The sequence below is a fragment of the Luteimonas aquatica genome (genome assembly GCF_022662575.1).
GTDB lineage: Bacteria > Pseudomonadota > Gammaproteobacteria > Xanthomonadales > Xanthomonadaceae > Luteimonas > Luteimonas aquatica.
The window spans coordinates 1-48,015 of record NZ_JALBFU010000005.1 but is presented as its reverse complement, the minus strand read 5'-3'; the positions used below and the strand labels follow the sequence as shown (position 1 = coordinate 48,015).

The following is a 48,015-nucleotide window of genomic DNA, read 5'->3' as shown; positions in this document are numbered from 1 at the left end:
TACCGGGGCCCGCTTCTGGATGACGCTTGTCGCCGGGCTTACTTGCGGACCAGGGCGACGTTGCCTTCGCCGGCGCTCTTGAGCGCGGTCGAGGTGGCGTTGGAGACCATCGAGAACAGCTGGCTGTCCGCGGTCAGCTTCGCAGAGGCCGAGCTGGAGATCTTCTCGTTCGGGCTGGCCACGAGGTTGGCATTGGTGACCATGCTGGAAGCCAGCTCGCCCATCTTCTGGCCCATGGCCTTGGCAACGGCATGCAGCCAGCTCTTGTTAGCACCGGCGCCGTCGATGTCGCCGCTCAGGGTCAGCTTGGCCAGGTTACCGATGATGTCGACAGTGTTGCTCATGATGTGTTCTCCGAAGAATTGTGTAGTGAATTTGAGTGTCTTGCGACCTTGTCAGGCCTTAATGCGAAGATTCAAACCTACACGCCGGGAGGACCGCGCAACCTGCGTGAACGCGATTTAGTGATCGATTGACGGAACTGCGAAGGTCCTTCGCGCGCCGGGGTCTGTTGCCCGGCCGCCTGTTCCTGCTGCTCGCGCTGGGCGTTGAACCACTCAAGCGCCTTTTCGCGGCCATCGCGCTGGATGCGTTGCGCGAACTCGAGGGCAACGAGCACATCCTGATCTTGCAGAGGCGCCATGGCCTCATCGAATTCGCGGATCAGCTCGCTGCGGTCGGCCTCGGTAATGCTCTGGCTGCGAACCAGGGCATCGATCGTTTCCAGCCACATGTTGCGATCCGGAACCGTCAGCGACGGATCCAGCGGCGCGCTGTCGATCGTCTCGCGGAACTGCTGGAGCATGATCTCCAGGCTCTTCTCATCCATGCCGGGCTGCTCGCGCAGCGCGGCCTCGAATGTAGCGAGCAGTTCCTCGCGCTGCTGACCGGCGCCACCTTCTTCGACGTTTTCCGCGACGGAAGTCATCTCCAGGCCGGCGCGCGCCTGCGGCACCGGCCTTGCGGCGGGTCGCTTGCGGGGAACTGCGCGGCGGGTGGGCGGTGCCATCAGTGCGTCGTCTCCGGAAGTGGTCGGGGGCGCCTTGACGGCGGATCCCCCCGGACCGGTCCATGGATCAAGTTAAGCAGACAATCCCTGGGGCCGATACTAGGGCAATCCCTAGGGTGGCGAAATCTCCCCCTGCGGCGAGACCCCGGCCGACCCGGCCTTTCCGTGATCCTGTCGGCCTTTCATGGCGGCAGCATGACTGGGCCGTCGCGAAAGCCCGGTGAGGACCGCGCTCAGGCATGGAAATGCGGGTCGATGGTCAGCTCGCCGAGATCGCTGTCGGCAAAGCGCCGGGCCAGTTCGGGAGCGGCGCGCCGGATCGCCTCGTAGCTGTCGCGCGAGCGCGAGTCGGCGCGCAGCGTCCAGCCGGTGGCGGTGCGGCTGAGCAGCAGGTCGGTCCCCGGCAAGGTGGCGTCGGACATGCGCAGCAGCACCTGGCCGTCGCTGTCGCGGGCGGCATCGTCGCTGGCGGCCATCTGGCGCACGTGCTTCTGGATCAGCTCGGCGAAAACCTGGGTATTGACCGGCGCCGGGGCCGTCGGCACCGGGGCGGCCTCGCTGCGCAGCGCCATCTGCGCCTGCCAGAGGCCGGCGATATCGCTCTTGGTGGCTTCCGAACCGGTGCCGCCGCCATCGCCGCCACCCTTGCGGGTGTCGCGCTCCTTCAGTCCCTGCAGCGCCGAGCGGGAAGCGCCGGCGCTCTCGCGCGTCCCGGAGGCGCCCTGCTCGGCGGCCAGCCTGGCCTGTTCGGCAGCGGCTTTGGCGGAGTTTTCGGAACGGGTCCGGGCCTGCGACTGTTCGTTCTGTCGCTGCGTCGGCTGCGTCGGCGCCTTGCCCTCGGCCTGGCGTTCCAACGCGGCGCGGAAACGGTCGACGTGCTCGGCGCTGGCGGCCTCGTGCCGGTTGCCGATCTGCCGCGCTTCCACCTGGCGCGCCTCGGCCTGGCGCTCCATGCGCGCCTCGTCGGCGCGACGGGATTCCCTACGCTCGATGCTCATGCTCAGCCCTCCTCATTCGCTCACCTGCATCAGCCGCGCGGCCTGCTGCAAATCCTCGGCCGCGGCCTCGTCCATTCTCGCCTCCAGCGCGCGCTGTTCGCCACGCCAGGCGTCCTTGCGCTTCTCCAGCGCCTCTTGGCGGGCCTTGGCGCGGAAGAAGGCGGTGCGCGCCTCGTCCAGCACGCGCTCGGCCTCGCGCAGCCTCTGCTGGGCCTGCGCCAGTCGCTGCTGCGCGGCGACGATGTAGTTGGCCAGCAGATCGATATGCGCCTCGCGCTGCTCCAGCGCCATCGGCCAGGGCACGCCCGCCGGCGGCGGATCGAGCAGGCGGCGGCGCTGGTCGGCGCGGTCGTGCTGCAGGTCGCGGATCTCGCCCTCGATCACGGTGCAGGCGTCGCGGCAGGCGGCCACCGCGCGCTGGCACTCCAGCACCTGCATGCGCGCGGTCTCGGTGCGATGCTCGCGCAAACGCAGCAGGGTGGCCAAGGGATAGCGCTTGCTCATGCGAACAGCCTGCGCAGCGCATCGGAGGATTGCGCGAAGGGCACCAGCTCGGTCGCCGACTGCTGCAGCAGCTTGCGGATCGGACCGATCTTGTCGATGGCGACATCGGCGTCGGGGTCGGTGCCGCGCTTGTACTCGCCCAGCTGCAGCAGCAGCTCGATGTCGTTGTACTTGGCCAGGTACTTGCGCAGCTGGCCGGCGGCGCGCAGGTGGGCCTGATCGACCACGCGCGGCATGGTGCGGCTCAGCGACGTGAGCACGTCGATGGCCGGGTAGTGGTAGGCGGCGGCGAGCTTGCGCGAAAGCACGATATGGCCGTCGAGGATCGAACGCACTTCCTCGACGATCGGGTCGCCGCCGTCCTCGTCCTCGGCCAGCACGGTGTAGAAGGCGGTGATCGAGCCCTTGTCGTTGTTGCCGGCACGCTCGAACAGGCGTGGCATGGCGCTGAACACCGAGGGCGGGAAGCCGCGCCGGGCCGGCGGCTCGCCGATGGCCAGGCCGACGTCGCGCAGCGCGCGCGCGAAGCGCGTCACCGAGTCCATCAGCAGCAGCACGCGCTTGCCCTGGTCGCGGAAATATTCGGCGATGGCGGTGCCGACCCAGGCGGCGCGGCTGCGCTCCAGCGCCGGGCGGTCGGAGGTGGCGACCACGATCACCGACTTGGCCAGGCCCGCGGCGCCGAGGTTGTCGTGGATGAATTCGTTGACCTCGCGGCCGCGCTCGCCCACCAGCACGATCACGTTGACCTCGGCGTTGCCGCCGCGCGCCAGCATGCCGAGCAGGGTGCTCTTGCCGCCGCCGGCGACGGCGAAGATGCCGATGCGCTGGCCTTCGCCGGCGGTCATGGTGGCGTCGATGGCGCGCACGCCGGTGGAGAAGGGGCGCTCGATGAGGTTGCGCGCCAGCGGATTGGGCGAGGCGGCGTAGATCGGCGCCGGCACCGAGGGGCCGATGGCGCCCTTGCCGTCGATCGGCTCGCCGTGCGCGTCGAGGATGCGGCCGAGCAGGCCGGGGCCGGCGCGCACCGCCGCCTGCTGGCCGCTGGCCACCACCTCGGTGGTGGCGGCGATGCCGTCGAGCGGTCCGAGCGGGGTGAGCAGGGTGAGCTGCTTGGAGACGCCGACCACCTCGGCGGCGAGCTTGAAGTTCGGATCGCCCGCGCCGGGCGGGTTGCGCAAGTGGCACAGCTCGCCGATCGAGGCCTTCAGGCCGGTGGCGCGGATCAGCGTGCCATAGGCCTCGGCGACGCGGCCGACGCGCTCGATCGACAGCGAATGCGCCTTGGCCAGCGCGCCGAACAGCGGATCGTCGGCGAAGCCGGGCGCGTCGCCGAGCAGCGGGGCGTCGGGCTTGTCGGTATTCATTCCCGATGCCCGCCCGCGGCGCTGGCCAGCGCGGTGCGGATCGCTTCGATCTGCTGGGCCACGCCGGCGCGCACCTCGCCGGCCTCGGACACCACCACGCAGCTGAGCGGATCCAGGCTGAGGTCGTCGACCAGTTCGATCACGCCGACCGCCGGATGCGCCTGGCGCACCGCACCCAGGCCGGCCGCCACGCTCTCGCGCACGGACGGGTGCACGCGGATCAGCAGGAACTGCTCGGCCTGCGCGGCTTCCACCGCGCGCATCACCATCGGCGGCACCACGGTCTTGGCGTCGAAGCCCGGGGCGATGCGGGCGACGATGGCGCAGGCCAAGTCGACCACCCGGCCGCTGGCCTCGGCCAGCACGCGCGCGCGGCGCTCGTTGAGCGCGGCCAGCTGCTCGGTCATCTGCTGCTCGACGCGCTTGAGGCCCTCGGCGAAGCCGGCCGCATGGCCCTGCTCGCGGGCCTGGGCGATCTCGGCGGAGGCCTGGTCGTAGAGCGCGTTGGCGCGCGCCAGCAGCGTGTCCAGTTCGTCCAGCCGCGCCCAGTCCTGCGCCGCCAGCACGTTGCCGGTGACGGCGCGCTCGTACTGCTTGCGCTCGAAGACCACGGCCGTGGCGCGCGCGGAAGCGGGACGGGAAACGATCGAGGCGTCGGATTCGATGGACATAGATCTGACCGCGCGGGCGCTACTGCGCGCCGCCGCGCTTTTCGTGATGACCGGTGAGAAAGATCACCTGCTTTTCCGGCAGATGGGCGGGCACCGCGTCCTCGCGCGGCCACAACAGCATGACCCAATCGGCGAACGCGGGATCGCGCGCGGCCGCCCAGGCACGCAGTTCGTGGCGGCCGTGATGGTCGAGCAGGGCGTACAAGGGCGCGTCGTCCTGCGTGCAGGCGGCCAGCGTGGCATGCAGCGCCGCGCGCAGGCGCGCGGCCACGGCATTGTCGGCGGCGCCGTCCCAGACTGCCTTGTCCAGGGCCAGCAGATAGCTGTTGCCCAGGGCGCGCTTGAGGATGCGCACCGGCTCGCGCCCGACCTCGCCGCGGATCGCCGGCGCGTAGGCCAGCACGCCCAGGTCGCGGATCAGCGCCGCCAGGCGCTCGCGCGGCCAGACCGAGGCCAGCCGGGACGTCCCGCCGTCCGCGCGCGGCGCGAACAGGTGCGGCGCGGCACCGGCGACCAGCCAGCGCGCCAGCATCCGCTGGCCGAGCTCGCTGTCCAGACTGCGCTGCAGCAACTTGGAGTCGAGGTCATCGCCCCGGCCGCCGCCGGTCTGCGCCGTGTCGGCGCCAGGCGGCCGATACCATCCGGGATCGACTTCTTCGAGGAGCGATTGGAGGCTCATGGCAGAGGACCTGGGCTAGCACCGTGTTACGGCGCCGCGCAAAGCGCGCCTGCCGGATTCTGCCGAGCCTGCGTTGCCCTCCATGGCGGAACATGGCTGGCTTCGGGCCGTCCGGCCCGGCCATGCGTGGCCGGGCGTTCGCAAACGCTGCGCGGCGGTGCCGCGCAAAGCACGCGTTTGCTCACCCCTTCCACACCGGGGCCGTTTCCGGCTGTTGCTTGGACTGCGCCTTGCCGCCGCGCAGGCGCGCGATCAGGGCGATGCCCACGGCCAGCAGCAACACGATGCCGGCGGTGATGCCGATCGCCAGCGGGCTGATCGAGGACAGGGCCGCCGGCACCACGCCGCTGCGGGCCACCCGCTGCACGGCCTGCTTCTGCCCGACCGGGAAGAACTTGATGGTGACCTTGTTGACGTCCTTCAGGCCGGCGATGCCGTCCTTGATATAGACCTTCAGGTCGGTCTCGCGATCGCTCAGGTTCACCTCGGGACGATGGAAGATCATCACCGAGGCCGAAGAGTCCGGCGTTTCGCCGCTCAGCGGCTCGCGGTCGGGCAACGCGATCGAGACTTCCGCATCGACCACGCCGTTGACCTTGAGCAGCTTCTGCCGCATGCCTTCCTCGAGGCCGTAGATGTAGCGCGCCTTCTCCTCCAGCGCCGAGGAAGCGAAGCTCTCCTTCTTGAAGAGCTCGCCCATCGACTCCGAGCGCCGCCGCGGCAGGCCGTTGGCGTTGAGCACCTGCATCGCGGTCGGGAAATCCCCCTGCGAAATCTTGACTTCCCAACGTTCCTTGTTGGTGAGCGAGGGGTCCTTGTCCGCATCGATGCCGGCGCTGAGCAGCGCCGCCATCACCTGGTTGGCCTGCTGCTCGTCGAGATCGCTGTACAGCGCCGACTTGCCGCAGGCGGCCAGCAGCAGGCACGCGACCAGGGCCACGGCCCTGGCATGCGGCCGGGACCACCACGACGACTGCAGCCCTGACGATTTCATGCCTGCCCCTGCCTCTTGGTTACGATTGCTGACGGAACAGCTGCTGGATGCCGTCCGAGGTGCGGTTGGCCACGTTGGAGGTCAGCTCGGCCTTGAACATGAACTGCTGGCAGGCCACCGTCATTTCGATCATGGCGCTGGGCCGCGAGGCGAAATCGGCGCTGCTCATCTTCTCCGCCAGCTGGCCGATGTCGCCGGCGCCGCTGTTGATGTTGTTGGCGAACGCGGCGATCGCGCGCATGCTCTCCGACGGGCCCTGCGTGGCGTTCACGCCCGCGCTCTTCTGCGCTTCGGACGCGGCGGCCGCGTTGTTGCGGGCGTAGGCGTCCGAGAACTGGTGCACCTCGAACGCGCCGGCCTGCGGCTGCGCCGCCGGCGCCGTCGTCTGCGTGGCTTTGACGGCTTCCGCCGCGACTGCCTGGATTGCTTCGGTCATTTCGGCTTCCCCAAATGAAAGTGTGGGAACTGTCGAACGGCACGTGCCTGTCCGCGCCGGGCAGGGATCATGCCGCTACCCGGTCGAGGACATGCGCGCATGCCGCATCGTCCTCAACGGCATCAGCTCCGCTTGGCGAGCGCTTCCATCGCCTGGCTGGCGGAGTTGAGCTGCGTGGAGACGCTGTTGGACTTGAAGTTCATTTCCATCGCGGCCACGGTCACCGCGATCATGTCCGAAGGCTTGTCGGCGCCGCTGCCGACCGAATCGGAGAGGCTGGTGATCTTGGAGGCCTGGGCGTCGAGATTGCGCATGCCGCTTTCGGCCAGGGCGCGCATCCAGTTGCCCTTGCCGCCGCCGCTGACGCCACCGCCGCCGCCGGCGTTGCTGACGGTGGTGTTGGCCAGAAAGCCCTGCAGTTGACTCTGATCGATCGTGCTCATCTTGCTTGTCTCCTCGTGGATGACGGTCCAAAGACCGGTTTACGACGATGGGGGTTACGGTGATGGAGCTGTGTGAAGACCTTGTGTCGGACAACCTGAAGACAACCTTACAACTTTCGCTTGCCCTCGGCGGCGGTGGCCGCCGGGGGCACGGAATTCTGGGCGACCGCCGGCTTGGCGGGCGGGACGGCCGGCGCGGACGCGGTCTGGGAAGGGGCGGGCTGGGCGGCCGCGGCCGTCTTGCTGTCCTTGGCCAGCTGCTGATCCGCCGCCGCGGCCACTTCCTGGGCGGTCACCGGGCGGACGTCCACCTTGTGCGGCATGCCGTCGCTCCCCAGCACCTGCGCGACCTCGCCGATCGATAATAGCCGGCCCAGGCCCGGGATGTCGGCGCCTGGCTTGTAGATCTGTCCGTCGACCCCGACCAGGTGCGCATCCTTGCCGCGGACCACGGATACGATCCGGGTCGGCGGCGGCGGGGCCGCGGCATTGGCCGAGGCTTCGACCTGGCCACCGACCGCCACAGCGGCCTGGTTCTTGGGCACGATCCGGGTCAGACCCACCACCTCGCGCATCGCCCGCGATCCGGCCACGCGCTGCAGGCCGGCCATGTCCTGGAAGTAGCCGGACACCTCGACGCTGCCCTCGCCCAGGTAGTGGGCCTTGGTGTCCACGCCCGGCAGGGTGGTGCGCAGCACCTCGTTGACGTCGGCTGCGATCTGCTCGCCGGTGCGCAGGTTCAGCGCCACCGGCAGGCCCCGCTCCTGGATGCGGCGCTGGATGCGGTCGGTGGTGGCGCGGTCGGGGACGGTGCCCGTCAGGGTGGCCAGGCCGGTTCCGTCGGCGGAGAGCTTGCCCTTATAGATGTTGAAGTCGCGCACCAGGGCCTTGGCCTCGGCGTCGGTATCGATCTTGGGTTTGCCCGCCGGCATCACCGCGGCAAACACCGCCAGGGCGGCCAGCGACAGCGCGGCCACGGCGGCGATCACCGGCAGGCGGCGCATGCCGGCCCGGCTGACGCGGGCGGCGGTCGCGCTGAAGCCGGTATTACCCGGCTGCAGTTCGGCCCATCCGGGCGCGTCCTCGGGACCGTAGGCGATGGCCGCCTCGCCGATCTGGATCCGCTGCAGCGGGCGCAGCTCGACCGGGTCGCCGGGATGCAGCGGCTGGCCGTCCACGCGCAGCGGCGCATCCAGCGCGCGCAGCGAGGACACGTCGCCGAGCAGGTTGATCAGGGCGTGATGGCGGGCGACGCCGGCGTCGGCCAGGACGATGTCGCAATCCTCGCCGCTGCCGACCAGGATCATTTCACGCGCCGCCAGGGTGCGACCGGCACCGGCGTGCAGGCCCGACAGGATGCGCAGCACCTGGGACCCCTCTCCCTTGGCGGGAGAGCCGGCGGCGGCGTTGTCGTGGCTGGAAGACATGGTTGGACTCACTTGCGGATGATCTACCGCGGTTTGTGACTTGGCTACCTAGGGTTATCCCGATCCATGTGGGGGCACCATGGACCGGGCTTGCCCAATTCGGGATGAACCGAAGCGGGCACCGCATTCAGCAATGTCTGCCTGAATGCGGAGGGCGGCGCGTCCTTGTGCCGGAAACCTCCACTGCCACCGGAGGTTTCCGTCATGCGTTGATCTGGCCGGCCTGCACGATGCGCAGATCGGGGGCGAGCTCCTGGTAGGACAGGACCGGCAGATCGAAGAAATCGACTTCCATCAGCTTGCGCAGGTGCCGTCTCACATCCAGCGAGCACAGCAGCACCGGCCGCACCCCGGCCGGCTGCCGCGCCAGGTGCGAACGCACCTCGGCGCCCAGGCGCGCGGCCAGCTCCGGCGAGATCGCCAGCTGGCTGGCGCCGCCGGCCACGCGCACCGACTGCCGCAGCTTGTCCTCCAGCTCCGGGTGGATCAGCAGCACATGCAGGGTGCGTTCGGCGTCGGCATAGCGGTCGGCGATCTCGCGCTTGAGGGCCACGCGCACGTATTCGGTGAGCAGGACCACGTCCTTCTCGCGGCCGCCGACGTCGGTGATGGCCTCGAAGGCATCGCGCAGGTTGCGCACCGGCACGCCCTCCTCGGCCAGCCGCCGCAGCACGTCGGCCACGCGCTGCGGCGCGACCACGCGCAGCATTTCCTTGACCAGGTCCGGATAGTCGCGCTGCATGCGCGCGAACAGGTTGGAGGTTTCCTGGATGCCGATGAAGCCGCCCATGCGGCGCTGCAGGGCGCCGCGCAGATGTTCGGCGACCACCTCCAGCGGCGGGCGGGTGTCCTCGCCGGGTTCGGCGGTCCATTCGCCGGCCAGCGCCGGAAAGAAGCCGGGCAGCTTGGGCGCGGTGTCGCCGGTCAGGCGCGGCAGGCGGACGTGCGCGTCGGCGCGCAGGCGGCCGGAGGCGATGCGTGCGCCATGCGCGCTCAGGCGGTATTCACCCTCGGCGAGCGTCTCGCTCGTGCGCACCTGCGGCACCGGCACCGGCACGCCGGACTCCTCGCGCATCTTCTGGGCGATCTCGGCGACGCGCGCGCGCGTGGGCTCGCTGCCGATCGCCGCCGACAGCGACGGGGCCAGCTCCAGCAGCAGCGGCGGCGGCGGGGCCAGCTCGTCGCTCTCGGCGGGCTTCTGGGCCGCCGCCATCTCGTCCTCGGGCACGCGGAAGGCGCGGCGCAGCAGTTCGAACTGGTGGCGGTAGCGCCAGGCCGAGAAGGTGAGCAGGGCGATGCCCAGCACCAGGAACACCATCCACGGGAAGCCGGGCACCAGGGTCATCAGCAGCGCCAGGCAGCCGGTGATCAGCAGCACGCGCGGCTGCCCGGAGATCTGCCGGGTGATCGCCTCGCCCAGGTGCCGGTCGTCCTGCTCGCCGGCGGTGCGCGTCACCACCAGGCCGGCGGCGATGGTGGCCAGGATCGCCGGGATCTGCGAGACCAGGCCGTCGCCGATGGTGAGGATGCTGTAGGTGTGCGTGGCCGTGGACAGGTCCATGCCGTGCTGCAGCACGCCGACCGCCAGGCCGCCAAGCAGGTTGATGATGATGATCACGATGCCGGCGATGGCGTCGCCCTTGACGAACTTCATGGCGCCGTCGAGGCTGCCGTGCAGCTGGCTTTCCACCTCCAGCAGGCGGCGCTTGCGGCGCGCCTCGTCCTTGTCGATCAGGCCCGAGCGCAGGTCCGAGTCGATGGACAGCTGCTTGCCGGGCATGGCGTCCAGGGTGAAGCGCGCGGCCACTTCCGCGACGCGCTCGGCGCCCTTGGCCACCACGATGAACTGCACCACGGTGATGATCAGGAACACCACCAGGCCCACCACCAGGTTGCCGCCGGCCACCATGCTGCCGAAGGTGTTGACGATGTGGCCGGCCTCGGCATGGAGCAGGATCGAGCGCGTGATCGCGATCGACAGCGCCAGGCGGAACAGCGTGGTCAGCAGCAGCACGCTGGGGAAGCTGGAGAACGCGACCGGCGTCGGGATGTAGATCGCCAGCAGCAGCAGGCCGAAGCCGATCGAGATGTTGAACGCGACCAGGATGTCGATCGCGATCAACGGCAGCGGCAGGATCATCACGCTGATGATCGTCACCGCCGCCACGGCGAGGACGATGTCGCTGTAACCGGTGCGCAGGCGCGGCCCGCTGCCGGCCGGGGCGGCCATGATCGAGTCGATCAGCGCGCGCATCGGGAGCCTCCGCTCAGGCGCGCCGCACCGGCCTTGCCTGGCCGCGGGCCGTTCGCGGGCGAAAAGGACACCGCATCGACTCGCCCCGAAGCGAAATCGCGAACCTGGCGCATTCTTCCCCTGACCTCATGCGTCACAATGTGGCAAATCAACATATACCGTCGGCGGATTCAAGGCGTGAAGATGGTGTGACGATGACATGACGTGGCAGGCCGTGCCTGCCCCTCTTTCCTATTTCGGGATCCGGGGCCCAATCGGGTCAGCGTCGCGCATCACAAAAATTTAACGTGAAAGCGGTATACCGCTCCCTTCGGCGGAGGGGGCTGCCGGCGCCGCGGATTCCGGCGCGGTCAGATCGTCCGGGTCGAAATTCGTGAGGAACGTCACGCTTTGACCCGCCACGCCCACGGCGAACACGCGCCCGGATCGTGCCTTGACCAGCACGATCCGCTCCCTCGGGCCCACGGGAAGAATCTGTAGGATCGTCAGCGGGGTGGCGTTCTGCCCGGTCAGGCCGAAACGTCGCCGCGCGAAATGCAACACGGCAAACAAAGCGAGAATGATCAGAGCCAGCGGCAGCAGGATTCCCAGCAGTTCGCCCATCATGGACGGGGCCTCTGCCGGTGCGCCGGCCGCCGGCGCCGTCGCTGCGGCCAGCAAGGGGTTGGCCCAGCCGCAGACCAGGGGGACGACGATGGCCAACGACCACGGCCGGGACAGGCAAATTTTCGAGCGACGCTTCGGCATGGCGGGCCAGGGTACGGGACGGAGAAGCGGCGGCTACCGTAGCAGGGCGTCCGCGCGCTGTCGTCTGCGCCGTGCCGCGCCGGCGGAGACGGCTTCGGTTCCATGACCAGCGCGCACATGACCGGCGTCCGCGCAAAATCGCAGGCCGCCGCCGGCGCGGGGGCGCTGCTGGAGGCCGTGCCGTTCGCCTGCGCCGCCTACGCGCGCAAGGACGGCGCCCTGGTGGCGGCCAACCATCGCTTCCTCGACGCCTTCTCGGCGCTGCCCGAGCACGTGCGGCGCGATGCGCTGCTGGCGGCGCTGCACACCGAGGTCGCCACCGAAGGCGCGCCGCCGCAGGAGGTGCATACCCCGCACAGCGGCCGCTGGTACGCGCTGCACTGGGGCGAGGCCGAGCACGACGGCCAGGCGCTGTGGCTGCTCACCGCCGTGGACATCGGCGAGCGCATCGAGGCCCTGGACTCGCGCAAGAGCCAGCAGGAAAAGCTGCTGTTCACCTCGCGCATGATGTCGGTGGGCGAAATGGCGGCCACGCTGGCGCACGAGCTGAACCAGCCGCTGGCCGCGATCATGAATTACCTGAACGGAAGTCTGCGCCTGGTCGGCCAGGCCGGCGGGCCGGCGCAGGTGGAACGCGCGCTGCAGGCCGCGCGCACCCAGGCCGAGCACGCCTCGGCGGTGATCGCGCGGGTGCGCGAGTTCGTGCGCGCGCGCGAGCCCAAGCGCAGCGAGCAGGACGTCGCGGTGATGGCGGCGACGGTGCTGGAGCTGCTGCGCCTGGAGGCCGAGCGCCTGCAGCTGCGCATCGACGTGCTGCTGGCGCCGTCGCTGCCGACGGTGTTCGCCGACCGCGTGATGATCGAGCAGGTGCTGCTGAACCTGGTCAAGAACGCCATCGAGGCGATGCGCGAGGTGCCGGCGGCGCGGCGCGAGCTGCGCATCGAGGGCCGCGTCAACCTCGACGACGAGATCGAGGTGCGGGTATGCGACCGCGGCGCCGGCCTGAGTTCGGAACAGCAGGGCCAGCTGTTCTCGCCGTTCTTCACCACCAAGAACGAGGGCCTGGGCATCGGACTGGCGATCTGCCGCTCGATCATCGAGTATCACAAGGGACGGCTGTTCTTCGAGCCGCGCGATGGAGGCGGCAGCATCTTCGGCTTCACCCTTCCGCGCTTCGGAGGCGCCGGTGCACGTGGATAGGCGATCCCGCGCGGCATGCGCGGTGGCCTGTCGCGCCGCCGAATTGCGAGGGCTGAGATCATGAGCGAAGCGCGCATCTACCTGGTCGACGACAACGACGGCTTCCGCGATTCGACCGCCTGGCTGCTGGAAACGGCGGGATTCGAGGTACAGGCCTTCGCCTCCGGCCCGGCCTTCCTGGAGGCCTACGCCGGCGCGCGCCAGACCGAGACGCCCGAATGCCTGGTCTCGGACATCCGCATGCCGCAGATGAGCGGGCTGCAGCTGCAGGAGGAATTGTTGCAGCGCGGCATCGCGCTGCCGCTGGTGTTCGTGACCGCGCACGGCGACGTGCCGCTGGCGGTGGAGGCGATGCGCAAGGGCGCGTCCAACTTCCTCGAGAAGCCCTTCGGCGACGAGGCGCTGACCGAGGCCATCCGCGCCGCGCTGCTCAACGCGCGCAATCGCCAGGCCGGCGGCGCGCAGGGCGACTGCCTGGCCAAGCTCAGCCCGCGCGAGCGCCAGGTGCTCGACCTGGTGGTGGCCAGCAAGCCCAACAAGATCATCGCCGACGTGCTCGGCATCAGCATCAAGACCGTGGAGCTGCATCGCGCGAACATGATGAACAAACTCGGGGTACGCTCGCTGCCCGAACTGATGAAGGTGGCGCTCGGACATGGCTGAACCCGCAATCGCGACACACGCCGCGCAGGCCGCCCCGGTGCGCGGGCGCCTGCCCTCGCTGCAGCCGGTGCAGGCGCAGGCCCTGCGCCGTTTCTTCGGCGCGGCCCAGCGCTGGTTCCTCAACGACGGCGGCCTGCTGACCTTCTCCCCGGGCGCGGCCGGCAATGCCGGCGAGACCTTCGGCGTCGACGCCGACGGCAGCGTGCTGCCGCTGCGCCTGGACGCCGCGGCGCCGCTGCAGCCGGGCCTGCGCTGGAGCGACTACGGCGGCCGCTCGCGCATGCTGGCCTGGAGCCTGGCGCACGAGCCGCAGCTGATGCGGCTGAGCGAGGGCCTGGGCATCTCCCTGCTGCCGGTCGAATCGCCTTCCGGGGCCGCGCTGCTCGAATCCGACGAGGACGGGCTCTGGCTCGACTTCGCCATCGACGACGAGCCCGCCGAGGACGGCGCGCCGCAACCGGCGCGCACGCGCGGCGCCGTCCGCTTCCCCACCGCCTGGCTGGACCGCCTGCTGGCGCGCGCCGAGCCGATCTACGTCGACGACCCGCTGCCCGAGATCGAGCAATGGCTGCACCTGCCCGCGCAGGTCGCGCTCGAATGCGCCGGCCCGGTGCTGGACCAGGACGAATGGGACGAACTGCAGGTCGGCGATGTCATCCTCGCCGGCAACCGCCGCGCGCCGGCCGTCTTCGAGGCCCACGCCAGCGGCCGCGCCTGGCCGCTGGCGCCGACCGCCGCGGGCTGGCGCGTCGAAGCCGAGGCCAGGACGGTCACCACACCCCGCTATCCGGAGCCTTCCATCATGATGAACGACCCCGAACTCACTCCCGAAGACGGCGGCGAGGACACGCCCGCGGCCGAGGACCATCCCGCGCGCCGGCTGCCGGTGCAGCTGGTCTTCGACATCGGCCAGATCGAGATGACGGTCGGCGACCTCGCCTCGCTGCAGCCCGGCTACGTGTTCGCGCTGCCCTCGCACCTGGAGGGCGCCAACGTCACCATCCGCGCCAACGGCAGCCGCGCCGGACGCGGCGAGATCGTCGCGGTCGGCGATACGCTCGGCGTGCGGCTGCTCTCGTGGGCGTAGCGCGCCTGCGCTAGCCGGCTCCGGAAGTTTCCGCAACACCCTCCCATCGACGACGAAGAAAGCGCCCCGCATGGATTTCAGCACTCTCGACCCGGCACTCATCCTGCTCACCGTCGTCAGCCTGGCGCTGGCGCCGTTCGTGGCGGTGATGGTCACGTCCTTCACCAAGATCGTGGTGGTGCTCAGCCTGCTGCGCAACGCGCTCGGCCTGCAGCAGGTGCCGCCGAACGTGGTCATCAACGGCCTGGCGATCGTGCTGTCGATCTACGTGATGTATCCGGTGATCCTCGACACCCACGCCGCGATCGAGGCGCGCAAGCAGGGCCTGCCGCCGCCGTCCGCGTCGATCATCACCACGCCGCCCGCGCAGACGGTGCCGGCTCCGGTGACCACCGCCCCCGCGCCGCCCGCCGCACCGGCCACGCCCACCTCGCCCGCCGCCGCCGCCGGCGAGCAGGCCGAGGCCGAGGCCGTGGTCAATGCGCAGCCGCAGACTCCCGCCGACGGGACCGCGCCCCCTCCCGCCGCGCCGGCCGCCGCGCCGCCGCCGCCGCAACAGGCCACGCTGCCGCCGCTGCCGGCCAAGGGCGTGGAGCGCCTGCTGGCGCTGGCCCAGGCCGGCAAGGAACCCTTGCGCGGCTTCCTGCTCAAGCACTCGCACGATGCCGAGCGCGCATTCTTCCTGCAGAGCGCCCAGCGCCTGCTGCCGCCGGCCAGGCGCAACGACATCACCGCCAACGATTTCATCGTGATCATTCCGGCCTTCACGGTCAGCGAGCTGACCGCGGCGTTCCAGATCGGTTTCCTGATCTTCCTGCCGTTCCTGATCATCGACCTGGTGGTGTCCAACATCCTGCTGGCGCTGGGCATGATGATGCTGTCCCCGACCACGGTCTCGCTGCCGTTCAAGCTGCTGCTGTTCGTGCTGATCGACGGCTGGGCCAAGCTGGTGCACGGCCTCGTGCTGACCTACGGAGGTTGAGGCGATGGGCGAGGTTCTCGAGCTCACCAAACAGGCGCTGTGGCTGACCCTGATCCTGTCCGGCCCGCCGGTGGGCGCGGCGGCGCTGGTGGGGCTGCTGGTGGCGTTCCTGCAGGCGGCCACACAGCTGCAGGAGCAGACCTTCGCCTATGCGCTGAAGTTCTTCACCATCGTGGTCACGCTGTTCGTGACCGCGGCGCTGATCGGCGGCACGCTGTACACCTTCGCCGATCGCCTGTTCATCGACTTTCCCGGCCTGATCCGCCGCTGAGCATGCGCGAGGCCTGACCGGTGCAATACGAGCTGATCGGCAATCCGATGACGGCGCTGGGGCTGACCCTGCCCCGCGTGATCGGCGCGTTCCTGATGCTGCCGCTGATCACCTCGGAGAACATGCCTGCGCTGGTGCGCAACAGCTTCCTGGTGAGCCTGGCGATCGTGGCCCTGCCGGTCGCGCTGGCCGGCCTGCCCGCCGGGGGCATGCCGATCACCGACATGGCGCCGATCATCCTCAAGGAACTGTTCCTGGGCATCGCCCTGGGCTTCTGCTTCGGCATCGTGTTCTGGGCGATCGGCGCGGCCGGCAACATCCTCGACACCCAGATCGGCATGAGCATGGCCTCGATCATGGATCCGATCCAGGGCCACCAGTCCTCGCTGCACGGCCAGTTCCTCTCGCAGCTGGCCGGCTGGCTGTTCATGGCCAGCGGCGCGTTCCTGATCTTCCTCGACCTGCTGATGTCCAGCTACGCGGTCTGGCCGGTCACCTCGTTCTGGCCGCACCTGCAACCCGGCGGCATGGCGGTGTTCGTCGGGCAGTTCGGCTACATGATGACCGCGGCGCTGCTGCTGGCCGCGCCGGCGATGGTGATCCTGCTGATCATCGACGTCTCCTTCGGCCTGGTGAACCGCTACGCGCCCTCGCTCAACGTGTTCGCGCTGACCCTGCCGATCAAGGCCTGGCTGGCCACGGCGATCCTGCTGCTGCTGCTCGGCACGCTGGTGGAATTCCTGATCAAGCGGCTGGGCGACCAGCACGGATTCCTGGAACTGCTGCAGCGCGTCTTCGGCTGAGCCGCCGCCTATTCGTCGGCGCGCGTACGGCGCACGCCCTCGGCCCAGTGCAGCACCTCGGCCACGGCCTCGAAGAACTCGTCGCTGATGTAGTGGTCGAGCTCGACCTTCTCGTTCAGCCCGCGCGCCAGCTCGATGTTCTGCAGGATCGGGATGCCGGCCTCCTCGGCCGCCTTCTTGATCTGCTCGGCGTCGTAGTCCTCGCCCTTGGCGACCACGATCGGCAGATCGTCGACGCCGTGCTCGTACTGCAGGGCGATGGCGATGTGGGTGGGATTGGTCACGACGACGTTCGATCCTCTGACGGCATTGAGCATGTTCTGCTGCGACCACTCCTGATGCAACTGGCGGCGCCGCGACTTGATGTAGGGGTCGCCCTCGTTCTCCTTCACTTCCTGGCGGATGTCGCGCCGGCTCATGCGCAGCTTCTTGATGTAGGAGAACTTCTGGTACCAGACATCCAGCGCCGAGACGAAGAAGAACACGAAGATGGTCCACACGCCGATGCGCAGCAGGGCGTACCAGACCGCCGAGCCGATCGCGATCGGCGGCGAATTGATCAGGCGCAGCAGCGACGGGAGCATCCCCCAGAGCACGACGCCGCCGATGAAGAGCAGGAAGCCGCTCTTGATGACCGACTTCACCAGCTCGACCAGATTGTCCATCGTGAACATCTTCTTCATGCCCTCGACCGGGTTCATCTGGTCGAGCTTGGGCGTGAGCTTCTTCAGCGCCAGCAGCGGCCCCACCTGCAGGAACTCCACCAGCACGCCCAGGAACAGCGCCATCACCAGCAGCGGCAGCGTCAGCCACAGCAGCACGTCGAAGGCGCCGCTGGCCACCTCGCGCACCGCGGTGTCGAAGGGCTTGCCGATCGCGCCCAGGCTCAGCTCGAACAGCGCCTGCAGCTTGCCGTACATGAAGCCCATCATCAGCCAGCCGCCGGCCAGCCAGCCCAGCACCAGCACGGTGCTGGTCAGCTCCTTGCTCTTGGCGACGCTGCCGTCCTTGCGGGCGTCGCGGATCTTTTTCTGGGTAGGCGGTTCGGTCTTGTCGGCGCCCTGGTCCTTGTCGGCCATGCGGGGCTGCTCGCTGGAAGGATCGGCCGGAGGAGGCTAGCATGCCCGGCGCCGGCCCCGCCCCGCGCGGCGGGCGGCTTGAACGGCGGATGTCCGCCGCCGGCCATCTAGGGTTATCCCTAGCTGCCCGGGTCCCGACCGACGCGATAGATTCCCGTCATCGCCGCCCTTGCGGCCGTCGCCAAGTCCCCCGAAGTCGTCCCATGAGCGGTATCAGCAGCCCGACCGACCCTCGCCTCCTTGTTCCCGGTCTCGACCCGGCGCAGGGACAGGTCGCGCTCGAGCAGCCGCAGCAGGCGGGCGCGCTGCGCGATCCGGGCCTGCTGGCGCCGGTCGGGCCGCAGCACGACACCGGCGAGGGCATCCTCCAGGCCCGCGCCTGGGACGAGGACGGCCCGCACCAGCTGGACGGCGAGCCGGAGCTGCAGGCGCAGTTCAGCGCCCTGCCGCTGCCCGAGGCCGCCGCACAGGCGCCGGACGTGATCGCGGCGCCCCTGGAGCAGCCGGCCGCCGATGCGGCCTGACCGCGCCGCGGCCTGAATCCGCGTTCCTCGACCTGCATCCCCGGACAGGTTCTAGACTGGCGGCCTTCGCCGCCGTTTCGTCCGCTTCCCCATGACCGATACGCCTTCTCCCGCCGCCCTGCGCGCGGCCGCCAGCCGTCTGGTCGCCGTGCTCGGCGCGCACGAGGACCCGGAATACCGCCTGACGGTGCTCAAGCGGCTGGCGCGGCGCATGGGCGAGGAGGGCTATCCGCTGTTCCTGCGCGTGCTGGGCGTGATCGCCGAGAGCGACGACGCCCCCGCCAAGCAGCTGCTGGCCGAGACCTTCGGCACCGCGCTGCGGCGCATGGACATGCCCGGCGGCGCGCTCAATTCCTGGGGCGCGGCGCGGCCGCCGGACAGCGGCGAGCTGCTCTCGGCCGGACCGCTGGCCGGCAACGTCTTCTCCGGCCAGTTCTTCGGCGCCACCCCGCAGCGCATGCTCGGGCCGGTGGAATACCTCACCGTCTGGCATCTGCAGCGCACCCAGCGCATCACCCTCGGCCCCGAGGCCTTCCGCACGACGCTGGCGCGGCTGATCGCGCTGTTCAACCATAGCGACGACGCCCGCACCCTGTATCCGCAGAAGCTCGCCGCCGACGCCCAGAACGAGCTCGAGGGCGCCTACACCCGCGCCACCCGCGAGCGGCTGGCGACCATCGCCGCCGCCTGGAAAGCCGGCAAGTCGCCCGAGGACGTGGCCGAGGCGGCGCTGGAAACCCCGCCCGCCGAGAGCCCCCGCGAATGGGTGGTGCGCGACCTGTAATGCCGGCGCACGCCACAGGCGTGCAGAATCCCTGATCTGGGAGGCCGGTCCTTGCCGGCCCGCGGGGGCGAGGCCAAGATGCCCCGCCCTGGGGAGAGGTCGATGCGACATCGTGTCTGGAGACTCGCGCTCGTGGCGCTGCTGCTGGCCTGCGGCGCCTGCCGGCAGCCGTCGGCACCGGCGCCGGCGCAAGCCGCGGCCCCCGGCGCGGAGCGGCCGGCGCAGGCCGTTTCCCTACTCACCCGCCACCTGCGCGACAACGACCTGGCCGCCTTCGCCCGCGACGCGGTGCCCGCCGACCTCCATGCGCAGCTGGACGCCGCCTGGCGCGAAGGCCGCACGCGCTGGCCGCTGGACGCGCTGCCGCTGGGCGAGCGCGTCCCGCAAATGCTGGGGGCGCTGGCCAGGCCCGGCGCGGAGGCCCGCCTGGGCGCCGACTTCGACCGCCAGTTCGCCCGCGCCGACGCCGAGCTGAAATCCACCGCCGCCACCCTCGGCCTGTTCACCGCGCAGTACCTGCGCAACGAAGGCGACTTCAGCGAAAGCGAGCGCGAGCACTACGCGCAGCTGGTGGTCGCCGCCACGCGCTGGGCGCAGGCGGCGCCGCTGTCGGACCCGCAGCGGGCCAGGGCGGCGATCGCGCAACTGGCCGCGGCCGCCCGCCAGACCGGACTGGCCTCGGACGCGGACTTCGCCCTCCTGGGGCTACAGGACAGCCTGCGCCGGCTCTCCGGCTTCTCCCTGGCCTGCAAGCAGGTGCTCGCCGGCTACGGACTGGACCTGGACGCCGGGCTCGGCGCACTCGATGCCAGCCTGCAGTCGCAGACCGGCGACAGCGCCCTGGTGCGCATGCGCTACCGCTTCGCCGGCGAGCCGATCGACGCGATCGTGCGGGTGGAGCGGATCGAAGGCCGCTGGTACGTCAGCGACTTCCTGCGCCAGGCGCGGGCGGCGGCGGCGAAACCGGCCGCCGCGCCGGCCGCGTCGGCACCGGCCAGACCGCCGTCCGGCTAGCGGGCCGCTCCCGCCTCCCGCAGGGCCGGCATCGGTTTCTCGGCATAATGCCGCCGATGCCGAACCAGCCGACCCAACCGAACCTGTTCGACGCCGAACCGTCGCCGTCCTCCGACGCCGCCAGCGCTACGCCAGCGCCGGGCGATGCCGCCCGCAGCGAGCCCGTCCCGCCGGCCGGTGAGACGGAAGCCGCCCCGGTCGCGGCCTCCGGGCCGTCCGCGCCGGCGCCGGAGGTGGCGCCCGCGACGGACCCCGAGCCTCTTGCGGCGGACACCGCGCCCCACGCCGGGGAGGACGGAAACGTCCAGGCCGAGGACGCGGCCGCCGCCCAGGCGGCGGAGGCCGCCGCGCGCGAGCCCCGCGCGCGCCGTCCCTGGTGGGTCCGGCTGCTCGGCCAGTTCCTCAAGCCCTGGATCGAGCTGAAGATCGAACCGCAGGCACCGCGCGGCCTGATCGGCGACCGCCCTGTCTGCTACGTGCTCGAAGACTACGGCCTGTCCAACGCGCTGATCCTCGACCGCGCCTGCCGCGAAGCCGGCATGCCCTCGCCGCTGCGTCCGCTGCCGGGCGATCCGCTCGGCCGCAAGCGCGCCTACCTGGCGCTGTCCAGGCGCAGCGCCGGCAGCATGCTCAGCTACCTGGCCGTGACCGGCGAGCCGCTGCCGACCAAGGCCAAGACCCATTCCGAATCGCTCGCCCGCCTGCTCGAGGCGCACCGCGCCGATCCGGCGCTGGACGTGCAGCTGGTGCCGGTGTCGATCTTCGTCGGCCAGGCGCCGGACCGCAGCAGCGGCTGGTTCTCGGTGCTGTTCTCGGAGAACTGGACCCTGGTCGGCCGCTTCCGCCGCCTGCTGGCCATCCTGCTCAACGGCCGCAACACCCTGGTGCAGTTCGCCGCGCCCGTGGACGTGCGCGGCATCGTCCAGGAGGACCTGACGCCCGAGCGCACCGTGCGCAAGCTCTCGCGCGTGCTGCGCACCCACTTCAACCGCATCCGCGAGGCGGTGATCGGCCCCGATCTGTCCACGCGCCGCCTGCTGATCGACAAGGTGCTCTCCTCCGACCCGGTGAAGGAGGCGATCGCCGACCAGGCCAGGCGCGACAACAGCAGCATCGAGGAGGCGTGGAAGAAGGCCTACGGCATGGCCTACGAGATCGCCGCCGACTATTCGCACCCGGTGGTGCGCTCGGCCAGCTTCCTGCTCACGCCGGTGTGGAACACCATCTACCGCGGCGTGCTGGTGCACCACCTGGAGGCGCTCAAGGCGGCGGCGCCGGGCCACGAGGTGGTGTACGTGCCCAGCCACCGCAGCCACATGGACTACCTGCTGCTGTCCTACCTGCTCTACACCAAGGGCGTGGTGCCGCCGCACATCGTCGCCGGCATCAACCTCAACCTGCCGGTGCTCGGCAGCATCCTTCGCAAGGGCGGCGCGTTCTTCATCCGCCGCAGCATCAAGGGCAGCGTGCTGTACTCGGCGGTGCTCAGCGAATACGTGGCGCAGCTGGCCGCCGGCGGCTACTCGATGGAGTACTTCATCGAGGGCGGGCGCTCGCGCACCGGCCGCCTGCTGCAGCCCAAGGGCGGCATGATCGCGATGACGGTGCGCGGCTACCTGCGCCAGCCCACGCGGCCCATCCTGTTTCAACCCATCTACGTCGGCTACGAGAAGCTGATGGAAGGCAGCAGCTATCTCGACGAGCTGACCGGCAAGCCGAAGGAGAAGGAATCGATCTGGGCGCTGCTGTGGGGCATCCCCAAGGTGCTGCGGCAGAACTACGGCCAGGTGGTGGTGAACTTCGGCGAGCGCATCCTGCTCAACGACGCGCTGGCCGTGCACGCGCCGGAGTGGGACGGGCAGCCGCTGTCGGAGGACGACAAGCCGCAGTGGCTGTCGAACACCGTCGACGCGCTGGCGCAGCGCATCAACGTCAACGTCAACCGCGCCGCCGACGTCAATCCGATCAACCTGCTGGCGCTGGCGCTGCTGTCCACGCCCAAGCACGCCATGGGCGAGACCGACCTGCGCGCGCAGATCGCGCTGTCGAAGGTGCTGCTGCAGGACGTGCCCTACAGCGACCTGGTCACGGTCACCCCGCACGCGCCCGAGGAGATCATCGCCCACGGCGAGGAAATCAAGGTGCTGCAGCGCGTCAGCCATCCGCTCGGCGACGTGCTCACCGTCGACGACGACACCGCGGTGCTGCTCTCCTACTTCCGCAACAACGTCATCCACCTGTTCACCGCCGCCAGCTGGATCGCCTGCTGCTTCCAGCACAACCGCCGCATGGCGCGCAACAGCCTGCGCCGCATCGGCCGCAGCGTGTACCCGTTCCTGCAGACCGAGCTGTTCCTGCCCTGGGACGAGGACGGCTTCGCCGAGCGCATCGACCGCACCATCGACGTGTTCGTGCGCGAGGGCCTGCTCGAGCACGTAGACGGCGGCGGCGAGGAAGACGGCGGCATCCTGGCGCGCAACGCCGGGCAATCGGACGAGGTGTTCCGCCTGCGCGCCATCGGCCATCCGCTGCAGCAGGCCTTCGAGCGCTACTACATCGCCATCTCGGTGCTGGCCAAGAACGGTCCCGGCACGCTGGGCGCCGGCGAGCTGGAGAGCCTGTGCCAGCTGGCCGCGCAGCGGCTGTCGCTGCTGTACGCCCCGGCGGCCCCGGAATTCTTCGACAAGGGCCTGTTCCGCGGCTTCATCCAGAAGCTGCGCGAGCTGCGCCTGGTGTGGCTGGACGAGAACAGCAAGCTGGTCTTCGACCAGCGCCTGGACGCCTGGGCCAAGGACGCCAAGGTCATCCTCGGCCGCGAACTGCGCCACACCATCGAGAAGGTCAGCCCGGAGGCGGCCAAGCCCGATCCCGAGCCCGACCTGATGGCCTCCTGAGGCCGCCGGCGCCGATCCGATTCCGCACCCGTCCGCCCTTCGCCGTCCACGCGGCGGGGCTTGACCTTCTGGCACGCGATCTGGCCGGGCGAGACGACAAGAAGCCCTGCCACTGACGCGCCGCGCGCCGCGGCCCTTTGCCGGGACCGCGGCATCCGGCAGGCCGCGCCCTCGCGCATCGTCGATCAGGGCCGGCACGGGGCCAGGACGCGCTGCGGGCCGCCGCCGATGCGCGCCTCCATCTCGGAACGGATGCCTGCGGCGCGCGCCCAGGACCGCGCGCCGGGCCTCGCCGCTCGCGCCGGCCGCCGATCCCCGCTACCCTCGCGACGGTTCCGCAACGCCGCAGGTCGATGTCCGTCGCCAGTCCCTCGCTCGCCGCACCGTCCGCCGCGCCCCAGGCCCCGACCTGGTGGGAGATCCCGCGCCTGGCCGGACGCCTGCTCTGGCGGCACTGGCCGGCGCTGCTGTTCTGGTATTTCGCCCAGCGCGTGGCCTACGACCTGCTGCTGGATGCGGCCATCCGGCTCGCCGAGACCAGCGTGCTGCTCTCGTACGCGGCCATCGCCCTGCTGATCGTGACGCAACTGGCCGGCACCATCGCGATGTTCCTGGCGGTGCGTCCGTCGCTGGAGACCCAGGCCGGCCTCGGCGTCGCGCCGGCCCGTCCGGCCAGGCCCTGGCTCAGCGCCCTGGCCATCGCGCTGCTGCCGTTCTTCGCCTACTACGCCAGTTGGGGGCTGCTGGACGGGGTCAAGCGGGATTTCCGCCTCACCTACATCTTCAGCGTCTCCTTCGAGAACCGCGAGAACCTCGGCGACATCTTCGCGCTGCACGGCCTGTGGATCGCCTTGCTGATCGCATGGGCGGTGCGCGAGGTCGCCAAGCGCCGCGCCGCCGCCACCGGCCACGCGGCCTGGACGGTGCTGGCGACCGTGTGCGAAGCCTACTGGGTATTCGTGGGCGTGGCCGCGATCGCCCAGGGCATCGCCTGGATCAAGGACTGGTGGCACGCGCGGGTGGTCTACGTGGTGGTGGCGCAATGGTGGGAAAACCCGTTCGCCGGCTGGATCTCGCTGGCACCGCTCAAGCGCGTGCTGGAACCGGCCTGGGAATTCCTTTCCATCGCCGCCGGCGGCGTGGTGATGCCGCTGGTATGGCTGGCGATCACGGCGATCATCTACGGCCTGGACCTGCGCCGCCGGCATCGCCTGGACGGCGCCGACGCGCAATGGTCGGCGCTGGGCTCGCGCTACCAGGGCATGCATCTGGTCTGGCGCAAGCTCGCCGACAAGGCCAGCGCCGGCTGGACCAGCAAGGGCGTGCCGGTGGTCAACAGCCTGCGTCTGGTGCTGCGCGCCGGGCTGCCCGCCCTGCTGACGCTGTGCCTGTGCTGGCAGGTGCTGGCCTTCGTCGATGCCAGCGCGTGGCGCGTGGCGGTCGATCTGATCGGCGCGCGCGACTGGGAGAGCTGGGAAGTGATCGGACAGCCGCTCTCGCTGCTGTTCAACGGGCCGCTGTCGGCGCGGCCGGCGCTGTTCACCGAACTGCTGCGCATCGTGCTGCTGGCGGCGGCCTTCGATCGTGCGGTGGCGAGGCTGCCCAGGGCCGAGGTGGCCTCGGCGCCGCAAAGCGCCTAGGACGCGGCGCCGCTAGAGCGCGAAACGCAGATAGCTGCCCTGCGGCTCGACCGTATGGGCGGGCATGAGGATCTCCGCGTGCAGTCCGCGCGTGGGCAAGGTGGTCGGCACCTGGTATAGGTGCACGAAACGGAACGGCTGGCCGCGCCGCGCCTGGACGCGCTGGAAGCCCGTGCCCAGGCGCGAGCCGCAGCCCGTGCCCAGGTCCTCGCGGTATTCGCGCTGCTGCGACAGCGGCAGCGCATTGGCGTCCCAGCGCCGTCCCTGCGCGTCGGACAGGCGTCCCTTGCAGATGTCCAGCTTGTCCGGGCTCACGCCCGTGACCGGCACCAGCTCGAAGCGGACCGCCACAAGCGCGGCGTCGGGATGGAAATAGTCGCCCTTGGCCAGCTTGATCTTCTCGACGCGGCGCACGTCGACCACCCGCCAGCGCGCGCCGGCGTAGTCGGCCCACTCGCCCTGGCGCACCTCGATGGGCGACTGCGGGGAACGTCTCGCCTGCTCGTACAGGGCGTCGCGATACGGCAGCAAGAACGCCAGCGTCCCCAGCACCAGGGCGCCGAGCAGCCACCACGCATTGCGGCGCCACCATCCGCGCGGTGGTGACGGCGTTTCGGCGGCGGGCGAAGGCGTGGCGCTCATTGCAGGTCCAGGACGGGCTTGGCCTCGGCGAACAGCTTGCGCGTGCGCGCGGCGTCGAGGCCGAGGTCGATATCGACGAGATGGTCCATGTTCGAAGGCTTCAGCGTGCCCGCGTAGAACTGCAAATGCGCGCCGGCCAGTTTTTCCGGCGGAAGCTCGAAGAAGTAGCCGCCGGTGGCGGGCAGGCCGGCCGCCAACTGCTGGCCGCTCAGATTCATGCCCGGCAGTTTCGGACGGTCGTGGTCGCTGGCCGGATAGACCAGCCCGTCGCGGGTGCGCAACTGGGCGCTGACGAAGCCCGGCGCCTGCAGCACCTCCACCTCGGTCAGCGCGGACAGCCAGATGCCGCTGGTGCCGACCAGGCGCGGCCCGGGATTCAAGGCGTCGCCGCGCACCCGATAGGCGTGGGCGAGCTTGACCCGCTTGACCTGCACCGCGAAATTGCGCGCCTCCACGCGCTGCTCGACCCGCCCCGGGAGCAGCACCGGCGCCAGCTTGTCCGTATAGCCCGGCTCGGCCCGCCGCAGGCCGACGATCGCCGCCAGCACCAGGAGCGTGGCGACCACCAGCGACCAGCGCACCGGCAGGCGGCGCGCGGGCGGCGCGGCGGACGCGGTCTCCGGCGCGTTCACGGCGCACCCGCCGGGCGTCGTCGGTCCTCGACGGCCAGGATCAGTTTCGCCCGCGGATTGCCCTGCACCCACGCCGCTTCGCGGGTCAGGTAGGTCTGTTCGACGAAATCGCGCGCGTACAGGCCCCAGACGAGCTTCGGCGGCAGGGGTTGCCCGCGCGGCAGTGTCCAGACCAAATCGATCTCCACCGGCAGGCGCGGCTGCAGGTTCACGTAGAAGCCGTGGTCGTCGCCGCGCTGCAGGGAATCGGCCTTCTTGGCGTCCGACGCGCCGTCCGCCAGCCAGAACAAATCGCTCTGCAGATAGCTGGCATTGGCGAAGCCGCTGTCGGTCCGGTTTTCCACCCGCGCCCGCAGCACCAGGTAGTCCTGCTTGTCGAAATCGTTGGGCATCCCGCCCGGCCGCGTCGCGTCGACCCAGGCCCGCAAGGGCGTGACCGCCAGCGCGCCGTTGTCCACCCGCGTGCCCGCGCCCAGCTCGGGGTAGGGGTGCGTGGCCGAGCCCGCCTTGCGGAATCCGCCCAGCACCGCCGTCAATGCCACGGCCAGCAACGCCGCCACGCCCACCGCGCGCCACCAGCGGTTGCGCAGCATCGCGGCCAGTTCGTGAGAGTTGTCAGCGTTCGCCATCGACCCCGTTGTCGCCTTCAGGCTGGTCGGCGGTAGCTTACCCGCCGCCGGCCCCCGCATACCACGACCGGCTAGGCGGGCTCGTCGGGAATCAGCGCGCTCTCCAGGCGCGAGATCATGTCCTTGAGCTGCAGCTTGCGCTTCTTCATGCGCTTGACCGCCAGCTCGTCGGCCTCGATGTCGGCCTGCAGGCGCCCGATGGCGATGTCGAGGTCGCGGTGCTCGAGCCGGAGCTCGACCAGCCGGTGGCTGATGTCGGCGGCGTCGGAAAAGGACATGGACGGAGGACGGCGGCCCGGGCGTGGAGGGCTCCGAGCTTACACGCCGTCCGCGATCGGCGTCATGGAAGGGCGCCGGGTAGAATAGGCGGTTCATGAGCGCGATCATCCCTCTGCCGGAAGCCCCCCTGCCCGAAGCGGTGCCCCTGGCCGAGCCGACCCGGCGCGTCCCGCGCGCCGAGCGCGAGACGCGCGAGCTGAACAAGCTTGGCAAGCGCCTGCGCCACCAGGTGGGCCGCGCCATCGCCGACTTCGGCATGATCGAGGACGGCGACAAGGTGATGGTCTGCCTGTCCGGCGGCAAGGACAGCTACACCCTGCTCGACATCCTCCTGCAGCTGCAGGCCAAGGCCCCGGTGCGCTTCAGCCTGACGGCGGTGAACCTGGACCAGAAGCAGCCCGGCTTCCCGGAACACGTCCTGCCCGGCTACCTCGCCTCGCTCGGCGTGGATTACCGGATCCTGGAGCAGGACACCTACTCGGTGGTCACCCGCGTGGTGCCGGAAGGCAAGACGATGTGCTCGCTGTGCTCGCGCCTGCGGCGCGGCGCGCTGTACACCTTCGCCGAGGCGCAGGGCTTCACCAAGATCGCGCTCGGCCACCACCGCGACGACCTGGTCGCCACCTTCTTTCTCAACCTGTTCTTCCACGCCAAGCTCAGCGGCATGCCGCCCAAGCTGCGCTCGGACGACGGCAAGCACGTGGTGATCCGCCCGCTGGCCTACGTGCGCGAGGACGACATCGCCGCCTACGCCCAGGCGCGCGCCTTCCCGATCATCCCCTGCAACCTGTGCGGCTCGCAGGAGAACCTGCAGCGCAAGCAGGTCAAGCGCATGATGGAGGCCTGGGAGCGCGAATCGCCCGGCCGCATCGAGCAGATCGCGCGCGCGCTGGGCGACATCCGCCCCTCGCAGCTGAGCGATCCGAAGCTGTTCGATTTCCTCGCCCTGGGACGGCGCGGAGAGACGCCGCTGCCGGACGCGCACGACTGGCTGGCCGGCGAACCGCACGCCGCCGCCGAAGACTGATTCCCCGTGTCATCGGACCGTCATTCCTGCGAAGGCAGGAATCCAGCGACTTTGGCCTTTGCCGAGGCTCGCGAAGCCTGAAAGGCCTGGATGCCCGCTTTCGCGGGAATGACGGCTGTAACCTCTCGCTCCGCCCCTGAACTCCAACGCCGGTTCTTAGATGTTCTTCAGAAACCTCACCCTGTTCCGCTTCCCCGTCTCGCTCGACCTCTCCGAACTCGACACCCGCCTGGCCGAAGTCCCGCTCAAGCCGGTCGGCCCGCTGGAGCTGACCTCGCGCGGCTTCATCTCGCCCTTCGGCCGCGACGCCGAGGCGCTCTCGCATCGCGTGGACAGCGCGATCTGGCTGAGCGTGGGCAGCGAGGACAAGCTGCTGCCCTCGGCGGTGGTCAACGACCTGCTGTCGAAGAAGCTGGCCGAGCTGGAGGAGAAGGAAGGCCGCAAGCTCGGCGGCCGCGCGCGCAAGCGGCTGAAGGAGGATCTGGTGCACGAACTGCTGCCGCGCGCCTTCGTGCGGCCCTCGCGCACCGACGCCATGCTCGATCTCGAGCACGGCCTGTGCATCGTCGACACCTCCTCGCGCAAGAACGGCGAGGCGGTGGTGTCCGACATCCGCCACGCGCTCGGCAGCTTCCCGGCGCTGCCGCTGAACGCGGAGATCGCGCCGCGCTCGGTGCTGACCGGCTGGATCGCCGGCGACGCGCTGCCGGCGGGCCTGTCGCTGGGCGAGGAGTGCGAGCTGAAGGACCCGGCCGAGCACGGCGCGGTGGTCAAGTGCCAGCACCAGGAGCTGCAGAGCGACGAGATCGCCAAGCACCTGGAAGCCGGCAAGCTGGTGACGCGCCTGGCGCTCACCCTCGACGACCACGTGTCCTTCGTGCTCGGCGAGGACCTGGTGATCCGCAAGCTGAAATTCCTCGACGGCGCCGTCGACCAGCTCGAGGGCGGCGAGCGCGAGGACATCCGTGCCGAACTGGACGCCCGCTTCGTGCTGATGGCCGCCGAGCTCAAGCGCCTGTTCGAGGTGCTGGAGCCCGCGCTGAAGCTGTCCAAGGCCGAGGCCTAGCGCCGGCCGCGAACGTCCCCGAGCGCGCACCGTCATTCCTGCGCAAGCAGGAATGACGGACGCAAAAAAGCACGCACCGGAATATGCCGCGCGAGGACACGAACCGTTACGATAGACGCATGTCCGTCCTCTCGCGCTTGCTGACGCGCCCGCCGCGCACCGTCGAACGCGACACCGTGCCCTTCCTGCTCGAGGACGGCCGCACCGTCGAGGTGTTGCGCGTGCGCGATCCGCGCGCACGGCGGCTGCGCCTGTCGGTCGACGAGCGCGGCGCGCGCTTGACCCTGCCGCCGCGCGCCAGCCTGATCTCCGGCGAACGCTTCCTGCGCGAGCACCGCGACTGGCTGGTGCGCCAGCTCGCCACGCATGCGCACGTGCCGATCCCGCCGCTGGTGCGCGGCGAACCGGCGAGCCTGCCGCTGCGCGGCCAAGCGCTGCCGCTGCGCTGGCGCGAAGGCCGTTTCGCGCGCGTGCTGCGCGAGGACGACGGCCTCGTCCTGGAGCTGCCCGCCCGCGCCGGCGAGGCGGCGCAGCGCCGCGCCCTGCGCGATTTCTTCGAGACCGAGGCGCGCGCCGACGTCGCGCGCTGGCTGCCGCGCTACCTGCCGGCGCTGCCGCGCGCGCCGGCGCGCATCCGCGTCAAGCCGATGTCCTCGCAATGGGGATCGCTGGCGCCCAACGGCATCCTGGCGCTGGACCTGGCGCTGGTGCTGGGACGGGCGGAGGCTTTCGAATACGTGCTGGTACACGAGCTGTGCCACCTGATCCACGCCGACCACTCGCGCGCGTTCTGGCGCGAGGTCGAAGGCCGCTGCCCCGCCTGGCGCGAGGAACGCACCTACTTCCACGCCGAGGGCCGCCGCCTGAAGGCGACGCTGCGCGCCCTGATCGGCTGACGCGGCCGGCTAGGGCGGCGTGTCCGCCTCGTCCCACTCGGCATAGGCCAGGAACGGCCTGGCCAGGCCGATCCTGGCCAGCGCCTCGCCGAGCCCGTTGTCCACGTACAGGGCATGCCTCGGCCCGAGGAACAGGCTCGGCAGGTTCGGCAGCGGAAAGCTCTCGGCATGCGGATCGCCGTACTTGCGCCGCAGCTCGGGGTAGGAAGGCCAGACCCACGGCACCTCGGCGCGCCAGTGCAGCGCGCAGCCGCCGCCGGCCGCGCGGCGCCGCGCCAGGTGCACGCGGCCGTAGTACAGGCCGAACACCGAATCGGCCTGGCTGCGGTCGGGCATGTAGAACTCGGGCGAGGACAGGCGGACGGCCGCGTCGCACGATTGCTGCGAGGCCTCTTGCCGCATCCGCGCCATCTGCGCGCGCACCTTGGCGTTGCCGGTGAAGATCCCGGCCTCCAGCCGGTAGTCGGCGCCGGAGCCGTCCAGATAGTGGTCCATCATCCGCCCGGTCTGGCGCGCGAAGCCGACCAGCCGCCCGCCCTGCGCCAGTGTGCGATAGAAATCGACGAGGAAGCGCCGGTCCCGCGCGTCGATCGCCGCGCCGGCGATCGCCTTGTCCTCGATCGCGTCGATGCGCCGCTGCAACGCGTCCCTGCCGATGCCCGTGGCCAGCGTGAACCCCAGGCCGAAGCGCGGGCCGGGAAACAGCCAGAGCAGGCCGCCGAGCGCGGCCGCCAGCACCGCCAGCAGGACCAGCGCGCGCCGGCGAAGCGGGTGCCCGCTCATGCCGCCGCCGCGCTCACGGCCCGGCGGCCACGGTCTGCGGCGGATCGCAAGCGCCGGCATCCGGTCCGGACGCCGCGCGCACGAAGAAATCGCCGATCGCCGCCGCCACCGCGGCGGGCTGCTCCATGTGCAGGTGATGCGTGCCGGGCACGACCACCAGCTCCCCGCGCGGCAACAGCGCGACGTGCTCGCTGCGCAGCGGCTCGGGCAGGTAGGGCTGCGGCGGATCGGCGTAGATCACCCGCGTCGGGCACTCGATGCCGGCGATCAGGTTGCGCACCTGCGGCTCGGTCATGCGCACCATGGTCGGCAGGGTCATGCGCGGGTCACTGCTCCATTCGAAGCCGTCCGGCGCCTGCCCAGACCGCACCGCGCGCGCGCCGCGCTCCACCAGCAGGCGCGCGGCGGCCTCGCTCACGCCCAGGGCGCCGGCCTGCATGCGCGCGCGCACCGCCGTCTCCAGGGTCGGGAAGGTGCGCAAGCGCTTGCCCGCCAGCGCGCGCGTAGCCGCCACCGCCTCGCGCAGGCGCGTGACCGTGCGTTCGGGCGCCTCGGGCAGCGCGCCCAGCGCCTCGATGGCCAGCAGGCGCGTGACCCGCTGCGGGCTGCCGGCCGCCACCAGGCTGGCGATGCCGGCGCCCATCGAATGCCCGAGCAGGGCGAAGCGGTCCCAGCCGAGCGCATCGGCGATGTCGAGCACGTTGTGCATCGCGCCGGCGAAGGAATAGTCGGCGCCGCGCGGCAGGTGCACGCTGCCGCCGTGGCCCGGCAGGTCCGGCGCGACCAGGTCGATGCCGTGCAGGTGCGGCGCCAACGGCACGAAGCTGGCGGCGTTGTCGAGCCAGCCGTGCAGCGCCAGCACGCGCGGCGCGCCCGGGGTACCGGCGCGCAGGGCGGTGATGCGGCCGAGCGGGATCTCCAGCGAGAAGTCCTGCATCACGTCCATGTCTCCAGGTGGCCGCGCACCAGCGCGGCGAGCGCGTCGGCGTGCGCCGGCGCATCGTTGAGGCAGGGAATGTAGGACAGGCGCTCGCCGCCGGCGTCGCGGAAACACGCGGCGTTCTGGATCGCGATCTCCTCCAGCGTCTCCAGGCAGTCCACCGGAAATCCGGGACAGGCCACGTCCACGCGCCGCACGCCCTCGGCCGCCAGCGCCTGCAGCGTGGCGTCGGTGGCCGGCAGCAGCCAGCGCTCGCGGCCGAAGCGCGACTGGAAGGTCATCGTCCAGGCCTCCGGGGCGAGATCGAGCGCCCGCGCCAGCGCCTGCGCCGTGGCCCGGCACTGCTGGGCGTAGGGATCGCCCGCGTCGACCAGCCGCTGCGGGATGCCGTGGAAGGACAGCAGCAGGCGCTCGCCGCGGCCATGCGCCTGCCAGTGCGCGCGGATCGAGGCGGCGAGCGCGCCGACCACGCCGGCATCGGTGGCGTACTGGTCGATCATGCGCAGCTGCGGCGCCAGGGCGCCGTGCGCGCGGGAGAAGGCGGTTAGCGCGTCGGCCACCGAGGCCGTGGTCGTGGTCGAGTACTGCGGGTACAGCGGCAGCACCAGGATGCGGTCGCGGCCCTGGCGCGCCAGCGCGTGCAGCGCATCCGCGATGGCGGGCGCGCCGTAGCGCATCGCATGCGCCACCGGCAGCGGCAGGCGGGCCTGCAGCGCCTCGGCCAGGCGCCGGGTGTGCACGGCCAGCGGCGATCCGCCCGGCAGCCAGATCTCGGCGTACTTGCGCGCCACGCGCCGGCTGCGCAGCGGCAGGATCACCCCGTGCAGCAGCGGCAGCCACAGCCAGCGCGAGAGCTGCACCACCCGCCGGTCGCCGAGGAATTCGCCCAGGTAGCGCCGCACCGCCGGGGCGGTGGGCGCCTCGGGCGTGCCGAGATTGACGAGCAGGAGGGCGGCACGGTCGCGGGCAGGAGCTGCTGGCATGCGCATAGGATGGCAGAAGGCGGTGTCGCGGACGGCATGCGGGGGCCCGCCGCGGAACTTCGCGCCGCCGTCCGAGTCATCCCGGATGCCCGAGCGCGATGTGCGAAACTCAGAATCGATTCACGCCGCGCCGCTTAGGGTCGTGTCGATCGCCCATCCCCGCACGCGCAGCGCCGCCGCCATGCACCGCCTTCCATGCTTCCGGAGCCCCTCATGCCTGTGACCCACCGCTCGCCCGCCCTGCGCCTCGCCCTGCTCGCCACCGCCCTCACCCTGTCGATGGGCGTGGTCTCCTCGGCCTGGGCCGGCGCCGACGAGGACAAGCGCGCGCAGGACGCCACGCGCGTGCTCACCACCATCCAGCAGATTCCCGAATCCGGCATCCCGGACAAGCTGCTCGACGAGGGCCGCGCGATCGTGGTCGTGCCGGACGCGCTGAAGGTCGGCCTGGTGCTGGGCGGCCGCCGCGGCCACGGCCTGCTCTCGGTCAAGCGCCCGGACGGCACCTGGTCCAACCCCAGCTTCATCAAGCTCACCGGCGGCAGCATCGGCTTCCAGGCCGGCGTGCAGTCGGCCGACATCGTGCTGGTGTTCCGCAACGACCGCAGCCTGGAATCGATCGTCAACGGCAAGTTCACCCTGGGCGCCGATGCCGGCGTGGCCGCCGGCCCGGTGGGCCGCAACGCCGCCGCCGCCACGGACGGCCAGCTCAAGGCCGAGATCTGGTCCTGGTCGCGCGCGCGCGGCCTGTTCGCCGGCATCGCCCTCGACGGCGCGGTGCTGTCCATCGACGATGCCGCCAACGAGTCGGTCTACGGGCGCGACACCACCCCGCGCATGATCTTCGAGGGCCGCGAGCCGCAGCGCCCGTCCGACGCCGTGGTCGGTTTCCGCGACCGCCTGGAGGAGGCCAGCAACATCGCCCGCAACGCCCGCAGCTCGCGCGCCAGCGACGAGGCCGCGCGCTACGGCGAGGCCGCGCCGGCACCGGCGGCGGCCACCGCGCCCGCCGGCGCGCCGGCCACGACCACGCAGCCGCTGAATGCGCCCGCCCAGAACGCCGCGCAGCCCGTCGCGGCGCCGGCCGCCCAGCCCGAACCGCAGCCCCAGCCTTTCCAACCGGTGAACGACAACCCGGCCACCAGCGAGCCGCTGCCGGCCACGCCCTGATTCGCGCCCGCCCGCGCGCCGCAGGTCACAACGGCGCGCGGGCCCTGCGGTATCCTGTAGCGACACCTTCACCCCACTGCGAGGCACGCCATGGGCGGTTTCAGCATCTGGCACTGGCTGGTCGTACTCGCGATCGTATTGCTCGTGTTCGGCACCAAGCGTCTCACCAGCGGCGCCAAGGATCTCGGCAAGGCCGTCAACGAATTCAAGAAGGGCATGCGCGACGAGGACAAGCCGGCGGGCCAGCTCGGCGACCAGTCGCGCCAGGACGGCAGCAAGTCCGAGAACGAGCAGCGCAGCGACAGCAACGCTCCCCGCTGATCCCGACGGCGGGGCCGCGAGGCGCGCGCCGGGGCGCGGCCGCCATCCGGCCCGCGCGAGACTTCCTGGCGACTGAATGTTTGGCATCGACTTTCCCGAATTCGTGGTCATCGCCGTGGTCGCGCTGATCGTGCTCGGCCCCGAGCGCCTGCCCAAGGCGGCGCGCTTCGCCGGGCTGTGGGTGCGCCGCGCGCGCGCGCAGTGGGCCTCGGTGAAGAACGAGCTGGAACGCGAACTGGCGGCCGAGGAACTCAAGCGCAGCATGCGCGATACCCAAACCGCGGTGCGCGACCTCGACGCGCGCGTGCGCGCCGCCGATGCCGAGGCGCGCCAGGAGTTCGACGCGATCCGCGACGGCGCGCGCGTCGACGCGCCGCCGGCGCAGGAAGCGTCCGTCGCCGCCGCCCCGACCGACGATCGCGAGCCGTCCCCGGACACCCAGGCGCAGGAAAGCAAAGACGATGTCCGGCCCGCCTGAGCTCGACGACAGCGAGACCAGCCTGATCAGCCATCTGATCGAGCTGCGCGCGCGCCTGCTGCGCGGCGTGATCGGCCTGCTGGTGGTGCTGGTGGCGCTGCTGCCCTTCACCAGCCAGCTCTACACCTGGCTGGCCATGCCGCTGATCGCGCGCCTGCCCAACGGCCAGCAGATGATCGCGATGAATCCGGCCGGCGCCTTCTTCGCGCCGGTCAAGCTGACCTTCTTCGTCGCGCTGTTCGCCGCCGCGCCCTGGCTGCTATATCAGCTGTGGGCGTTCGTGGCGCCCGGCCTGTACCAGCGCGAGAAGCGCCTGGCCGTGCCGCTGCTGGCCTCCTCGGTCACGCTGTTCTACGCCGGCTGCGCCTTCGCCTATTTCCTGGTGCTGCCCTCGGTCTTCACCTTCCTGCTGCATTTCAAGCCGGACATCGTCGCGATCACGCCCGACATCGGCGCCTACCTGGATTTCGTGCTGGTGATCTTCTTCGCCTTCGGCGCCAGCTTCGAGCTGCCGGTGGCGCTGGTGATCCTGGTGCTGCTGGGCTGGGTGACGCCGGCGCAGCTGCGCGAATGGCGCGGCTACGCCATCGTGGCGATCTTCGTGCTGGCCGCGGTGATCACCCCGCCCGACGTGGTCTCGCAGCTGATGCTGGCCCTGCCGATGATGCTGCTCTACGAGGCCGGCATCTGGGCCGCGCGGCTGCTGGCGCCCAAGGCGGACGCGCCCGCCGACGAACGCGCGCACTGACCCGGCATCGATGACGCCCGCCGGGTTCTGGCGACGCTATGCGGCCTGGTCGCTCGATGCGGCGATCGTCGCCGTGCCGACCGCCCTGCTGCTGTGGCGGCACCTGGCCGGCGGCGGCGCCGCCGTCGCCGCCGACTACGCCGCCTTCCTGCAGGGCATGGTGCGCGGCATGACCGAGGCGGCGGCCGTGGGCGCGCCGCCGGCCGAACTGGCCTGGAGCTGGCTCTCCGATCCCGCCCTGCGTCAGGCGCTGGGCGCGCTGCGCCACGACCTGTTCGCCCTGCTGTGGCCGCCGATCCTGCTGTTCGCGCTGCTCGGCGCGCTCTACCGCATGGGCCTGGAGGCTTCCGCGCGCCAGGCCACGCCCGGCCAGCGTGCGCTGCGGCTGCAGATCGCCGACGCGTCGGGCCTGCGCATCGGCGCGCTGCGCGCGCTGGGACGGCATTTCGCCGGCGCGCTGTCCTGGCTCACGCTCAACCTCGGCCACGCGATGGCGGCGCTGCCGCCGCGCCGGCTCGCCCTGCACGACCGCCTTTCGAACACGCGCGTGCTGCAGCGCGGCGGCCATGCGCTGCCGGCATGGGCGGCGTGGTGGATGGCGGCGCAGGCGGTGGCCTTGCTGCTGCTGACGGCCGCCTTCTTCCTGGCGACCAATGCGATCTTCGACGCGGCGATCGACAGCGCCCTGGGCTAGCGCTTGCTCGCGTATTCGTCCCTGGCCGCGTGTGGGCGGCGCAACGCGCCCCAGCCCCAGTTGGCCAGCAGGCACAGCGCGGTGGCGGCGACCCAGCCCGTGGCGTCGACGCCACCGGGCAGGAGCGCGGCCAGTTCGGCGACCCAGCCGCGGCCGGACTCGACCACGACCGCCGCCGCCGACACGCCCAGGGCGCAGCCCAGTGCGCACAGCAGGCGCTGTTCCAGCAGGCTCGACGCGGCCGCGCGCGCGCGCGCCAGCGTCGCGACCCGTGCGGCGAAGTCGGCCGGCAGCGCCATGGGCGGCGCCTCGCGCAAGGCGCGGGCGACGCGCAGCTCGCCGGCGTCCGCATCGGCGCGACCGTCGCGGACGGCGCTGCGCGCGTGTTCCTGCGCCTGCCATTGGTGTTCGTCGAATGCGTGGTTGCGGCGATTCATGCGGCGACTCCGATGCGCGCTTCGAGCATCTCGCGCAGTGTCTTGCGGCTGCGGAACAGGTGGCTCTTGATCGTACCCTCGGCCAGTCCGGTGATGGCCGCGATCTCGCCAATCGGCAGTTCCTCCAGATGGTACAAGGTCAGCAGCGTGCGCTGCAGCGGCGGCAGCGCCTCGATCGCGGCGTGCAGCCGGCGCTGTTCCTCGGCGTCGGCGTGCGCGGCCTGCAGGTCGGTGCCGTCGTCGATCCTCTCCAGCGGCGACAGGCCGTCCTCCTCGTCCGCGACGGCGACGGGCTCGGCCAGCGGGATGCGCTTGCGCTCCAGGTGGCGCTTGGCCACCGAATAGGCGACCTGGCCGATCCACGACTTCAATGGACTGTCGAAGCGGTACTGGTGCAGGTAGCGGTGCACGCGCAGGAACGCCTCCTGGCACAGCTCGCGGGTGTCCTCCGGGTGCCGCACCATGCGCTGGATCACGTGCCAGCACAGGCCCTGGTATTCGCGCACGAGCCGTTCGAACGCGCCCGCGCGACCGGCGAGCACGGCGTCGACGAGGGCACGGTCGGCGGCATCCATCTGCGACGGGATACGCCCAAGGGGCGGACGGTTGCAAGGGCTTTTCGGCGCAGGGCTGCAACCGGCCGGGCGGCCGCCGTATCCCTTGCCGCGAACGGTACCGAACCCGGTACCGCCCGAACCCCGAGGTCGCTCCGATGAATTTCGATGTGCTGGTCCCGATTTCCCTGTTCGTCTGCATCGCCTATTCGATCAAGGCGGTGGTCGATGCCCGCGTGCGCAAGCAGCTGGTCTCCGGCAACGGCTCTCCCGAGCTGGTGCGCGGCCTGCTGGAAGGCGACGAGGCCAACCGCCGCCTGTCGTCGCTGCGCTGGGGCATCACCCTGGTCGCACTGGGCATCGGCTTCGGCGTGATCACCGCGCTCGGCCTGGACGACATCCGGCCTTCGACCCTGGCGATCCTGCTGGTGGCCCTGGGCCTGGGCAACCTGGCCTTCTACGGCATCTCCCGCAAGCCGCGATGACGGCCCGCCCGAAGACCATGCCTCGACCCGCCATCCCCGTCCGCCCGGCGCGAGGCCCGCGCGCACTCGCCGCGCCGCTGGCGTTGCTCAGCGCCGTGCTCGCCGCCGCGAGCTTCGCCCACGACCGGCCCGCGCCGCCGGACGCATGCCGCATCCGCGACGTCCCCGCGGCCGACAGCCTCGTCCGGGTGCCGTTCGACCTGGTCGATGGGCGGATCTACGTCGAGGCCAGCGTGAACGGGCGAGGCCCATTCCGCTTCGCCGTCGATACCGGCGCCAGCGGCATGGCGCGCGCCGACGCCAGGCTGGTATCGGCGCTGAACCTGCCGATGCAGGGTACGGCCGCCAACTCGGACGGCGTGAGCGCGGCCGAGGCCGACACGACGCGCTTCGACACCCTGCAGCTTGGCGGATTGAGGCGCGACGATGTCGCGGCGATCGCACGCGACTACCGCAGCCGCTCCTCGCCGGAAGGCGCGTTCGACGGCATCCTCGCGCGCGAGTTCTTCGCCGACGGCCTGCTGGTTATCGACTACCCGGCGCGGACCCTGAGCTTCAGCCGCAAGCGGGCGCTCTCGCCCGGCGACGGCAACACGCTGGCCTACCAGCGCGCGTTCCGCGTACCGGTGGCGATCGGCTCGCTGCAAGTGGAGGGCAACATCGACACCGGCGCCAACGTCGCCTTCGTCGTTCCCAAACCGCTCTACGACCGGCTCGACGCGAGTCCGCTGCAGCCGGCCGGCGACGGCCAGCTGTCCAACGGCAGGATCGAGATCTTCCGCGCGACCGCGCGAGGACCGCTCCGCATCGGGGAGGCGGCGTTCTCGAACGTGGAGGTGCGGGTCTCGGAGCGCTACCCCGAACTGCTCGTCGGCGCGCATGCCCTGCAGCGGTCGGTGCTGATGATCGATCAGCGATCCAGGCGCATCGCCTTGTGCGTGCCCTGATCCGGCCGGCGCTGCCGCCGCGCCGGCGTCGCCCTAGACCTCGATGCCGACGCGGCCGTCGCCACGCCCCTGCGGCGCGGCGGCGCCGTCGTCGCCGAAGGTATCGCGCCAGGCGAAGTAGCCCGCGCCGGTGAGCACGACCAGCAGCACCGAGCCCAGCGCGATCAGCACCAGCACGGCCAGCAGGTTGCCGACGGCCGGATGCAGCAGCGCGCCCAGCCCCATCGCCAGCAACGCGACCCCGGCCGACACCACGGTCAGTACCAGGGCGCCGCCGACGAAGATCAGCCCGGCGAGGAAATTGGCGGAAAAGTTCGCCAGCGCCGCGCGCACCGCCGCGCGCACCGCTTCGGCCAGGCGCAGCCTCGAGAACAGGATCAGCGGAATGCCGAACAGGATCAGCGCGAAGTTGAAGTAGTTGAACGCCATCTGCACCAGCGTCATCAGGCCGGGATGTTCCGGGCGCGGCATGACGTCCGGAACGGCGCCGCCCATCGCCACGCGCATCACCTCGAGATAATCCTTCCAGTACTCGGTCCCCGCCAGCGCCGCCGCGATCAGGCTGCCCAGCAGGCCGAACAGCAGCTGCGCGCCGCCCAGCAAGCCGAGCTGCCCCGCGCCGCCCTTGCGGAACGGCGCGAACAGATCGCGCGCCCGCACCGGACGCCCGGCTTCCGCTTCGCGGATCACATGCATCAGCCCGCCCATCAGCACCGGCAGCAGCAGGTTCATCGCCACGTAGGCCGGCGCGCCCCAGATCAGCGCCGCGGTGATGTCGCCGCCGGACTGCAGCACCATCGAGGCGGGCAGCATCATCACCGTGACCGCGAGATACAGCGTCGCCATCATCAGCAGCGAGGCGCCGAAGATGGCGCGCGGGTTGCGGGTGCCGAGGTTGATCGCCTGCCGGATCCAGGCGAAGGCCTGGCCGATCGGCTGCTTGCGGACTTGCATGGGCGCTTGCATGGGAAAACCGGACTGCTCTGCTGTCGTGGCCGGCGCGGTTCAGCTCGCGACGGAGAGCGCGCGCGCCCGGCGCACGAAGCGCCCGAGCACGCGGCGCGCGTGGGGGGTGGCGGAAATGGTACGCGAGAGCGCGTGCGGATCGAGGCCTTCGCGCACCAGCGCGTCGGCGCGGGCGCGGACGTAGCCGCGCATGTGCATCGCGCTGAACTCGGGGTGGAACTGCACACCCCAGGCCCGCTCGCCCCAGCGGAAGGCGTGGCAGCCGTCGCGGGCCGAGGCCGCGAGCAGCGTGGCGCCTTCCGGCGCGCGCAGCACCGTCTGCAGGTGCGTGGCCTGCGCCCGGAAGCGGGCCGGCAGGCCGGCGAACAGCGCATCCTCGGCGGACGGTGCCGCCAGCTCGATCTCCACCGTGCCCATCTCGCGCCCGCGCGGGTTGTCGCCCACCTCGCCGCCAAGGGCGTGGGCGAGGAGCTGGTGGCCGTAGCAGATGCCGAAGACCGGCACGCCGGCCCGCGCGGTCTCGCGCAGCCAGGCGGCGCCGCGCTCGCTCCACTCGCGACGCTCGGTGACCATGGCCCCCGAGCCGGTGACGATCACGCCGGCGAACCCCTCGGAGGTCGGCAGGGCGTCGCCGCCGTCGCCCTCCAGCCCGGCCACGTCCACGACCACCGCCTCGTCGCGGCCGAGGCCGGCGGCGGTGCGGATCCAGTGGGGGAAGCGGCCGTGGCGGCGCATCGACGGCACGGGCCGTCCGGTTTCGAGGATCAGGAAGGGCGCGGACATGAGGGACGGCAACGGGTGGGGGCGGCGCGTTTCCGGCCCGCGCCGAGGCGGTCGCGGCGGGACGCCTCGCTATACTAACCGGCCGTCGTTTGCGGCACGCATGCTCATGTCAGGCCCCCAGCGTCAGACCAATACGTTCCAGGAACTGATCCTCAAGCTCAACGCCTACTGGGCCGCCCAGGGCTGCGTGCTGATCCAGCCGCTCGACCTGGAGGTCGGCGCCGGCACCTTCCACCCGGCCACCTTCCTGCGCGCGCTCGGCCCCGAGCCGTGGAACGCCGCCTACGTGCAGCCCTGCCGCCGCCCCACCGACGGCCGCTACGGCGAGAACCCCAACCGCCTGCAGCGCTACTACCAGTACCAGGTGGCGATGAAGCCGAACCCGGACAACATCGTCGAGCTCTATTTCGACTCGCTCAAGACATTGGGCATCGACCCGCAGGTGCACGACCTGCGCTTGGTCGAGGACAACTGGGAGTCGCCCACGCTCGGCGCCTGGGGCCTGGGCTGGGAGGTGTGGCTCAACGGCATGGAGGTCGCCCAGTTCACCTACTTCCAGCAGGCCGGCGGCCTGGAGTGCCGCCCGGTGCTGGGCGAGATCACCTACGGCCTCGAACGCCTGTGCATGTACCTGCAGAACGTGGACAACGTCTTCGACCTGGTCTGGACCCACGGCCCGCAGGGCACGGTGACCTACCGCGACGTCTACCACCAGAACGAGGTCGAGCAGAGCGCCTACAACTTCGAGCACGCCGACGTGGCCGAGCTGTTCCATCGCTTCGACGCCTGCGAGCGCGAGGCCTCGAGGCTGGTCGAGCTCGGCCTGCCGCTGCCGGCCTACGACCAGGTGTGCAAGGCCTCGCACAGCTTCAACCTGCTCGACGCCCGCCGCGCCATCAGCGTCACCGAGCGCCAGCGCTACATCCTGCGCGTGCGCAAGCTGGCGCAGGCGGTGGCCGAGAGCTATTACGCGCAGCGCGAGAAGCTCGGCTTCCCGGGCTGCAGGCGCGAGGCGCGCGCCGCATGAGCCAGGTCGTCCCCGCCGAACTCGTCCCCTACGGCGGCGTGGCCTTCCTGTGCGGGGTGTTCTGCGCCTACTGGGCGCAGGAGACCGGCCGCAGCGCCTGGCTGTGGTTCTTCTTCGGCCTGCTGCTGCCGCTGATCGCGGCGATCTCCCTGCTGTCCAAGAACGCGGTGCGCGTGGAGCGCCGCGACGCGAAGTCGAAAGGCTCGCCATGAGCGGCCGCATGATCCTGATCGGCATGCTCGATTCGAGCTACGTGCGGCGCGTGGCGATCACGCTCGACGTGCTCGGCCTGCCGTTCGAGCGGCGCGACTGGTCGGTCGGCCGCGACTTCGAGCGCATCCGCGAATTCAATCCGCTCGGGCGCGTGCCCGCGCTGGTGCTCGACTCGGGCGAGACGCTGATCGAGTCGGCGGTGATCCTCGACCATCTCGAGCGGATCGCCGGACCGCAGCACGCCCTGCTGCCGTCCGATCCCGACGCCCGGCGCCGGGCGCAGTACCTGATCGCGCTGGCCGGCAACGCCGCCGACAAGGCGGTGCTGGTGGCGATGGAACGCATCTTCCGCCCGGCCGAGAAATGGCACGAGCCCTTCCTCGCGCGTTGCCGCACCCAGATCGACGGCGCCCTGGCCGCGCTCGAGCAGGCCTGCCGCGCGCGCCAGGCCCAGCCCTGGCTGGCAGGCGAGGCGATGTCGCAGGCCGACATCAGCCTTACCTGCTTCGTGACCCATGCCAGCGAAGCCGCGCCCTGGCCGCTCGACGCCTATCCGGCCCTGCGCGCGCGCGTGGCCCGCTGCGAGGCGCTGCCGCTGTTCCGCAAGTATTACGTTCCCTTCGACGCTCCCATCCCGACCCAGGCCCCTTCCGCATGATGCAGCCCCTGTTGATCGAACTCGGCACCGAGGAATTGCCGGTCAAGGCATTGCCCGGCCTGGCGCAGGCGCTGTTCGACGGCGTGATCGACGGGCTGTCCAAGCGCGGCGTCGCCGTGGAGCGCGGCGCTGCCAAGCCGCTGTACACGCCGCGCCGCCTTGCCGTGTCCCTGCCGGCGGTCGCCGCCGAGCAGCCCGAGCAGCACTCGGAAGTGCTCGGCCCCTATCTCAACGTCGCCCTCGACGGCGACGGCCAGCCGACCAAGGCGCTGCAGGGCTTCGCCGCCAAGGCCGGCGTGGACTGGTCGCAACTGGAGCGCGCGCGCGACAACAAGGGCGAGCGCTTCGTGCACCGCGCGCGCAAGGCCGGCGCCCGGACCGCCGACCTGCTGCCGGAAGTTCTGCGCGAGGCCATCGCCGCGATGCCGATCCCCAAGCCGATGCGCTGGGGCGACCACGACTACGCCTTCGCGCGGCCGGTGCACTGGCTGGTGCTGCTGCTGGGCGAGACCGTGGTCGAGGGCGAGCTGTTCGGCGTGCGCACCGGCCGCGACAGCCGCGGCCATCGCTTCCTGCACGCCGGCGGCGTCGCCATCGCGCAGCCCGGCGCCTACCTGGACGCGCTGCGCGCGGCCAAGGTGCTGGCCGATCCGGACGAGCGCCGCGCGCGCATCGTCGCCGAAGTGGAACAGGCCGCGCGCGAGGCCGGCGGCCACGCCCGCATCGACGCCGACATTCTCGAACAGGTCAACTGCCTGGTCGAATGGCCCAAGGCCGTGCGCTGCGCCTTCGAGCCCGAATTCCTGGCCGTGCCGCAGGAAGCGCTGATCGCCACCATGGAAGCCAACCAGAAGTTCTTTCCGGTACTGGGCGAGAGCGGACGGCTGACCGAGCATTTCGTCGGCATCGCCAACATCGACTCCAAGGACCCGGAGCAGATCCGCCAGGGCTACGAGCGCGTGATCCGCCCGCGCTTCGCCGACGCCAAGTTCTTCTTCGACGAGGACCTCAAGCAGGGACTGAGCGCGATGGATGCCGGCCTGGCTTCGGTCACCTACCAGGCCAAGCTCGGCAGCCTCGCCGACAAGGCCGCGCGCGTGGCCGCGCTCGCCGAGGCCATCGGCCCCAAGCTCGGCGTCGACGGCGCGCTGGCGCGCCGCGCCGCGCTGCTGTCCAAGGCCGACCTGCAATCGCGCATGGTCAACGAGTTCCCGGAACTGCAGGGCATCGCCGGACGCTACTACGCCAGGCACGATGCCGCCCTGGACGACCTGGGCACCGACGACCGCCAGGCGCTGGCCAACGCCATCGACGAGGCCTACCAGCCGCGCTTCGCCGGCGACGACATCGCGCTCTCGCCACTGGGCAAGACGCTGGCGATCGCCGAGCGGCTGGACACGCTGGCCGGCGGCTTCGCGGCGGGATTGAAGCCCACGGGCAACAAGGATCCGTTCGCGCTGCGCCGCAATGCGCTGGGCCTTGCGCGCACCGTGATCGAAAGCGGCCTCGACCTCGATCTGCGTGCGCTGCTTTTCAGCGCGGCGCTGCAATCCGTGACGGCCATCGCCGCCACCGCACCCCAGGACGCGAAGAAGCGGCAGGAGCACTTCAAGGGCACGGGCATCGACGCCACCGACGTCCCGCCCTCCGCGGATGGCTTCGTGATGCACGCCCTGCACGATCATTTCGCGAGCAGGGGCGAGACGCTGCACAGGCTCGAATCCGGCCCCCTGGTCGCCGATCTCTACGATTTCGTCCTCGACCGCCTGCGCGGCTACTACGCCGACCGCGACGTGCCCGCGCAGCACTTCAACGCCGTCGCCGCCCTGCGCCCGGCCTCGCTCTACGACTTCGACCGCCGCATCGACGCCATCGGCACCTTCGCCACGCTACCGGAAGCCGAAGCGCTGGCCGCCGCCAACAAGCGCATCGGCAACATCCTCAAGAAGGCCGAGGGCGAGATCCCGGCCATGGTCGACCCGGCCTTGCTCCGGGAACCGGCCGAGAGCGCCCTGGCCGAGGCCGTCGAGGCCGTCTACGCCGAAACCGGCCACGCCCTGGCGCACGGCGACTACGTCGACGCGCTGGCGCACCTGGCGCGGCTGCGCCCGCAGGTCGACGCCTTCTTCGACGGCGTCATGGTCAACGCCGACGACCCCGCCCTGCGCGGCAACCGCCTGGCCCTGCTCAAGCGCCTAGCCGACCGCCTGGGTAGCGTGGCGGCGATCGAGCATCTGTCCGTCTGAGCGGATGACCGCCTTCGGCCCCGATCCGTGGCAGCGGGCGCAGTCCGCCCTGGCGCAACGGCACCTGCCGGAAGCCGAGCGCCTGCTCGAGGCGGTGCTCGCCACCGAACCGGGGCATGTGCAGGCGCGCGTGCTCCTGGCCGGGATATGCCTGGCCCGGGGCCGCTTGCGCGCGGCTTGCGCGCACCTGACGCAGGCCACGCGCGCGCTGCCCGATGATGCGACCACGGTCTGCCGCGTCGCCCAAGCCTTGTTGCGCGTCGGTGAATCCACCGCGCTGCGCGAATGCCTGTCGCACCCGGCCGTGGCGCGCTGCCACGACGGCGCCATGCTCGCCACCTTCGCCCACCTGCAGCAGTCGCTGGGCGAACACGAACAGGCGTTGTCGCTGATGGACCGCGCGCGCGCGCTGGGCCACGACAACGCCGACTTCCGCTATTTCCGCAGTGTCCAGCTGCAATTCAACGGCCGCCTGGACGAGGCCGAGCGGGAACTGGAAAGCTGCCTGCGCCTGGGCCCGACCTACGGGCGCGCCTGGCTCACCCTGGCCCGGCTGCGCAAGCAGACCCCGCAGCGCAACCACCTGGACGACATCGGCCGGCAGCTGGCACGGGTGGCCGCCGACAGCCAGGACCATTCCGCCCTGGAATTCGCCCGCTACAAGGAACTCGAGGACCTGGGCGCGTACGAGGACGCATGGAAAGCGCTGGAGCACGCCAACGCGATCATGCACCGCCAGCTCCGCCACGACCCGCGCAAGGAGCAGGCGCTGCATGCCGCGCTGATCGCCGCTTGCGATGCCGCCTTCCTGCAGTCCGCGCCCGCGCCCGCGCCGGCATCCGCCGCCGACGGGCCGACGCCGATCTTCGTCCTCGGCCTGCCGCGCTCGGGCACCACGGTGGTCGACCGCATCCTGGGCAACCATTCGCAGGTCGTCTCCGCCGGCGAGCTCAACGATTTCGCGCACCAGTTGCGCTGGCAGGCGGACGCGCCCGGGCAGCCACTGGTCGATGAGGTGATCCTCGAGCGTCTGCGCGGACTGGATTTCGCCGAGATCGGGCGCCGCTATCTCGCGCAGACCGCCTGGCGCGCGCAAGGTCGCGGCTATTTCGTGGACAAGCTGCCGGCCAACTTCCTGGTCGCCGGCCTGATCGCCAAGGCCTTGCCGCAGGCGGTGATCCTGCACCTGGCGCGCGACCCCATGGACGTGTGCTTCTCCAACTACCGCGCCCTGTTCGGCAACTCGTACGCCTACAGCTACGACCTGCAAGCCTTGGCCGCGCATTACGCGTCCTACCGCCGCCTCATGGCCCACTGGCGGCAGGCCCTGCCAGGCCGCATCCTCGACGTGGATTACCAGGCCCTGGTCACCGACCCCGAGGCCGAGGCCGGCCGCATCCTCGACTTCTGCGGGCTCGCGCGCGAAGCCCATTGCACCGACCTGGTGCGCAACACCGCGCCGGTCTCCACGCTCAGCAGCGCCCAGGTGCGCGAGGGCATCCATGCCCGCGGCCTCGCCGAGTGGAAGCGCTACGAGCGTCAGCTGCAGCCGCTGCGCGAGGCATTGGAGCCGTTCGCGGCGCCCGAGGCGCGCTGAAAAGCGAAAAGGCCGGCTTGCGCCGGCCTTTTCGCCGCATCGATGGCGAGGATCAGAACTTCCAGTTGACCTCGACCGTGTACGAACGTCCGTAACCGTTGTAGTTGAAGATGTTGTAGTACGGATAGGCGGTCCAGGTGCGGTCCTTGGGCGCCATCTCGTCGAGCAGGTTGTTGACGGTGAAGACCAGCTCGACGCTGTCGTCGAACTGGTAGCCGAGCGTGGTGTTGAAGCGATAGAACGCGTCCACCCGGCCGGCATCCTTGGCGCTGTAGCCGGCGGTGGTCAGCTGCGCGGCGTAGTTGGGCGTCTGGCCGTAGCGGGCGCCGTACAGCGTGGCGTTCCACGCGCCCTTGCTCCAGTTCAGCGTGGCGCTGCTGACGCTGCGGAACTCGGAGGAATAGAACGGCTCGCTCAGGTAGTCCAGCGTCGGGTCTTCCGGGTATTGCTGGCGCTCGTGGTCCAGGGTGACGTTGTACTGCAGGCCGATGCCGAAGCGACCGTAGCTCGTGGTCTCCCAGTCGTAGTTGAGCTTGGCCAGGATGCCCGAGACCTCCTCGTTGGAGATGTTGATCGGATTGGTACGGACGGTATTGACCTGGTTGGGAACCGGGGAGTTCGGCGAGCTGCGGCCGATGCGGGCGAGCGCGTCCACGCAGGTCGGCGAAGCGGGATCGAGCTGGCCCTGGCGGCAGGCGGACTCGGTGCGCATCAGGGCATCGAGATTCAGGTCGTTGACCTCGTCGTCGATCTTGATGCGGTAGTAGTCGGCGCTGATGTCGAAGTTCGCCGAAGGCGACCAGACCACGCCGAAGCCCCAGGACTTGGCGGTGATCGACTTCAGCTCCTTGTTGCCCGAACGGGTGCCGAACACCTGTTCGGCGTTGTAGGTGCAGTCGTCGATCGGCGTGCCCGGCTCCTCGGTGGCGCAGCGGTAGTAGTCGGTCGTGGTGGTGTAGTAGCCGCTGTCACCTGCGAAGGTATAGGCCATGTCGGGGGCCTTGAAGGCCGTGGCGTAGTTGGCGCGCAGCAGCAGCGAGTCGATCGGACGGAACTCCAGGCCGACCTTGTAGGTGCCGTCGCTGTCCGAGCTGCCGCCCTTGTTCTTGTAGCGGTCGTAGCGGCCCGAGAGGTTGGCGGTCAGCTTGCTGAGGATCGGCACGCGGAATTCCACGCCCACCGCCTGGTTGGTGCGCTTGCCGGTGCCCTGGGTGCCGGTCAGGCCCCAGAACTCGCCGTTGACCACGCGCGGGTCGGTCGGGTTTTCCCAGAACTGGTTGCCGGCCTGCAGCACCGCGGCGAAGCCGACCGGGCCGGCAGGCAGGCTGAACAGCTCGGTGTTGGTCAGCTGCAGGTTGAAGTTCTGCGTCCAGGTCTTGGAGTCGCTCTTGATCTCGCTCTGGAAGCTCCGGTACTGGTCCGGCGTCAGCGGCTGGAAGAACGCCGCCTCGTTCGGCGCGTACACCGGATACCCGTACCCGTACGGGTCGGTTCCCATCTGCGGGCCCAGGAACTGCTGGCGGAAGAAGTCCTCGACCTCGTCCTTGAGCGCCCACAGCTGGCGGCTCTTGATGCGGTACTCGGAACGGTTGTAGTAGGTGTCGTAGTTCCAGTTCGAGGCGCCGAAGGCGCCGCGCAGGCCCACGGCCACGTTGTAGGAATCGCTGGTCAGGCGCTCGTTGTTGGTGTCCAGCCCGCCGGTTTCCTCCGGCGCGAAGATGTGCTGGAAGGTTTCGAAATCACCGCTGTTCTGGTTGAAGATGATCTGGTTGGTATCCACGCCGCCGGCCCAGAAGCGCGAGCCGCCGTTGTTCTCGCTCTTGCTGCGGTTGAGCAGCACCGTGCTGTACAGCTCGGTGTCGTCGTTGATGTCGTAGCTCGCGTTCAGATAGCCGCTGAGCGAGCTCTCCTTGTTCATGATCGAGGAGTAGCCGGGCTCGGCGCGGCTGCCGCAGTAGAAGCCGCGGTTCGGACGGAAGTCTCGGAAGGTGCTGCCGTCGTAGAGGCCGCCCACCGCCGAGCAACCGTCCACGCCGGGATCCAGGTAGACGTTCCGCGTCGCGCTGATGCGCGTGAACGTACGCGAGCCGTAGCGCAGGCTCGGATCGGGATTGTCGTTGGTGCTGTCGAAATCCTTGCGCTGGAAGCCGTAGATCGGGTCCTGCTTGTTGTATTGCAGGCCGTAGACCAGGTCGAGGCCGCCGAAGCTGTGGCCGCCGGTCGCCTGGAAGCGCGCGTTGCCGCCGCCGCCCTGGTCGTAGCCGCCGAAGCGGAAGCCGAGCGAGGTGCCGTCGAGCTTCTTCTTCAGGATGATGTTGACCACGCCGGCGATCGCGCTGGAGCC

52 protein-coding genes are annotated in these 48,015 nt (G+C 70.7%); 26 read left to right on the top strand and 26 right to left on the bottom strand.

Going from position 1 to position 48,015, the window contains the following annotated elements; genetic code table 11:
- Positions 1 to 38 precede the first annotated feature (38 nt).
- The 13 genes from MD221_RS11810 to MD221_RS11750 all read right to left on the bottom strand — a co-directional run bounded on the left by MD221_RS11810 (position 39) and on the right by MD221_RS11750 (position 11,529).
- Positions 39 to 344 (bottom strand): hypothetical protein, encoded by a 306-nt coding sequence (locus MD221_RS11810; RefSeq protein ID WP_242111961.1) that lies wholly within the window; start codon positions 342 to 344, stop codon positions 39 to 41.
- 77 nt (positions 345 to 421) lie between these two features.
- Positions 422 to 1,009: a hypothetical protein gene (locus MD221_RS11805; protein WP_242111959.1), complete on the bottom strand. Its 588-nt coding sequence runs from the start codon at positions 1,007 to 1,009 to the stop codon at positions 422 to 424.
- A 233-nt stretch (positions 1,010 to 1,242) separates the two neighbouring features.
- Positions 1,243 to 2,007, bottom strand: coding sequence for a type III secretion HpaP family protein (locus MD221_RS11800; RefSeq protein ID WP_242111957.1), 765 nt, complete (start codon positions 2,005 to 2,007; stop codon positions 1,243 to 1,245).
- Positions 2,008 to 2,019: 12 nt separating this feature from the next.
- A complete protein-coding gene (locus tag MD221_RS11795) occupies positions 2,020 to 2,511 on the bottom strand; it encodes a hypothetical protein (RefSeq protein WP_242111955.1) in 492 nt (163 codons plus the stop codon).
- Positions 2,508 to 3,878, bottom strand: a complete 1,371-nt coding sequence (locus tag MD221_RS11790; RefSeq protein ID WP_242111954.1) for a FliI/YscN family ATPase — start codon at positions 3,876 to 3,878, stop codon at positions 2,508 to 2,510. Before MD221_RS11790 ends, MD221_RS11795 begins: the two co-directional genes overlap by 4 nt.
- Positions 3,875 to 4,549, bottom strand: a complete 675-nt coding sequence (locus MD221_RS11785; RefSeq protein WP_242111952.1) for a FliH/SctL family protein — start codon at positions 4,547 to 4,549, stop codon at positions 3,875 to 3,877. The genes MD221_RS11790 and MD221_RS11785 overlap by 4 nt, the downstream gene beginning before the upstream one ends.
- Before the next feature lie 19 nt (positions 4,550 to 4,568).
- Positions 4,569 to 5,228 carry a hypothetical protein gene (locus MD221_RS11780; protein ID WP_242111951.1) on the bottom strand — a complete coding sequence of 220 codons (660 nt, stop codon included), beginning with the start codon at positions 5,226 to 5,228 and terminating at the stop codon, positions 4,569 to 4,571.
- A gap of 181 nt (positions 5,229 to 5,409) precedes the next feature.
- On the bottom strand, positions 5,410 to 6,222 hold the full coding sequence (sctJ, locus tag MD221_RS11775) for a type III secretion system inner membrane ring lipoprotein SctJ (RefSeq protein ID WP_242111949.1): 813 nt from the start codon (positions 6,220 to 6,222) through the stop codon (positions 5,410 to 5,412).
- Positions 6,223 to 6,241: 19 nt separating this feature from the next.
- Positions 6,242 to 6,658, bottom strand: coding sequence for a hypothetical protein (locus MD221_RS11770; RefSeq protein ID WP_242111948.1), 417 nt, complete (start codon positions 6,656 to 6,658; stop codon positions 6,242 to 6,244).
- 122 nt (positions 6,659 to 6,780) lie between these two features.
- Positions 6,781 to 7,101 carry a hypothetical protein gene (locus tag MD221_RS11765; protein WP_242111946.1) on the bottom strand — a complete coding sequence of 107 codons (321 nt, stop codon included), beginning with the start codon at positions 7,099 to 7,101 and terminating at the stop codon, positions 6,781 to 6,783.
- A 107-nt stretch (positions 7,102 to 7,208) separates the two neighbouring features.
- The gene (locus MD221_RS11760) at positions 7,209 to 8,528 is read right to left on the bottom strand and encodes an FHA domain-containing protein (RefSeq protein WP_242111944.1); all 1,320 of its coding nucleotides are present in this window, start codon (positions 8,526 to 8,528) and stop codon (positions 7,209 to 7,211) included.
- 202 nt (positions 8,529 to 8,730) lie between these two features.
- On the bottom strand, positions 8,731 to 10,782 hold the full coding sequence (gene sctV, locus MD221_RS11755; RefSeq protein WP_242111943.1) for a type III secretion system export apparatus subunit SctV: 2,052 nt from the start codon (positions 10,780 to 10,782) through the stop codon (positions 8,731 to 8,733).
- Between the two features lie 282 nt (positions 10,783 to 11,064).
- Positions 11,065 to 11,529: a flagellar biosynthetic protein FliO gene (locus tag MD221_RS11750; protein WP_242111942.1), complete on the bottom strand. Its 465-nt coding sequence runs from the start codon at positions 11,527 to 11,529 to the stop codon at positions 11,065 to 11,067.
- A gap of 102 nt (positions 11,530 to 11,631) precedes the next feature.
- On the opposite strand from MD221_RS11750, the gene MD221_RS11745 reads away from it, so the two are divergent.
- The 6 genes from MD221_RS11745 to sctT all read left to right on the top strand — a co-directional run bounded on the left by MD221_RS11745 (position 11,632) and on the right by sctT (position 16,535).
- A complete protein-coding gene (locus tag MD221_RS11745; RefSeq protein WP_242111940.1) occupies positions 11,632 to 12,729 on the top strand; it encodes a sensor histidine kinase in 1,098 nt (365 codons plus the stop codon).
- A 60-nt stretch (positions 12,730 to 12,789) separates the two neighbouring features.
- Entirely contained in the window at positions 12,790 to 13,392 is a 603-nt protein-coding gene (locus tag MD221_RS17520) for a response regulator transcription factor (RefSeq protein WP_277928897.1), read from the top strand.
- A complete protein-coding gene (gene sctQ / locus MD221_RS11730) occupies positions 13,385 to 14,479 on the top strand; it encodes a type III secretion system cytoplasmic ring protein SctQ (protein WP_242111939.1) in 1,095 nt (364 codons plus the stop codon). The genes MD221_RS17520 and sctQ overlap by 8 nt, the downstream gene beginning before the upstream one ends.
- 70 nt (positions 14,480 to 14,549) lie before the next feature.
- On the top strand, positions 14,550 to 15,461 hold the full coding sequence (locus MD221_RS17515) for an EscR/YscR/HrcR family type III secretion system export apparatus protein (RefSeq protein ID WP_425602261.1): 912 nt from the start codon (positions 14,550 to 14,552) through the stop codon (positions 15,459 to 15,461).
- Positions 15,462 to 15,465: 4 nt separating this feature from the next.
- Entirely contained in the window at positions 15,466 to 15,732 is a 267-nt protein-coding gene (sctS, locus tag MD221_RS11715) for a type III secretion system export apparatus subunit SctS (protein ID WP_242111938.1), read from the top strand.
- A gap of 20 nt (positions 15,733 to 15,752) precedes the next feature.
- On the top strand, positions 15,753 to 16,535 hold the full coding sequence (sctT, locus tag MD221_RS11710; protein WP_242111936.1) for a type III secretion system export apparatus subunit SctT: 783 nt from the start codon (positions 15,753 to 15,755) through the stop codon (positions 16,533 to 16,535).
- An 8-nt stretch (positions 16,536 to 16,543) separates the two neighbouring features.
- Here sctT and sctU read toward each other — a convergent pair whose 3' ends face one another.
- Positions 16,544 to 17,614 carry a type III secretion system export apparatus subunit SctU gene (gene sctU, locus MD221_RS11705; protein WP_242111935.1) on the bottom strand — a complete coding sequence of 357 codons (1,071 nt, stop codon included), beginning with the start codon at positions 17,612 to 17,614 and terminating at the stop codon, positions 16,544 to 16,546.
- Positions 17,615 to 17,817: 203 nt separating this feature from the next.
- Between sctU and MD221_RS11700 the strand changes: the two genes are divergently transcribed.
- The 5 genes from MD221_RS11700 to MD221_RS11680 all read left to right on the top strand — a co-directional run bounded on the left by MD221_RS11700 (position 17,818) and on the right by MD221_RS11680 (position 24,470).
- On the top strand, positions 17,818 to 18,138 hold the full coding sequence (locus MD221_RS11700; protein ID WP_242111934.1) for a hypothetical protein: 321 nt from the start codon (positions 17,818 to 17,820) through the stop codon (positions 18,136 to 18,138).
- Between the two features lie 91 nt (positions 18,139 to 18,229).
- Complete coding sequence (locus MD221_RS11695; RefSeq protein WP_242111932.1) at positions 18,230 to 18,922, top strand: hypothetical protein; 693 nt, start codon at positions 18,230 to 18,232, stop codon at positions 18,920 to 18,922.
- A 102-nt stretch (positions 18,923 to 19,024) separates the two neighbouring features.
- Positions 19,025 to 19,936, top strand: coding sequence for a hypothetical protein (locus MD221_RS11690; protein WP_242111930.1), 912 nt, complete (start codon positions 19,025 to 19,027; stop codon positions 19,934 to 19,936).
- A 47-nt stretch (positions 19,937 to 19,983) separates the two neighbouring features.
- On the top strand, positions 19,984 to 22,830 hold the full coding sequence (plsB, locus tag MD221_RS11685; protein ID WP_425602260.1) for a glycerol-3-phosphate 1-O-acyltransferase PlsB: 2,847 nt from the start codon (positions 19,984 to 19,986) through the stop codon (positions 22,828 to 22,830).
- 353 nt (positions 22,831 to 23,183) lie between these two features.
- The gene (locus MD221_RS11680; RefSeq protein WP_242111929.1) at positions 23,184 to 24,470 is read left to right on the top strand and encodes a hypothetical protein; all 1,287 of its coding nucleotides are present in this window, start codon (positions 23,184 to 23,186) and stop codon (positions 24,468 to 24,470) included.
- A 12-nt stretch (positions 24,471 to 24,482) separates the two neighbouring features.
- Here the strand turns inward: MD221_RS11680 and MD221_RS11675 are convergent, their stop codons facing one another.
- From MD221_RS11675 to MD221_RS11660, 4 genes are all read right to left on the bottom strand, one after another.
- The gene (locus MD221_RS11675; protein WP_242111928.1) at positions 24,483 to 25,112 is read right to left on the bottom strand and encodes a hypothetical protein; all 630 of its coding nucleotides are present in this window, start codon (positions 25,110 to 25,112) and stop codon (positions 24,483 to 24,485) included.
- Complete coding sequence (locus MD221_RS11670) at positions 25,109 to 25,744, bottom strand: hypothetical protein (RefSeq protein WP_242111927.1); 636 nt, start codon at positions 25,742 to 25,744, stop codon at positions 25,109 to 25,111. The genes MD221_RS11675 and MD221_RS11670 overlap by 4 nt, the downstream gene beginning before the upstream one ends.
- Positions 25,741 to 26,373: a hypothetical protein gene (locus MD221_RS11665; protein WP_242111926.1), complete on the bottom strand. Its 633-nt coding sequence runs from the start codon at positions 26,371 to 26,373 to the stop codon at positions 25,741 to 25,743. The genes MD221_RS11670 and MD221_RS11665 overlap by 4 nt, the downstream gene beginning before the upstream one ends.
- A gap of 71 nt (positions 26,374 to 26,444) precedes the next feature.
- Positions 26,445 to 26,651, bottom strand: coding sequence for a YdcH family protein (locus MD221_RS11660; RefSeq protein WP_242111925.1), 207 nt, complete (start codon positions 26,649 to 26,651; stop codon positions 26,445 to 26,447).
- A 95-nt stretch (positions 26,652 to 26,746) separates the two neighbouring features.
- On the opposite strand from MD221_RS11660, the gene ttcA reads away from it, so the two are divergent.
- The 3 genes from ttcA to MD221_RS11645 all read left to right on the top strand — a co-directional run bounded on the left by ttcA (position 26,747) and on the right by MD221_RS11645 (position 29,641).
- Positions 26,747 to 27,679, top strand: coding sequence for a tRNA 2-thiocytidine(32) synthetase TtcA (gene ttcA, locus MD221_RS11655; protein WP_242111924.1), 933 nt, complete (start codon positions 26,747 to 26,749; stop codon positions 27,677 to 27,679).
- A 160-nt stretch (positions 27,680 to 27,839) separates the two neighbouring features.
- Positions 27,840 to 28,745, top strand: a complete 906-nt coding sequence (locus tag MD221_RS11650; protein ID WP_242111923.1) for a recombination-associated protein RdgC — start codon at positions 27,840 to 27,842, stop codon at positions 28,743 to 28,745.
- 119 nt (positions 28,746 to 28,864) lie between these two features.
- The gene (locus tag MD221_RS11645) at positions 28,865 to 29,641 is read left to right on the top strand and encodes a M48 family metallopeptidase (protein ID WP_242111922.1); all 777 of its coding nucleotides are present in this window, start codon (positions 28,865 to 28,867) and stop codon (positions 29,639 to 29,641) included.
- Positions 29,642 to 29,650: 9 nt separating this feature from the next.
- Here the strand turns inward: MD221_RS11645 and MD221_RS11640 are convergent, their stop codons facing one another.
- Genes MD221_RS11640 through hemH form a run of 3 tightly spaced genes read right to left on the bottom strand, consistent with a single transcriptional unit; the run spans position 29,651 to position 32,347 of the window.
- The gene (locus tag MD221_RS11640) at positions 29,651 to 30,424 is read right to left on the bottom strand and encodes a hypothetical protein (protein WP_242111921.1); all 774 of its coding nucleotides are present in this window, start codon (positions 30,422 to 30,424) and stop codon (positions 29,651 to 29,653) included.
- Positions 30,425 to 30,437: 13 nt separating this feature from the next.
- Positions 30,438 to 31,361, bottom strand: a complete 924-nt coding sequence (locus MD221_RS11635; protein ID WP_242112109.1) for an alpha/beta fold hydrolase — start codon at positions 31,359 to 31,361, stop codon at positions 30,438 to 30,440.
- On the bottom strand, positions 31,361 to 32,347 hold the full coding sequence (hemH, locus tag MD221_RS11630; protein WP_242111920.1) for a ferrochelatase: 987 nt from the start codon (positions 32,345 to 32,347) through the stop codon (positions 31,361 to 31,363). The genes MD221_RS11635 and hemH overlap by 1 nt, the downstream gene beginning before the upstream one ends.
- 213 nt (positions 32,348 to 32,560) lie before the next feature.
- Between hemH and MD221_RS11625 the strand changes: the two genes are divergently transcribed.
- The 5 genes from MD221_RS11625 (at position 32,561) to MD221_RS11605 (ending at position 35,758) form a co-directional block, all read left to right on the top strand.
- Complete coding sequence (locus MD221_RS11625) at positions 32,561 to 33,517, top strand: lipid-binding SYLF domain-containing protein (RefSeq protein WP_425602259.1); 957 nt, start codon at positions 32,561 to 32,563, stop codon at positions 33,515 to 33,517.
- Between the two features lie 90 nt (positions 33,518 to 33,607).
- Positions 33,608 to 33,838 carry a Sec-independent protein translocase subunit TatA gene (gene tatA / locus MD221_RS11620; RefSeq protein ID WP_242111919.1) on the top strand — a complete coding sequence of 77 codons (231 nt, stop codon included), beginning with the start codon at positions 33,608 to 33,610 and terminating at the stop codon, positions 33,836 to 33,838.
- A 76-nt stretch (positions 33,839 to 33,914) separates the two neighbouring features.
- Positions 33,915 to 34,316, top strand: a complete 402-nt coding sequence (tatB, locus tag MD221_RS11615; RefSeq protein ID WP_242111918.1) for a Sec-independent protein translocase protein TatB — start codon at positions 33,915 to 33,917, stop codon at positions 34,314 to 34,316.
- Positions 34,300 to 35,064, top strand: coding sequence for a twin-arginine translocase subunit TatC (tatC, locus tag MD221_RS11610; RefSeq protein ID WP_242111917.1), 765 nt, complete (start codon positions 34,300 to 34,302; stop codon positions 35,062 to 35,064). The genes tatB and tatC overlap by 17 nt, the downstream gene beginning before the upstream one ends.
- 10 nt (positions 35,065 to 35,074) lie before the next feature.
- Positions 35,075 to 35,758, top strand: a complete 684-nt coding sequence (locus MD221_RS11605; protein ID WP_242111916.1) for an RDD family protein — start codon at positions 35,075 to 35,077, stop codon at positions 35,756 to 35,758.
- Here the strand turns inward: MD221_RS11605 and MD221_RS11600 are convergent.
- Both MD221_RS11600 and MD221_RS11595 read right to left on the bottom strand, forming a co-directional pair.
- Complete coding sequence (locus MD221_RS11600) at positions 35,755 to 36,195, bottom strand: hypothetical protein (RefSeq protein WP_242111914.1); 441 nt, start codon at positions 36,193 to 36,195, stop codon at positions 35,755 to 35,757. The two genes, MD221_RS11605 and MD221_RS11600, sit on opposite strands and share 4 nt — an antisense overlap.
- On the bottom strand, positions 36,192 to 36,770 hold the full coding sequence (locus MD221_RS11595; protein ID WP_242111913.1) for an RNA polymerase sigma factor: 579 nt from the start codon (positions 36,768 to 36,770) through the stop codon (positions 36,192 to 36,194). Before MD221_RS11595 ends, MD221_RS11600 begins: the two co-directional genes overlap by 4 nt.
- A 137-nt stretch (positions 36,771 to 36,907) precedes the next feature.
- Between MD221_RS11595 and MD221_RS11590 the strand changes: the two genes are divergently transcribed.
- On the top strand, positions 36,908 to 37,234 hold the full coding sequence (locus MD221_RS11590; RefSeq protein WP_242111912.1) for a hypothetical protein: 327 nt from the start codon (positions 36,908 to 36,910) through the stop codon (positions 37,232 to 37,234).
- Positions 37,235 to 37,329: 95 nt separating this feature from the next.
- A complete protein-coding gene (locus tag MD221_RS11585) occupies positions 37,330 to 38,181 on the top strand; it encodes an aspartyl protease family protein (protein ID WP_242111910.1) in 852 nt (283 codons plus the stop codon).
- A 33-nt stretch (positions 38,182 to 38,214) separates the two neighbouring features.
- Here the strand turns inward: MD221_RS11585 and MD221_RS11580 are convergent, their stop codons facing one another.
- Together MD221_RS11580 and MD221_RS11575 are read right to left on the bottom strand one after the other, a co-directional pair.
- Complete coding sequence (locus MD221_RS11580) at positions 38,215 to 39,135, bottom strand: hypothetical protein (protein WP_242111909.1); 921 nt, start codon at positions 39,133 to 39,135, stop codon at positions 38,215 to 38,217.
- Positions 39,136 to 39,186: 51 nt separating this feature from the next.
- Positions 39,187 to 39,930: a glutamine amidotransferase gene (locus tag MD221_RS11575; protein WP_242111908.1), complete on the bottom strand. Its 744-nt coding sequence runs from the start codon at positions 39,928 to 39,930 to the stop codon at positions 39,187 to 39,189.
- Positions 39,931 to 40,036: 106 nt separating this feature from the next.
- Between MD221_RS11575 and glyQ the strand changes: the two genes are divergently transcribed.
- From glyQ to MD221_RS11550, 5 genes are read left to right on the top strand one after another with little or no spacing between them, the layout of a single operon-like run.
- Positions 40,037 to 40,957, top strand: coding sequence for a glycine--tRNA ligase subunit alpha (gene glyQ, locus MD221_RS11570; RefSeq protein WP_242111907.1), 921 nt, complete (start codon positions 40,037 to 40,039; stop codon positions 40,955 to 40,957).
- The gene (locus tag MD221_RS11565) at positions 40,954 to 41,169 is read left to right on the top strand and encodes a hypothetical protein (protein ID WP_242111906.1); all 216 of its coding nucleotides are present in this window, start codon (positions 40,954 to 40,956) and stop codon (positions 41,167 to 41,169) included. Before glyQ ends, MD221_RS11565 begins: the two co-directional genes overlap by 4 nt.
- Entirely contained in the window at positions 41,166 to 41,828 is a 663-nt protein-coding gene (locus MD221_RS11560) for a glutathione S-transferase family protein (RefSeq protein WP_242111905.1), read from the top strand. Before MD221_RS11565 ends, MD221_RS11560 begins: the two co-directional genes overlap by 4 nt.
- Positions 41,825 to 44,074 carry a glycine--tRNA ligase subunit beta gene (gene glyS / locus MD221_RS11555; protein ID WP_242111904.1) on the top strand — a complete coding sequence of 750 codons (2,250 nt, stop codon included), beginning with the start codon at positions 41,825 to 41,827 and terminating at the stop codon, positions 44,072 to 44,074. The genes MD221_RS11560 and glyS overlap by 4 nt, the downstream gene beginning before the upstream one ends.
- Before the next feature lie 4 nt (positions 44,075 to 44,078).
- Positions 44,079 to 45,671, top strand: coding sequence for a tetratricopeptide repeat-containing sulfotransferase family protein (locus tag MD221_RS11550; RefSeq protein ID WP_242111903.1), 1,593 nt, complete (start codon positions 44,079 to 44,081; stop codon positions 45,669 to 45,671).
- A gap of 52 nt (positions 45,672 to 45,723) precedes the next feature.
- Here MD221_RS11550 and MD221_RS11545 read toward each other — a convergent pair.
- The coding region (locus tag MD221_RS11545; RefSeq protein WP_242111902.1) for a TonB-dependent receptor domain-containing protein at positions 45,724 to 48,015 on the bottom strand (2,292 nt) is incomplete at its 5' end.

What these genes read in the sequence shown, in the direction of transcription:
- MD221_RS11810 (WP_242111961.1), bottom strand. Translation starts at nt 344, where the DNA reads ATGAGCAACACTGTCGACATCATCGGTAACCTGGCCAAGCTGACCCTG.
- MD221_RS11805 (WP_242111959.1), bottom strand. Translation starts at nt 1,009, where the DNA reads ATGGCACCGCCCACCCGCCGCGCAGTTCCCCGCAAGCGACCCGCCGCA.
- MD221_RS11800 (WP_242111957.1), bottom strand. Translation starts at nt 2,007, where the DNA reads ATGAGCATCGAGCGTAGGGAATCCCGTCGCGCCGACGAGGCGCGCATG.
- MD221_RS11795 (WP_242111955.1), bottom strand. Translation starts at nt 2,511, where the DNA reads ATGAGCAAGCGCTATCCCTTGGCCACCCTGCTGCGTTTGCGCGAGCAT.
- MD221_RS11790 (WP_242111954.1), bottom strand. Translation starts at nt 3,878, where the DNA reads ATGAATACCGACAAGCCCGACGCCCCGCTGCTCGGCGACGCGCCCGGC.
- MD221_RS11785 (WP_242111952.1), bottom strand. Translation starts at nt 4,549, where the DNA reads ATGTCCATCGAATCCGACGCCTCGATCGTTTCCCGTCCCGCTTCCGCG.
- MD221_RS11780 (WP_242111951.1), bottom strand. Translation starts at nt 5,228, where the DNA reads ATGAGCCTCCAATCGCTCCTCGAAGAAGTCGATCCCGGATGGTATCGG.
- sctJ (WP_242111949.1), bottom strand. Translation starts at nt 6,222, where the DNA reads ATGAAATCGTCAGGGCTGCAGTCGTCGTGGTGGTCCCGGCCGCATGCC.
- MD221_RS11770 (WP_242111948.1), bottom strand. Translation starts at nt 6,658, where the DNA reads ATGACCGAAGCAATCCAGGCAGTCGCGGCGGAAGCCGTCAAAGCCACG.
- MD221_RS11765 (WP_242111946.1), bottom strand. Translation starts at nt 7,101, where the DNA reads ATGAGCACGATCGATCAGAGTCAACTGCAGGGCTTTCTGGCCAACACC.
- MD221_RS11760 (WP_242111944.1), bottom strand. Translation starts at nt 8,528, where the DNA reads ATGTCTTCCAGCCACGACAACGCCGCCGCCGGCTCTCCCGCCAAGGGA.
- sctV (WP_242111943.1), bottom strand. Translation starts at nt 10,782, where the DNA reads ATGCGCGCGCTGATCGACTCGATCATGGCCGCCCCGGCCGGCAGCGGG.
- MD221_RS11750 (WP_242111942.1), bottom strand. Translation starts at nt 11,529, where the DNA reads ATGCCGAAGCGTCGCTCGAAAATTTGCCTGTCCCGGCCGTGGTCGTTG.
- MD221_RS11745 (WP_242111940.1), top strand. Translation starts at nt 11,632, where the DNA reads ATGACCAGCGCGCACATGACCGGCGTCCGCGCAAAATCGCAGGCCGCC.
- MD221_RS17520 (WP_277928897.1), top strand. Translation starts at nt 12,790, where the DNA reads ATGAGCGAAGCGCGCATCTACCTGGTCGACGACAACGACGGCTTCCGC.
- sctQ (WP_242111939.1), top strand. Translation starts at nt 13,385, where the DNA reads ATGGCTGAACCCGCAATCGCGACACACGCCGCGCAGGCCGCCCCGGTG.
- MD221_RS17515 (WP_425602261.1), top strand. Translation starts at nt 14,550, where the DNA reads ATGGATTTCAGCACTCTCGACCCGGCACTCATCCTGCTCACCGTCGTC.
- sctS (WP_242111938.1), top strand. Translation starts at nt 15,466, where the DNA reads ATGGGCGAGGTTCTCGAGCTCACCAAACAGGCGCTGTGGCTGACCCTG.
- sctU (WP_242111935.1), bottom strand. Translation starts at nt 17,614, where the DNA reads ATGGCCGACAAGGACCAGGGCGCCGACAAGACCGAACCGCCTACCCAG.
- MD221_RS11700 (WP_242111934.1), top strand. Translation starts at nt 17,818, where the DNA reads ATGAGCGGTATCAGCAGCCCGACCGACCCTCGCCTCCTTGTTCCCGGT.
- MD221_RS11695 (WP_242111932.1), top strand. Translation starts at nt 18,230, where the DNA reads ATGACCGATACGCCTTCTCCCGCCGCCCTGCGCGCGGCCGCCAGCCGT.
- MD221_RS11690 (WP_242111930.1), top strand. Translation starts at nt 19,025, where the DNA reads ATGCGACATCGTGTCTGGAGACTCGCGCTCGTGGCGCTGCTGCTGGCC.
- plsB (WP_425602260.1), top strand. Translation starts at nt 19,984, where the DNA reads ATGCCGCCGATGCCGAACCAGCCGACCCAACCGAACCTGTTCGACGCC.
- MD221_RS11680 (WP_242111929.1), top strand. Translation starts at nt 23,184, where the DNA reads ATGTCCGTCGCCAGTCCCTCGCTCGCCGCACCGTCCGCCGCGCCCCAG.
- MD221_RS11675 (WP_242111928.1), bottom strand. Translation starts at nt 25,112, where the DNA reads ATGAGCGCCACGCCTTCGCCCGCCGCCGAAACGCCGTCACCACCGCGC.
- MD221_RS11665 (WP_242111926.1), bottom strand. Translation starts at nt 26,373, where the DNA reads ATGGCGAACGCTGACAACTCTCACGAACTGGCCGCGATGCTGCGCAAC.
- MD221_RS11660 (WP_242111925.1), bottom strand. Translation starts at nt 26,651, where the DNA reads ATGTCCTTTTCCGACGCCGCCGACATCAGCCACCGGCTGGTCGAGCTC.
- ttcA (WP_242111924.1), top strand. Translation starts at nt 26,747, where the DNA reads ATGAGCGCGATCATCCCTCTGCCGGAAGCCCCCCTGCCCGAAGCGGTG.
- MD221_RS11650 (WP_242111923.1), top strand. Translation starts at nt 27,840, where the DNA reads ATGTTCTTCAGAAACCTCACCCTGTTCCGCTTCCCCGTCTCGCTCGAC.
- MD221_RS11645 (WP_242111922.1), top strand. Translation starts at nt 28,865, where the DNA reads ATGTCCGTCCTCTCGCGCTTGCTGACGCGCCCGCCGCGCACCGTCGAA.
- MD221_RS11640 (WP_242111921.1), bottom strand. Translation starts at nt 30,424, where the DNA reads ATGAGCGGGCACCCGCTTCGCCGGCGCGCGCTGGTCCTGCTGGCGGTG.
- MD221_RS11635 (WP_242112109.1), bottom strand. Translation starts at nt 31,361, where the DNA reads ATGCAGGACTTCTCGCTGGAGATCCCGCTCGGCCGCATCACCGCCCTG.
- hemH (WP_242111920.1), bottom strand. Translation starts at nt 32,347, where the DNA reads ATGCCAGCAGCTCCTGCCCGCGACCGTGCCGCCCTCCTGCTCGTCAAT.
- MD221_RS11625 (WP_425602259.1), top strand. Translation starts at nt 32,561, where the DNA reads ATGCCTGTGACCCACCGCTCGCCCGCCCTGCGCCTCGCCCTGCTCGCC.
- tatA (WP_242111919.1), top strand. Translation starts at nt 33,608, where the DNA reads ATGGGCGGTTTCAGCATCTGGCACTGGCTGGTCGTACTCGCGATCGTA.
- tatB (WP_242111918.1), top strand. Translation starts at nt 33,915, where the DNA reads ATGTTTGGCATCGACTTTCCCGAATTCGTGGTCATCGCCGTGGTCGCG.
- tatC (WP_242111917.1), top strand. Translation starts at nt 34,300, where the DNA reads ATGTCCGGCCCGCCTGAGCTCGACGACAGCGAGACCAGCCTGATCAGC.
- MD221_RS11605 (WP_242111916.1), top strand. Translation starts at nt 35,075, where the DNA reads ATGACGCCCGCCGGGTTCTGGCGACGCTATGCGGCCTGGTCGCTCGAT.
- MD221_RS11600 (WP_242111914.1), bottom strand. Translation starts at nt 36,195, where the DNA reads ATGAATCGCCGCAACCACGCATTCGACGAACACCAATGGCAGGCGCAG.
- MD221_RS11595 (WP_242111913.1), bottom strand. Translation starts at nt 36,770, where the DNA reads ATGGATGCCGCCGACCGTGCCCTCGTCGACGCCGTGCTCGCCGGTCGC.
- MD221_RS11590 (WP_242111912.1), top strand. Translation starts at nt 36,908, where the DNA reads ATGAATTTCGATGTGCTGGTCCCGATTTCCCTGTTCGTCTGCATCGCC.
- MD221_RS11580 (WP_242111909.1), bottom strand. Translation starts at nt 39,135, where the DNA reads ATGCAAGTCCGCAAGCAGCCGATCGGCCAGGCCTTCGCCTGGATCCGG.
- MD221_RS11575 (WP_242111908.1), bottom strand. Translation starts at nt 39,930, where the DNA reads ATGTCCGCGCCCTTCCTGATCCTCGAAACCGGACGGCCCGTGCCGTCG.
- glyQ (WP_242111907.1), top strand. Translation starts at nt 40,037, where the DNA reads ATGTCAGGCCCCCAGCGTCAGACCAATACGTTCCAGGAACTGATCCTC.
- MD221_RS11565 (WP_242111906.1), top strand. Translation starts at nt 40,954, where the DNA reads ATGAGCCAGGTCGTCCCCGCCGAACTCGTCCCCTACGGCGGCGTGGCC.
- MD221_RS11560 (WP_242111905.1), top strand. Translation starts at nt 41,166, where the DNA reads ATGAGCGGCCGCATGATCCTGATCGGCATGCTCGATTCGAGCTACGTG.
- glyS (WP_242111904.1), top strand. Translation starts at nt 41,825, where the DNA reads ATGATGCAGCCCCTGTTGATCGAACTCGGCACCGAGGAATTGCCGGTC.
- MD221_RS11550 (WP_242111903.1), top strand. Translation starts at nt 44,079, where the DNA reads ATGACCGCCTTCGGCCCCGATCCGTGGCAGCGGGCGCAGTCCGCCCTG.